Here is a 56,065-nt window from a genome sequence, read left to right as displayed (position 1 = left end):
TGGCGCTGCTGCTGTTCAGCATCGCCGGCTGCCTGATCTCGGCGCTGGCCAGCACGCTGCCGGTGATGATCGTCGGCCGCGCCGTGCAGGGCCTGGGCACCGGCGTGCTGCCGATCGCCTTCGGGATGGTCCGCGAGACCTTCCCGCCCGAGCGGCTGCACCGGGCGATCAGCGACCTGGCCACGCTCGGCGCGGTGGGCGCCGGCGGCGGGGTGGCCCTGGCCGGCCCGATCGAGCGGGCCTTCGGCGTCTCGGGCCTGTTCTGGGTGCCGCTGGTCCTGCTCGTCGCCGCCGCGGCCGGCGCCGTCCTGCTGCTGCCCCCGACCACCGAACGGCAGCCCGGCGGCATCAGCTGGGCGGCGGCCGTCGTCCTCTCCGGCTGGCTGGTCTGCCTGCTGCTGGGGCTCAGCCGCGCCCGCAGTGGGGTTGGGGCTCGCCGCGGGTGCTGGCCCTGCTCGGCGGGGCCGCGGTGCTGCTCGTCGTCTGGGTCGCGGTGGAGGTGCGCGCCCGGCACCCGCTGGTGGACATGGGCATGATGCGCCGCCGCGGCGTGTGGACGGCCAACCTCGTGGCGCTGCTGTCCGGGGTCGGGATGTACGCCTCGTTCGCGTTCCTGCCGCAGTTCCTGCAGACCCCGCCCTCGGCCGGCTACGGCTTCGGCTCCACCGTGACCGAGTCGGGCCTGGTGATGCTGGTGCAGACCGGGACGTCGTTCGTCACCGGCCTGGTGGTCGGCCCGCTGCTGCACCGGCTGGGCTCGCGCGCGCTGCTGCTCGGCGGCGTGCTCGGCTTCGCCGCGGGCTACGCGGTGATGGGGCTGGTGCACGAGCAGTTCTGGCAGGCGGTGGTCGCTGCCGTGCTCATCGGCCTGGGGTTCGGCGCCTCCTTCGCGGCGATGGCCAACCTCGTCGTCGCCGCCGTCCCGCCGGAGCAGACCGGCGTCGCCAGCGGCATGAACGCCAACATCCGCACCGTCGGCGGCGCGATCGGCTCGGCGCTGATGTCGACGGTGGTGACCGCGTCGGCCGGGGCCGACGGCGTGCCCGGCGAGGGCGGCTACACGACCGGCTTCCTGCTGCTGGCCGGCGCGTCGCTGGTCGCGGCGGGGGCGGTGTTGCTCGTCCCGCGGGTGCCGCGCGACCCGGCGACCCACGACGAGCCCGACGTGCCCGACCGGCACCCGCAGGCGGCCCTGGTGGCCGGCGGGCCCCTGGCCGGCGCCGGCGAGGAGTGACGCCGGTGACCCCCGCCCCGCCCCGCGTCTCCTACCGGCTGACCTACGCCGTCCTGGCGCTGGGCGTCATCGCGTTCGTCCTGCAGCAGGGGCTGGTGGCCCCCGTCCTGCCCACGCTGCAGCGGGAGCTCGGCACCACCCAGGCCGACGTCGCCTGGGTGATCACCGCGAACTTCCTGGCGACGGCGGTGTTCACGCCGATCCTCGGCCGGCTGGGCGACATGGTCGGCAAGAAGCGCGTGTTCGTGCTCGCGCTCGGCTCCGTCGCGGTCGGCAGCCTGCTCGCGGCACTGGCGACGTCGCTGCCGCTGATGATCGTGGGCCGCCTGTTCATGGGCGCCGGCGGCGGCGTGCTGCCGCTGACCTTCGGCATCATCCGCGACGAGTTCCCGCCCGAGCGGGTGACCGGGGCGATCGGCACGATCTCCTCGCTCATGGCGGTCGGTGGCGCGCTGGGCACCGTGCTGGCCGGGCCGGTCGTCGGCACGCTCGGCTGGCACTGGCTGTTCTGGCTGCCGCTGGTCCTCGTGTCGATCGCCGCCGTCGCGGCCCACTTCGTCGTCCCGGAGTCGCGGGAGCGGGCCGGGGGCACGATCAACCCGCTGGCCGCCGTGCTGCTCTCCGGCTGGCTGGTCTGCCTGCTGCTGTCGATCAGCCAGGCGCCGAAGTGGGGCTGGGCCTCGCCCGCGGTGCTCGGCCTGCTGGCCGCGGCCGCCGTGCTGCTGGTCGTGTGGGTGGGCGTGGAGACCCGCGCCCGGCAGCCGCTGATCGACATGCGGATGATGCGGCTGCGCGGCGTCTGGACCGGCAACGTCGTCGGCCTGCTGTTCGGCATGGCCATGTACTCCGGCTTCACGTTCATCCCGCAGTTCCTGCAGACGCCGGAGGCCAGCAGCTACGGGCTCGGCGCCTCGATCACCGTGTCCGGGCTGGTGCTGCTGCCGCAGTCGGCGGCGTCGTTCCTGCTGGGGCTCGCCTCCGGCCGGCTCGCCCAGCGGTTCGGGTCCAAGAACCTGCTGGTCGTCGGCGCGATGAGCACGTCGGTGGGGTTCGCGCTGTTCGGCCTGGTCGCCGACTCGCTGTGGCTGGCGAGCCTGATCTGCGTCCTCATGGGCGTCGGCTTCGGCATGGCCTTCTCGGCGATGGCCAACCTCGTGGTCGCCGCGGTGCCGCCGTCGCAGACCGGCGTGGCCAGCGGGATGAACACCAACATCCGCACCATCGGCGGGTCGATCGGCACCGCCGTGCTCGCCGGCGTGGTCACCGCGAGCACGGGCCCGTCGGGGGTGCCGGCCGAGTCGGGCTACACCACCGCGTTCCTGCTGGCCGCCGGCGGGCTGCTGCTCGCCGGGCTGGCCGCCCTGCTCGTCCCCGCCGTCCCCCGGGACCCGGTCACGCACGAGGAGCCCGAGGTCTCCGGCCGCCACCCGCAGGCCGCGGTCGTGGCGGGCGGGACGCTGGTCGGCGACGGCCGGGAGGGCCCCGCCGACCCGGACGCGTACCGGAACGGTGCGGGGGCCGGGACGCGGACGTAGGGTCCCGGGACCCGGGCGCACCGCGCCCCGCGGACCGTCGGGGGGTGCCGCCACGTGCCGACCGAGGACGGCGCCGCCCCGCCCGGCGGCGACGGCATGGACCCCGGCCTGCTGCGCGCCGCGGCGGCGGCCACCGAGGCCCTGCTGTGCGTCGTCGACGGCGAGGGGCGGATCCTGCTGGCCAACCCCGCGCTGCAGCGGTTCACCGGCCTGGCCCCGCGCGAGCTGCTGGGCCGGGTCTTCACCGACGTGTACGTCGCCCCGGAGCACGTGGAGCTCGCCCGGGACGCCGTCGCCCGCGCCCTGGCGACCGGCGTGGCGTACCCGCAGGAGGGCGACTGGCTCACCGGGGCCGGCCTGCGCCGGCGGGTCGCGATGCGCAACACCGTGCTCGTGGACGACGACGGGCGGCCCTACGCGGTGGTGTGCCTCGGCGTCGACGTGACCGCCGACCGCCAGCGCGAGGCCCGGCTCAGCCGCCGCGCCGACACCGACCCGCTCACCGGGGTGGCCAACCGGGGCGTGCTGTTCGACGTGCTGCGCGCCCACCAGGCCGGCGGCGGCTGCGGCCTGCTGTTCTGCGACCTCGACGGGTTCAAGGCGGTCAACGACGAGCACGGGCACGCCGTCGGCGACCGGGTGCTCACCGAGGCCGCCGACCGGCTCGCCGTCCTCGCCGGCGTCTCCCGGCTGGTCGCCCGCTTCGGCGGCGACGAGTTCGTCGTGGTCGAGCCGGGCGCGACCGACGCCGCGCTGGCGGAGCTGGCGCAGCAGGTCGTCGCCCGCATGGCGGCGCCGTTCGCCGGGCCGGCCGGGCCGCTGCACCTGGGGGTCAGCATCGGCACCGCGGTGGGGCGGCCGGGGGAGACCGCCGACGAGCTGGTCGCCCGCGCCGACCGGGCGATGTACGGCGCCAAGACCCACCGGCGGCGGCGGTCGGTGCGCGACGAGCCGCCCGGCCCGCTGCGCTGACCGCGCGGCCGGCCGCGGGTCAGCCCTCCAGCAGGCCGGCCTCGTGGGCCAGGATCGCCGCCTGGGTCCGGTTGGCCAGGTCCAGCTTGGTGAGCAGGCGGCTGACGTAGGTCTTCACCGTCGCCTCGCTGACGAACAGCTCCCGGGCCAGGTCGGCGTTCGACCCGCCGCCGCCGAGCAGCACCAGCACCTCCCGCTCCCGGTCCGACAGCGCGGCGACCCGCTCCAGCGCCTCCATCCGGCGCGGGGCGGCGCGGCGCTGCACGTAGGAGTCGATGAGCGTGGCGGTCACGGCGGGGGAGAGCGACGCCGTCCCGTCGGCCACCGCGCGCACCGCCGCGGCGATCTCCCGGGGCGGGGTGTCCTTGAGCAGGAACCCGGCCGCGCCGGCGGCGAGCGCGGCGTAGACGTACTCGTCGAGGTGGAAGGTCGTCAGGACCGCGACCTGCGGCGGGTCCGGCATCGCCAGGATCTGCCGGGTCGCCTCCAGCCCGTCCAGCACGGGCATCCGGATGTCGGTGAGGACGACGTCGGGGCGCAGCTCCCGCGCCGCGCGGACCCCGGCCGCGCCGTCGCCGGCCTCGCCGACCACCTCGAACCCGCCGCTGGCCTCCAGCACGGTGCGCAGCCCGAAGCGGACCAGCTCCTCGTCGTCGACGAGCAGCACCCGGATCGGCCCCGGTCCGCTCACGCCGGCAGCACCGCCTCGACCGCGAAGCCGCCGTCCAGCCGCGGGCCGGCCGCCAGCCGGCCGTCGAGCGTGCGCACCCGCTCGGCCAACCCCACCAGCCCGTGGCCGCCCGACGGCGCCCCGGCCGCCGGCGCCCGGCCCGGGCCGTTGACCACGCGCACCACCAGCTCGGCCTCCCGCCGCTCCAGCTGTACGCACACCCGGGCGCCCGGCGCGTGCTTGGCCGCGTTGGTCAGCGCCTCCTGCACGATCCGGTAGGCGGCCCGGCCGACCGAGGGGTCGACGGCGGGCCGGTCCGGCGCCCGCAGCTCGACGTCCATCCCCGCCGCCCGGCTGTCGGCCACCAGGCGGTCCACGCTCTCCAGGCCCGGCTGCGGGGCGAGCGGCGCCCCGTCGTCGGCGCGCAGCACGCCGACCATCTGCCGCAGCTCCTCCAGCGCCTGCCGGCCGGCCGCCTGCACCTGCCCGGCGAGCTGCTCGACCCGGTCGCGGTCGGCGGCGGCGACCTCGATCGCCCCGGCCTGCAGCACCATCAGGCTCACCCGGTGCCCGACGGCGTCGTGCATCTCCCGGGCGATCCGGGTGCGCTCGCCGAGCACCGCCTCGCGGGCCAGCAGCTCCCGCTCGGTCTCCGCCCGCTCGGCGCGCTCGCGCAGGGCGGCGAGCAGTTCGGCGCGGGTGCGGGCCCATGCGCCCAGGGCGCCGGGCAGCAGCACGACGAGGACCGCCCCGCCGACGGCCCCGATCCACTCGTCCAGCGAGGTCAGCCCCCACGGCTGGGCGACGGCGACGACGCCGCCCACGGCGGCCACGGCCCGCAGCCGCCATCCCCCGCGGTAGCGCCCGACCGCGTAGGCGGTGATCAGCGCGGCCCCCGTCACGGCGGAGGAGAGCGCGGCGAGCCCGGCGCCGGCGGCGAAGGGCACCAGCGGTGCCCGGCGTCGCAGCAGGAGCAGCAGCAGGGCCAGCGCCAGGCTGCCCACCAGCAGGGCGGCGTCGGGGACGAGGCCGGCCTCGGGCGTGGCGGCGCCCGCCACCACCATGCCGAGGGAGAGCAGCGCGAGGAGCACCTCGAGCGCGACGGCGCGGCGCGACAGCCCCGGCCACACGCGCGCTCGCGACCCCATGGGGCGGAGCGTAGGTCCGCCACCGGCGTCGGCGGGTCGGCCGATCGTCCCGGCCCACGTCATCCATCGGATGACACGGACGCGACCTCCGTCGACCCCGATCGGCTGCTCCCGGCCGACGCGGAGCGGGCGCCCCGAGCGGCAGGTTCGTCGTCGACAGGCCGACCCCTGGAGGCAGCGATGATCACGGTCAGCGGACTGACCAAGCAGTACGGGACCCGGACCGTCGTCGACGACGTGTCCTTCACCCTCGAGCCCGGCACGGTGACCGGCTTCCTCGGCCCGAACGGCGCCGGCAAGAGCACGACGATGCGGATGATGACCGGCCTGGTGCCGGCCACCTCCGGCACCGCGCTGGTCGACGGCCGCCCCTACGCCGAGCTGCCCAACCCGGGCGCCGTCGTCGGCACTCTGCTCGACGCCTCCGCGGTGCACCCGGGCCGGACCGGCCGGGCGCACCTGCGGCTGCTGGCCGCCGCGGCCGGGGTGCCCGCCGCGCGCGCCGACGAGGTGCTGGAGCAGGTCGGGCTGACCGCCGCGGCCCGCCGCCGGGTCGGTGGCTACTCCCTCGGCATGCGGCAGCGGCTGGGCATCGCCGGCGCGCTGCTCACCGACCCGCCGGTGCTGGTGTTCGACGAGCCGGCCAACGGCCTGGACCCCGAGGGGATCCGCTGGATGCGCGACCTGATCCGCGGGCACGCCGCCCGCGGCGGCACGGTGCTGCTGTCGTCGCACCTGCTCGGCGAGGTGGAGCACACCGTCGACCGGCTGCTGGTGATCGGCGCCGGCCGGGTCGTGGCCGACGGCCCGGTCGCCGCCCTGCTCGGCGCCGAGGGGACGACGGTGCGTGCCGCCGACCCGGCCGCCCTCGCCGCCGCCCTGACCGCCGCCGGGTTCCACGTGCAACACGGCGACGGCGGTGCGCTCGTCGTCCCGGGTGCCGACCCGGCCGCCGTCGGGGCGGTCGCCGCCGCCGGGGGCCACGTGCTGGTCGAGCTGCGGCCGGCCGAGCGCGCCCTCGAGGACCTCTTCTTCTCCCTCACCGCCTGACCGTTCCCCCTTCTGGAGCCCCGCCATGACCGCCACCCTCCCCCGGGAGCCCGCCGTGACCACGACCGTCCCCGCCGCCCGCCCCGCCGTCCGGCCCGGGGCCGCCTCCCCTGCCGCCCTCGTCGCCCTCGAGGTGCGCAAGTCCCTGTCCACCCGCTCCGGGAAGGCCCTCGCCGCCGCGGCGGCGCTGCTCGCCCCCGCAGCCGCGGCGATCATCTCCGCGGCCAGCGATGAGCGGCTGGGGTCGGTCACCGGCCCGGTCGGCGTCATGGGCATGCTGACCGCGCTCGTCCTCATGGCGCTGGGCGTGCTGTCCACCGCCGGCGAGTGGACCCACCGCACCGTGCAGACCACCTACCTGCTCACCCCGCGGCGCGGCCGGGTGCTGGCGGCCAAGGCGGTCGCCGTGGCGCTGCTCGGCGCGGCCCTCGCCGCGGTGTCGACGGCGCTGACCGTGCTCGGCCTGGCGCTGCTCGAGACCGGCGCCGACTGGGCCGGCGCGGGCCGCGCCGTGGCCGTCGCGGTCGCCGCCGGGGCGGCGTTCGCGGTCACCGGCGCCGGGTTCGGTGCCGCGCTCGCCAACACCCCGGCCACGCTGACCGGCCTGTACCTGGTGATCCTCGGCGCGCTGCCGGTGGTGCGGACCTTCGAGCCGGAGATCGGCTCGAGGCTGGACCCGGCGGAGGCCGTGCTGGCCCTGGCGCAGGGGAACGCGACCGGCCGCTCCGCCGCGATCCTCGCCGGCTGGGTGCTCGTCGGCCTGGTCGCGGGCGCGGTCGTCACCCGCCGGCGGGCCGTCGCCTAGGGCTCCCGGCACCGCTGTGCACCTGTCCACCTCTCGACCCGGTCGAGAGGTGGACAGGTGCACACTCGCGTCCAGCCGGCGGTCACACGGCGGCGGTCGCGGCCGTCCGGGCGAGGACCTCGAGGTAGTGCGGGTTGTGCATCACGCCGAGGACGTTGCCGAACGGGTCCGTCACGGCCGCGGTGACCACCGGGCCGTGCGGCGTGACCGGCTGGTACTCCCTGGCCCCCGCCGCCAGCAGCCGGGCCAGCGTGCCCTCGAAGTCGTCGACGTGGAGGTGCACGATCGCGCCGCCCGGCCCGGGGGTGGGGGCCGGGTCGAAGGAGCGGGCGGCCAGGGCCAGCTCGTCGTCGGAGTCGCCGAACCGGAACTTCGCGTACTGCAGCCGCCCGCCCGGGCCCGGCCGGGTGAAGTAGGGCGCCACGCCCAGCAGGTCGGCGTACCAGGCGGCGGCCGCCTCGACGTCCTCGGCCCAGAAGGTGAGCGTGGAGAACCCGCGCAGGGTCGTCACGGCCGGCGTCCTCAGTCCACCGGCTGCCAGTCGGGGACGACCCACCGGTAGAACGGCCGCGCGACCGAGTCCTTCGGCGTCTCCCACGTGTCGGGGCGGTACGGGCTCAGGTACGGGCTGAGGTCGTCCATGATCTTGGCGAACGCCGGCCGGCGGGACTCGTGGTCGGCCCGGACGGCGGCCGCGGTCTCCGGGTCCTGCTCGAGCAGGTGCACCATCACGTCGTCGATCCCGTACAGCCAGCGCCCGGTCACCCCGGTCTCGCGCGGCAGCGGCCCGGCGTCGGACTCGGCGAAGACCCGTGCGATGTCCTCCTCGGCTCCGGGCTTCATCCGCTGCACGATGACGGTGACCTCGCGCTCGGCGGGGACCTCACCCTCGGGCAGCCAGCGGTAGAACTCCTTGGCCACCGAGTGCGAGGGGTTCTGCCAGTAGCTCGGGTACGGGGTCACGTAGGGCTCGATCAGCTCGGCGATCTTCTGGAAGGCCGGCAGCCCCCGGCGCTGGCCGGAGATCTCCGGGTCCTCCTTGCGCTCGATGACGTGGATGTACAGGTCGTCGTGCGACAGCAGGATCCGGCCGATGACGCCGAGGTCCTGCGGCCGGGTGACGTGGTCGAAGTGGGCGAAGACCGGCCCCACCTCGTCCTCGCTCCCGGGGACCATGTGGCAGACGATCACGTTGCGGAACGGGCGGAAGGTCATGGCGCTCTCCTGTGCGCTCGGGGTGGACGGGGTCAGGGAAGAGGGACCGGGGTGAACCGCAGCGGGAGCTCGAGCAGCCCGCGGAAGGCCGACGCGGCGGGCAGCCACTGCAGCTCCTCCACGGGGACGTCGAGCCGCAGGTCGGGCAGGCGGACGAGGACCCGCCGCAGCGCCGTCGTCGCCTCCATGCGGGCCAGGGCAGTGCCCAGGCAGTAGTGCAGGCCGTGGCCGAAGGCCAGGTGCGGGACGTCGGGCCGGGTCAGGTCGAGCCGCTCGGGCTCGGGGACGAGCGCCGGGTCGTGGTTGGCCGAGCTCAGCACGACCGTGACGATCGAGCCGGCGGGGACCGGCACCCCGCCGATCTCCAGGTCCTCGGTGGCGAAGCGGAAGCTGGACACCGGCACCGAGCAGTCGAAGCGCAGCAGCTCCTCGACGGCGTCGGGCAGGCGCTCGGGCTCGCGGCGCAGCAGCTCCAGCTGGTCCGGGTGGGTCAGCAGCGCCACCACGGCGTTGCCGAGGAAGTCCGAGGTGGTCTGGTAGCCGGCGAACAGCAGCAGGAACGACGTCGACACCAGCTCGGCCTCCGAGAGGCGGCCCTGCTCGTCGCGCGCGGCGATGAGCGAGCTGACCAGGTCGCCCGCCGGCGCCCGCCGCTTCGCCGCCACCAGCCCGGCGAAGTAGTCGTGCAGCCGCTGCTGCGCTTCGGCGATGGCCGCCCGGTCCTCCTGCGGGCTGCGGCCGCCCGTGCCGACGGTGCGGATGACCTGCGTGCCCCGCAGGATCTGCTCGTGGTCGGCCGGGGGGATCCCCAGCAGGTCCCCGATGACGGCCAGCGGCAGCCGCAGCGCGAACTCGTCGACGAAGTCGGTGTGCCCCGTCGGCGCGATCCGGTCGAGCAGCGTCTCGACGATCTCCTCGACGCGCGGGCGCATCGCCTCGATCCGCCGCGGCGTGAACGCCTGGCTGACCAGCCGGCGCAGCCGGGTGTGCTCGGGCGGGTCGGAGTTGAGCATGTTCGTGTTGATCTGGCGGGCCTTCTCCCCGAAGACCTCCAGGTAGGTGTCGCCCGCCCGGTACAGGTCCTTGGACAGCCGCGGGTCCGACAGCGCGGCGCGGGCGTCGGCGTAGCGGGTGACCAGGTAGGAGTCGAACCGCGGGGTCCGCACCTTCACCACCGGGCGCTCAGCGCGCAGCCGGGCGTAGGTGGGGAAGGGGTCGGCCCGGAACGCTGGCGTGAAGACCTCCGCGCCGGGGACGGGGTCGGCCTCGCGCCCGGCGGTGCCGGTCGGCCGGTCGGTGGTCACGGACATGGGGTCCCCCTCTGCGGTGGTGGGGCGGGCGCGGTCACGGCGCGAACACCCGCCCGAGGTGCGCCAGCAGCGCGTCGTCGGTCACCGGGCGGGCCCGGAAGCCGACGTGGCCGTCGGGCCGGACGACGTGGGCGGCGGTGCCGTCGGGGCCGGTGAGGTCGGTGAGCCCGTAGGCGGCGCGGAACGCCCCCGGGTCGCGGAGCACCGGCAGGTCGACCAGCGCCGGGATCCGGGCGGCCGGGTCGGCGAGCAGGTACGGCCGCAGCTGCCCCCGCGCGGCCTGCCGGGCGGCGGCGGCGAGCTTCTCCAGGTCCAGCACCCGCTCCTCGGCCACGTCCGCGCCCACCGCGAGCAGCAGCGTCGTGTGCGTGCCCCGGGTGAGGTCGAACAGCCGCAGGTCGTGGGCGACGCCGAAGCGGCGCAGCCCGTGCACGTCCGGCGCCCGGTGCCCCGGCTCGGGCCCGCCGGCGAACTCCGCGCCGTCGGTCGACTCCCCGACCAGGGGGCTGCCGGCGTAGTTCATGGTCATCTGCATCTCGAGCAGGAACTGGGCCTTCTCGTCGGCCATGTCCATCTCGTCGGTGAACGCGATGGCCACGGCGCGGTCGACGATCGCCTTGCCGGCGGGGCGGCGCTCGGCGTCGTAGCTGTCGAGCAGGCCCGGCGCGGCCAGGCCGCGCACGGCCAGCGCCAGCTTCCAGCCGAGGTTCCAGGCGTCCTGGATGCCGGTGTTCATGCCCTGACCGCCGGCCGGCGGGTGCAGGTGCGCCGCGTCGCCGGCCACGAACACCCGGCCGGCGCGGTAGCGGTCGACGATGCCGTGCTTGATCCGGAAGATCGACGACCAGCGCAGGTCCGACGCCGTCGTCCCGGGCGGGCCGAGGTCGTCGATCGCCGCCTGCAGGTCGGCCAGCGTCGGCGGCTCGTACTCCTGCCAGAACCCGGCCGGCACGACCCCGGAGCCGATCGTCTCCTGCAGCCGCTTCGGCGCGAGGGTGGCGATCCGGTACCGCTGCCGGCCCTTGAGCGGGACGCAGACGAGCATCCCGGTGAACGCGCCGTCGTCCTCGATGCGCACCCAGCGCAGCAGGTGGCCGGCGGGCATGTCCCAGTCGACGTCGACGTCGCCGAGCATGAACAGCTGCGGGAACATCGACAGCCCGCCGACGAAGGAGAGCCCCAGGCCCGCGCGGACCGCGCTGTGCGCGCCGTCGCAGCCCACCAGGTAGCGGGCCCGGGCGTCCTCGACCTCGCCCGAGGCGCGCCGCAGCCGCGCGGTCACGCCGTCGTCGTCCTGGGTGAACGAGACCAGCTCCACGCCGCGCTCGACGGCGACCCCGGCGGCCAGGAGGCGCGCGGTGAGCAGCCGCTCGGTCTCGTACTGCGGCAGCCCGAGGTGGGCGTAGGGCAGCTCGTCCAGGCCGGCCCAGTCGACCTGGTGGGTCTGCACGCCGTTGACGAACACCGTCTGCCCGTGCAGCCAGATGCCGGTGTCCATCGCCTCGGCGGCGATCCCCTGGTCCTCCCAGATCTCCATGGTCCGGCAGTGGATGCCGATGGCCTTGTCCGCCTGGGTCGCCGCCTGCTCCCGCTGGTCCACGACCCGCACGGTGATGCCGCGGCGGGCCAGCTCGATCGCGTGGGTCAGCCCGGCCGGACCGGCGCCGACGACGAGCACCTCGGCGTCCGCGCGGCCGGTGGCCGAGGGCGCGCGGGGCGGGGTCGTGGCGGCCGCGACGGGGGCCGGCGCGGTCCGAGGGCGCTCCACGAACTCCTGCACCGGGGCGCTGGGCACCGGCGCCGGCGGCGCGGCGTGCACCGGCTGGGGTGCCGGCGCCGGGGTGGTTGCCGGTGCGGGCGCCGGGGTCGGCGCCGGGGCCGGCGTCGCCCGCGGCGCCGCGGCGCGCAGCGGCGGGGCCTCGTAGCCGGCGTCCCCGGTGGCCTGCTCCGGTGGCCGGTAGCGGATCTCGTACAGCTGCCGCTCGAAGTCGACCGACAGCCACCGGACCAGCGTCGCGGTCTGGTCGGCGTGGGAGGGGTCGTCCACCCAGTCGGTGAAGTCCTGCTCGGTCTCCCACTCGGCGAAGATGTGGTAGATCGGCTCGTCGGGCTCCTTGAGCAGCTCCTCCCGGACCAGCCCGCGGGTGCCGCGCAGCCGCTCGGCCGTCGTCCGGTAGGCCCGCTCGAACAGCTCCTCCTCGCCGGGCCCCACGACCGTCCGGATGTCGACCCGCACGTGCGGGCCCCGGTCGCCGGGCACGGTGTACAGCACCTCGTAGGTGCTGCGGGACGCGTCCTCGCGCAGGTCCCGCAGCGCCGCGGTGAGGGTCTCCCGGGCGCTGCTGCGGCCGAAGGCGTCGACCGCGGCCCGGTCCACCCAGTCGCTGGTGATGACGAACGTCCGCGGGTCGTCGGCGTCGCGCACCAGCTCCTGGCGCAGGTTGCCGGGCACCCGGCTGATCTCGGCCGCGGCCGCCCGCCACGCCTCCTCGAACCGGGCCTCGCAGCCCTCCCGCGTGCGCATCCGCAGGAGGGTCCGCACGCCCGCCCGCTCGCCGGTGCCCGCGCTCATGCCGCCTCACCCTCCGGGTACCGGCGCAGCACCAGGCTGCTGTTGAACCCGCCGTAGCCGCGGGCGAGCACGACGACCGTCGAGACCGGCTGCACCCGCGGCCGCCGCAGCAGCTCGACGCCGGGGGCGTCGACCGGGTCGGTGAGGTGGGCGGTGCCGGGCGCGATGCCGTCCCGGATCGCCAGCAGGGCCGTGGCCACGTCCAGCGCGGAGCCGCCGGCCATCAGCCGCCCGGTGTAGGACGACGGCGCGGCCACCGGCACCGGCGCCGACCGCGGCGCGAAGACCTCGCCGATCGCGGCCAGCTCCAGCGCGTCGAGGCCGGGCGTGCCGGCGCCGTCGGCGATCACCAGGTCCACCTCGTCCGGGGTCGCGCCGGCGTCGGCGAGGGAGAGCCGGATCGCCCGCGCGTACTGGCCGGGATCGGGGGCCGGGGCCTCGTGGTGGTACGCGTCGTGGGTGGCGCCGTAGCCGGCGACCTCGCCCCACACGCGCCGCGCGCCGCGGGCCCGGGCCGCCGCGGGCTCCTCCAGCAGCAGGATCGCCCCGCCCTCGCCGACGACGTGCCCGTTCGCCCGCCGGTCGAAGGGCCGGTAGGCCTCCTCCGGCCGGGTCGCGGTCGACAGCCGCCCGCTGGTGGCCTGGCAGAGCAGCGCGTAGGGGCACATGCCGGCCTCGGTGCCGCCGACCAGGACGGCCGGCGTCCCGCGGCGGACGACGCGCCGCGCCCACCCGATGCTGTCCAGCCCGCCGGCGCCCTCGCTGACCACGACGCCGGAGGGCCCCTTGTAGCCGTCGCGGATCGAGATCTGGCCGGTGCTCGCGGCGTAGAACCAGGCGATCGACTGGTAGGCGCCCACCGACCGGGGGCCCTTGGCCCACAGCCCCTGGATCTCGTGCTGGCTGAACTCGTTGCCGCCGGAGCCGGCCGCGAGGAAGACGGATGTGGCGTAGGCGTCCTCGGGGGCGGAGTAGCCGGCGTCCTCGGCGGCCAGCGTGGCCGCGGCCAGCGACATCCAGGTCCACCGGTCGGTCTGCACCGCCAGCCGGGAGTCCACGTGCTCCTCGGGCCGGAAGTCGCGGACCTGGCCGGCCAGCGTGATCCCGTACGGCGTGGGGTCGAACCCCTCGATCGGCCGGATCGCGGCCTCCTCGCGGAGCAGCGACGACCAGTGGGCCTCGGCGCCCACGCCGGTCGGTGCGACCACCCCCAGCCCGGTGACGAGCAGACCTGTCACGGTGTCCTCCGGGACGGCCGGGAGAGCACGATCGCCGACTGGAAGCCCCCGAAGCCGCTGCCGACCGACAGCGCGACGTCGACCTTCTGCTCGCGGGCGGTGTTGGGGATGTAGTCGAGGTCGCACTCCGGGTCGGGCACCTCGTAGTTGGCGGTCGGCGGCAGCACCCCGCGCTGCAGGGCCAACGCGGTCGCCGCGACCTCGATCGACCCGATGGCACCCAGGGAGTGGCCGACCATCGACTTGATCGAGCTCATCGCCACCCGCTGCGCCGCCGGGCCGAGGCTGAGCTTGACCGCCGCGGTCTCGTGCCGGTCGTTCTGCTTGGTCCCCGAGCCGTGGGCGTTCACGTAGCCGACCTCGTCGGGGGCGGTGCGGCCCTGGGCCAGGGCCTGCCGGATCGCCTCGGCCATCTCCACGCCGTCGGGCTTGAGCCCGGTCATGTGGAAGGCGTTGCACCGGTTGGCGTAGCCGGTGATCTCGCAGTAGACCTCGGCGTCCCGCCGGCGGGCGTGCTCCAGCTCCTCCAGCACCAGCACCGCCGCGCCCTCGCCCATGACGAAGCCGTCCCGCCGGGCGTCGAAGGGCCGGGCCGCGTGCTCGGGGTCGGCGTTGTTGCCCGTGGTCGCCCGGATGGTGTCGAAGCAGGCCATGGAGATCGGCGAGATGGGGGCGTCGCTCGCCCCGGAGACGACGACGTCGGCGTCGCCGTCCTCGATCAGCTGGCTGCCGTAGCCGACGGCGTCGATGCCGGACGTGCAGCCGGTGGAGACCACGGTCGCCGGCCCGTGCGCGCGGAACCGGACCGCGAGCTCGGTGGCGCCGCAGCTGGGCACCAGCGCGTGGTGCAGGAAGTGCGAGGCGTAGCGCGGGTCGACCAGCCAGTGGGTCCCGGCGTCGCTGACCGCCACGTACTCCTGCTCCAGCCGCATCGTGGCGCCGACCGCGCTGCCCAGCGCCACGCCCACCCGCTCGGGGTCGGGCGCCTCGGCGGTGCCGGAGCCCAGCGGCAGCCCGCTGTCGGCGACCGCCTCGTCGGCGGCGACCAGCGCCATCTGCACGAACCGGTCGTTGCGGTGCACCTCGTGGGCGGTCAGCCCGTGCAGCCGGCCGTCGAAGTCCACCTCCGCGGCCACCTGGGAGCGGAAGCGGCTCGGGTCGAAGAACGTGATCCGCCGGGTCGCGGTCCGGCCCGCGGTGAGCATCTCCCAGAAGCCCTCCCGGCCCATCGACCCGGGGGCCACCACGCCGATGCCGGTGACGACGACCCGGCGGCGGGCGCTCACCGCGGACCCGGCGCGGGTTCGGTGTCGACGTGGCCGAGCTCCGGGCGCGGGGCCAGCGGCCCGTTGCAGAACACGAAGAAGGCCGCGGAGGCGCCGTCGTTGACGATCCGGTGGCGCACGCCGATCGGGATGTGCACGGCGGACCCGGCCGCGAGCCGCCGCTCCTCGCCGTCCAGCGTGACCAGCGCGTCGCCGCTGTGGCAGTAGAGGAACTCCTCGGAGTAGGGGTGCCAGTGCTCGCGCACGACCTCGCCGGGCTCGAGGGTCAGCGTGCCCATGAACCCGGCGGTGCTGCCGACGCTGGCCGGGGAGAGCAGGACGCGGATGTCCCCGCCGCGCCGGCGGTTGGGCGGGGTGTCGGCGCGGGACACCGTCGGGCCGACCCGCACCGCGCTGGGGGCGTGCTGGATGGTGGTCATGGCTCTCCTCGGGCGGGGGCCGAGCCGGCGAGCGCCGGTCCGGGGACGGCGGCGGACGGGGGGACGGCGGCCAGGGGGGACGCCGGCCCGGTGACGAGGTGGACCGGCAGCCCGGGGGCGACCTGCCGGACGAGCGGCCCCAGCAGCGGCGCGCCCCCGACCTCGAGGACGGCGCCGGCGGCTCCCAGGACCCGCGACGTCTCCTCCCAGCGCACCGGCGTGGTCAGGTGGGCGCGCAGGCCGCGGGCCAGCCGCTCGGGGTCGCGGGTGGGCACCGGGTCGGCGTTCGGCACCACGGGCAGGTCGGGCACGGACCAGTCGAGCGCCGCCAGGGCGCCGGCGAGGTGGTCGGCGACCGGCCGGACCAGCGGGCCGTGGCAGGCCGTGCGGCCCGGCAGGCGCACGAGGTCCAGCCCCGCGGCCAGCACGGCCCAGCGCGCGCGGGCCAGCGCCTCGCGCTCGCCGCAGAGCACCACCTGGGCGGGGCCGTCGAGGCAGGCGACGGCCAGCGTCCCGGCGCCCTCGGCCCGGGCCACGACGGCGCGGGCGACCTCGGCGGCGCCCGGGCCGACGACGGCGGCCATGCCGGCGCACGAGGGGCGGGGCGCCAGCGTCATGAGGTCGGCCCGCCAGCGGACCAGCTCCACCACCTGCTCCAGGTCCAGGGCGCCGGCGGCGACGAGCGCGGCGTACTCGCCCACCCCGTGGCCCGCGACGGCCACCGGCCGCAGTCCGCGGGCGGTGAGGCTGCGGTAGGCGGCGACGCCGGTGACCACGACCTCGAGGTCGGCCGCCTCGCGGTCGACGAGCGCGAGCGGGTCGCGCCACCAGCGGGCGAGGTCCCGGCCGGCGACCGCGGAGGCCCGGGTGACGACCTCGGCGGCCACCGGGTCGAGCAGCCAGGGGTCGGCCAGGCCGGGGTGGGCGCCGCCCTCGCCGGGCAGGACGACGGCCACCCCCGGGAGCGGTGTCACGTCACCTGCTCCGCGGACCGGGCCGCGGCCTCGACCTTGTCCTTGATGACGGCCATCTGGACCTTGGTGTTGGCGTCGATCCGGCGGGCCATGCCGGGGGTGTCGATCGGTGCGTCGGGGCGCATCCGGAAGTCCTGCACCCAGCGCATCCGGGTCCCGCTGCCCTCCGGGGTGTACGTCCAGCGGATGTGCATGAACTCGAAGGGCCGGGCCTCGAGGCGGCGGGCCACGACCTCGTGGGCGGCCTCGTCGAGGGTGCGCTCGGAGATCCAGCTCCAGACGCGTCCCGCCTCGTCGGGGACCATCGTGAGCCGGAAGCGGAACGTCGACCCGGACTGGGCCAGGATCTCGACCGCGCTGTACTCGGTGAACAGGTCCGGCCAGGAGGCCAGGTCGTTGGTCATCCGCCAGACGTGGTCGATGTCGGCGTCGATGACGATCGAGTTGTCGGTGTGCCCGATGGGCCCGCCGTCCTGCTCGAGGTCGTCGGTGCGCTCGATGGTGGTCATGGACAGCTCCTCGGGACGCGGGTGGTGGGGTGCGGGGGGCGCTCGCTCAGGCCATCCCGGTCGCCTGCCGGCTCTCGGCGACCGTCGCGACGATCTCGCCGAACGTGTAGCGGTCGGGGCTGTCGTCGGGCATCTCGGTGCCGTAGCGGTCCTGCAGCTCGGTCTGCATCGACAGGAAGGCCAGCGAGTCCAGCCCGATGTCGGAGAACCGGGCGTCCGGGTCGGAGGTGCGTGCCGACGCCGACAGCCCCGCCTTCGCGGTGAGCAGGTCCATGAGGTCGTCGAGGGTGAACGACGGTTCGGGCATGGGACTGGTCCTCTCCTCGGTGGGACGGGCCGGCGCCGGGCGGTCCGGTGCCGGGGTGCGGACGAGCTGCAGCGGGCCGCGGGTCGCGGGGACGTCGAGCGCCGGGTCCTCGGCGAGCGAGGCCGTGCGGGCGATCAGCTCGGGCAGCGTCCGGTCCAGGAACTGGACGTCGTGCCGGTCGGCGATGACGTCGGGGTGGCGCAGCAGCGCGCGGTGCAGGGCGACGGTGGTGTGCAGCCCGGGGCCCTCGACCCGCAGCTCGGTCAGCGCACGGTCCATCCGGCGGATCGCCTGGTCCCGGTCGGGCGCCCAGACCACGAGCTTGCCGAGCAGGGAGTCGTAGTGCGGGCTGACGTCGTCGCCCTGGCGGTAGCCGGTGTCGAACCGGGTCCAGGGCCCGCCGGGCACGTGCAGGACGTCGAGGTGGCCGGGCGCCGGGGCGAACCCGCGGACCGGGTCCTCGGCGTTGATCCGGCACTCGATCGCCGCGCCGCGGACGACGACGTCCTCCTGGTGCAGCTGCAGCCGGCGTCCGTCGGCGACCAGGATCTGCTCGCGCACCAGGTCGATCCCGGTGAGCAGCTCGGTGACGGGGTGCTCCACCTGGATGCGGGCGTTCATCTCCATGAAGTAGGCCCGCCCGGTGCCGTCGACCAGGAACTCCATCGTCCCCGCGCCCGTGTAGCCGACCGACAGGGCGCCGTGCACCGCCAGCGCCCCGAGCCCGGCCCGCTGGGTCGGCGACAGGTGCGCGGCCGGGCCCTCCTCGAGCAGCTTCTGGTGCCGGCGCTGCAGCGAGCAGTCGCGCTCGCCGAGGGAGATCCCGTTGCCGTGGGCGTCGCAGAGGACCTGGACCTCGACGTGCCGGGCCGAGGGGAGGAAGCGCTCGACGTAGACGGCGGGGTCGCGGAAGACGGCGCGGGCGGTGGCGCGGGTGCTGGCGAAGGCCGCGGCGAAGTCGGCGGAGCGGGTCACCACGGTCATCCCGCGGCCGCCGCCGCCGGCCGCCGCCTTGATGATCACCGGGTAGCCGATCCGGTCGGCGACCTCCCGCCCCTCGTCGGCGGTGCGGACCGGCTCGACCACGCCGGGCAGCAGCGGCAGGCCGGCGTCGGCCATCAGCCGGCGCGCGGTCGCCTTGTTGCCCATCTGCTGCATGACCTCGGGCGGGGGGCCGACGAAGGTGAGCCCCTCGGCCGCGCAGATCTCGGCGAAGTCGGGGTCCTCGGAGAGGAACCCGTAGCCGGGGTGGACGGCGTCCGCGCCGGTGCGCAGGGCCGCCTCGACGATGTTGGGCACGTGCAGGTAGCTGCACCGCGGCATCGCGGGACCGATGTGCACGGCCTCGTCCGCGAGGGCGACCACGGCGGAGTCGCGGTCCGACGTCGAGTGGACGGCGACCACCTCGATGCCGAGCTCCCGGCACGCCCGGGCCACGCGGACGGCGATCTCGCCGCGGTTGGCGATGAGCAGCCGGCTGATCACCGTGCCCGCCCCCTCACCGGAGCCGTCCCGCGGGGCGCAGCAGCATGAGCACCTGGTCGTACTCGACCGAGCTGCCGTCGGCCGCCCGGATCTCGGCGACCACCGCGGCCTCGTCGGCGACGATCGGGTTCATCAGCTTCATCGCCTCGACGATCGCCAGGGTCTGGCCAGCCTCGACCTCGTCGCCCTCGCGCACGAAGGGGTCCGCGTCCGGCGACGGCGCCGCGTAGAACGTGCCGACCAGCGGCGCCCGGACGGCGGTGACGCCCTCGGGCACCTCGGGGGTGCCGGCCGCGGCGGCCTCGGGGGCCGGGGGGACCGCGGCCGGGGCTGCGGGAGCGGTCGCGGCCGGCGCGGGAGGGCCGGGCGCCCACTCGATCTCGATCGCCCGCTCGCCGCTGCGGACGGTCAGGCGGCGCAGGTCGCCGGGCAGCGCCCGGGCGAGCTCGACGACCTCGTCGCGCAGGGCCCGGGCGGTGTCCTCGGGCGTCGGCGCGCCGCCGGCCTTGGCGGCTCGGGGCGGCAGCTCGGTCGGTTGCACGTCAGCTCCCCGGTGGGACGGCGGTCGGCACGGCCCGCAGGCCCTGGGCGTCGTCCCCGCCGATGCGGGCCAGCCGCCGGGTGCGGGCCGCCAGCAGGTCGGGGACGTCGAGCCGGTCGAGCTCGGCCAGCTGCTGGACCAGCGCGGCCCGGAGGGCCTGCGCGGTGGCGTCCCCGTCCGCGTCGGCGCCGCCCGGGGGCTCCGGGACGACCGCGTCGGCGATGCCGGCCTCGACCAGGTGCGCCGCGCCCAACTGCATGGCGCGGGCCGCGGTCGGCGCCGCCGTCGCGGTGCGCCACAGGATGGCGGCGCAGCCCTCGGGGCTGATGACCGACAGGTAGGCGTTCTCGAGCACGAGCAGCCGGTCGGAGGTGCACAGCGCCAGCGCGCCGCCGCTGCCGCCCTCGCCGGTGACCACCGAGACGGTCGGGACCCGCAGCCGGCTGCTGCGCTGGATGATCTCGGCGATCGCGTGCGACTGGCCGCGTTCCTCCGCCTCGGGACCGGGGTGGGCGCCGGGGGTGTCCACGAGGGTGACCACCGGCAGGCCGAAGGCCTCGGCGTGCTCGAGCAGGCGCAGCGCCTTGCGGTAGCCCTCCGGGTGGGCCATCCCGAAGTTGCGGGCCACCCGCTCGCGGACCGTGTGCCCCTTCTCGGTGCCGATCACCACGACCGTGCGCCCGGCGAGGGCGGCGACGCCGCCGACGACGGCGGGGTCGTCGGCGAAGGCACGGTCGCCGTGCAGCTCGACGAAGTCGTCGAAGGCCGCGTGCACCAGGTCCAGCGTCGTCGGGCGGTCGACCGACCGGGCCCGCGCGACGACCTGCCACGGGTCGAGGCCGGTCCCCGCGGTGGCGGGCGGGTGCGGCTGCGGCCGGTCGGAGGGCAGGGGCGCCGGCCGGTGGTGCAGGGCCAGCAGCCGGACCAGCAGGGGCCGCAGCTCCGCCCGGGTCTCCACCCGGTCGACGAGGCCGTGCGCCAGGAGGAACTCGGCGGTCTGGAACTCGCGCGGGAGCTCGGCCCCGATGGTCTCCTGCACCACGCGCCGTCCCGCGAAGCCGACGTGGGCCCCCCGCTCGGCGACCAGGACGGAGGACAGCGTGGCGAAGGAGGCCGAGACCCCGCCGTAGGTCGGGTCGGTGAGCACGGAGACGGTGAGCAGCCCGGCCTCGTGCAGGCGGGCGAAGGCGGCGCTGGTGCGCGCCATCTGGAACAGCGAGAAGACGCCCTCCTGCATCCGGGCCCCGCCGCTGGCGCACACGGTGACCAGCGGCAGTCCCCGCTCCAGTGCGAGCGCGGCGGCCGCGCTCACCCGCCGGCCCACCTCCACACCCATGCTGCCGCCGAGGAAGCCGAAGTCCATGACGGCCACGACGACGCCCGTCCCGCCGATCGCCGCCGTGCCGACGACGACCGCCTCGGACTCGCCGGAGCGCCGCGCGGCCTCCTGCAGCCGGTCGCCGTAGCTCCGCAGGTCGGTGAAGGAGAGGGGGTCGCGCCGGCCGGGGGCGAAGAGGGTCTCGGTGAAGGTCCCGGGGTCGACCAGCAGCGCGATGCGGGCGCGGGCGCCCAGCCGCAGGTGGTGGTCGCACTCGGGGCAGACGGAGAGGTTCCGGTCCAGCCGCTTGCGGTACAGCAGCCAGCCGCACTCCGGGCAGGCGACCCAGTCGACCAGCCGGTGGGCGGCAGCCGGTGCCGTGGTCGTCGGCGACGTGGACATCGCGTCCTCCCCTCGGGGTGGGTGGCCGGGCTCAGGCGGGCGAGGCGGTCCAGTGGTAGAAGCGCTGGGCCATGGCGTCCTGCGGCGAGCTCCAGTCGGACGCGTAGGCCTGGATGTAGGGCCGCAGGTCCTCGCTCACCGAGCGGAACGCGGGCAGCGACTGGGCGACCCGCATGGCGTCGGCGGCCGGGCGGTCGAAGTCGATGAGGTGCACGTAGAGCCCGCGGAACCGGAACAGCGAGCGCTGCCGGACGCCGATCTCGTGCGGCATGGAGGTCGCGTCGTACCTGCCGAAGACGGCGGCGACGTCGTCGGCGTCGTCCGGGGCCATCCTCGCGATGATCATGGTCTGGTGCACGGGGCCTCCAGCGGTCGGCGCCTGGCGGGCTGCCGGGGATGCGGGGAACGCTAGGAGCGGCCCGCCGCCGCGGGCATCGGCCGCGGGGTGGAGTTCGCCGTCGCCCCCGGGGGCGCGGGGGTGCGGTCCGGAGGTCGCAGGGGAGGAGGACGGCTCCTCCTCGTGGGGGGAGGACCCCGCCACGAGGAGGTGGGAGGTCGGACCCCGTGGACGACCGACCCCCACCTGTGGCCGGGGCGGGCCCCTACCCGGGTATGAACCCCCGCGGCGAGTCGCGGCCCTCGCGACGGACGTGGTGGCGACCCGGCGCGGCGAGGGCCTAACTTCGTGCGGTCCCACCAGAGAAGATGGCGAGGCTGCGACCGCCGCCGTACCGGACGGGAGCTGACGCTCATGGTCGGCGGACCGGGTAGAAGGGGCTCTCCAGGGGCCGCAGGCGAGGGCAGGCCGCAGGTCGGCGTCCTCGTGTGCGACGACCACGAGGTGCTGCGCCACGGGTTGCGCACCGTCCTCGCCCGGACGCCGGACCTCGTCGTCGTCGCCGAGGCGGCCGGCGCCGACGAGGCCCTCGCCCTGGCCGGCCGGCTGCTCCCCGACGTGACCCTGGTCGGTCTCGGCGCCCGGGGCCCGGTGGTGCAGCGGCTGGTGGGCGCGCTCACCGCCCTGGGCATCCGGGTCGTCCTGCTCGGCGAGGCGGGTCCCGGTGGCGGCGACTTCGTGGACGCCCTGCGGGCCGGCGCCCGCGGCTACATGTACACGACGGTCAGCCCGGAGCGGCTGGTCGAGGGCGTGCGGGCCGTGGCCAACGGCGAGACGGTGCTCGACGGGGCGGTCACCGGGGAGCTGTTGCACCGCCTGGAGGGGGCGGCGCCCGTCTCGGGGCCGGCTCTCCCGGGCGCGAGCCCGCTGACCGCGCGGCAGTGGGCGGTCGCGGAGCTGGTGGCGGAGGGGTTGACCAACGCCGAGATCGGGGAGCGGCTCCGGCTCAGCCGGGCCACGGTGAAGGGACACATCACCGTGGCCCTGCGCCGGCTCGGGCTGCGGGACCGCACGCAGCTCGCGATCCACGTCCACCGCATGACGCAGGGTGATGACCTGGGCGGGGAGTCACTGGGCACCCACGGGCAGTGAGGCCGCGACCGGCGCGTCCGCCGGAGATCGGAGTTTCCTGTGGATTCGTTGTGATGAGCCTGGACAGCCCCGATCGGTCGTGGGCTACCTTTCTCCGCGACCGTCCGTTCCGTACTGCGGGGTACCGGAACCATCGTTCGCGGCCACGCCCCACGTGGGAGCCGGCTCCGGCCGGCAGTCATCCGGGCAGGGGGTCCTCGCATGAGTCTTGGCGACAACGGGGTCTGGAACGGTCCGTCACGGCCGTCCGCGGGTCGTTCCGCCGGCGGTGCCGCCGGCACGACCGGTCCTCCCCTCGGGCGCGGGCCCGTCCGGCGTCCCGTCGCGATCCGGCCGCCGACGTCGCTGCTCGGCGTGGTCCTCTGCGAGGACCACGAGGTGTTCCGCCTCGGTCTCCGGGTCGTCCTGGAGGCACAGCCGGACATGGCGGTGGTCGCGGAGACCGCGCAGCTGCCCGAGGCCCTGGCGGCGGCCGCCGGCGGCGGGACGGCGGTCGTCGTCGTCCGTCAGGGGCTGATCGGCGAGGCCACGCGCCCCCTGCTGCGGGAGCTGTGCCGGTGCGGGCCGGCGGTCCTCGTGCTGGCCGAGCCCGGCGAGGACGCCGAGGTCGACCTCGTCGAGGTCCTGCAGGCCGGGGTGCGGGGGTACCTGCCCCGGCGCTCCGCGGCGCCGCGTCTGGTGGAGGCGGTGCGGGCGCTGGCCCGGCACGAGGCCGCGCTCGACCCGGCGGCGACCGGGCAGCTGGTGCGCTACCTGACGGCGCCCGCCCCGCCGGCGCGGACCGGGACGTGTCCGCTGGACCAGCTCACCGGCCGGCAGCGCGAGGTCGCGGTGCTCGTGGCGCAGGGGCTGAGCAACGAGGAGATCGCCGGCCGGCTGTTCCTCAGCCTGGCCACCGTCAAGAGCCACCTGACGGCGTCGATGCGGCGCCTGCAGATCCGCACCCGGACCCAGCTGGCGATCCTGGTCGCCCGGGAGGAGTCCCCCGTGGCCTGAGGCGCGGGGCGGCGGGCGGCCCGCCGGGCCGGCGTGATGCCGGTCGCGTTCCGGAATGCCGGCCGCTCGTTGGCTGTCGCAACCAGCGTGGACCTCTTCTCCCCCGTGACCCTCGGCGACCTCGAACTGGCCAACCGCGTGGCGATGGCCCCGCTGACCCGGATGCGCTCCGGCTCCTCCGGCGTCCCCGGCGACCTGGTCGTCGAGCACTACGCGCAGCGCGCCGGCGTCGGGCTGATCGTGACCGAGGGGACCTACCCCGTGCACGAGTCGCAGGCGTTCGTCGGCCAGCCCGGCATCGTCACCGACGAGCAGGTCGCGGGCTGGCGCCGGGTCGCCGACGCCGTGCACGCCCGCGGCGGCCGCATCGTCCTGCAGGTCATGCACGGCGGCCGGGTCACCCACGCCGACATCAACGGCGGCCGCCGGGTCGAGGCGCCGAGCGCGATCGCGATCGACGGCGAGGCGCGCACCGCCACCGGCAAGCACCCCTACCCGGTGCCGCACGCGCTGACCACCGACGAGGTGCGCGCGCGGGTGCAGACCTTCGTCGACGCCTCCCGCCGCGCGATCGAGGCCGGCCTGGACGGCGTCGAGCTGCACGGCGCCAACGGCTACCTGCTGCACGAGTTCCTCTCCCCGGCGGCCAACCGGCGCGACGACGAGTACGGCGGCTCGCCGGCGAACCGCGCCCGGTTCGTCGTCGAGGTGGTCACCGCCGTCGCCGAGGCGATCGGTGCCGGCCGGGTGGGCCTGCGGATCTCGCCCGAGCACGGCATCCAGGACGCGCTCGAGCCCGACCGGGACGACGTCCTGGCCACCTACGGGTACCTGCTGGACCGGCTGCGCCCGCTGGGCCTGGCCTACCTGTCGGTGCTGCACCGCGAGCCGGCCGGCGACCTGGTGCAGGAGCTGCGCCGGCGCTTCGACGGCCCGCTGATGGCCAACAGCGGCTTCGGCTCGATCACCACGCGCGAGGAGGCGGTGGCGCTGATCGACCGCGCCCACGCCGACGTCGTCGCCGTCGGCCGGGCGGTCATCGCCAACCCCGACCTGGTCGAGCGCTGGGCCGGGCAGCACCCGGAGAACGACCAGCGGCCGCACCTGTACTACGCCAGCGGCGCGGAGGGCTACACCGACTACCCGACGCTCCAGGCGGGCTGACGCGTCGCCGCACCGGCCCGGCCCGTGGTCTGATCGGGCGGGCCGGTGCGGGACGACGAGGAGGTCGGGTGGCCGAGGTGCAGGGCACGTGCGACGAGCGCTTCTCCGGGGTGCGGGAGGCGCTGGCACGGCAGCTGGAGGGCGACGAGCTGGGCGCGTCGGTCGCCGTGGACCTGGACGGCGAGACCGTCGTCGACCTGTGGGGCGGGTACCGCGACGAGGCCCGGACGACGCCTTGGAGGCGGGACACGATCGTCAACGTCTGGTCGACGACCAAGTGCGTGCTCAACCTCGCCGCGCTGGTCCTGGTCGACCGCGGCGACCTCGACGTGCACGCGCCGGTGTGCTCCTACTGGCCGGAGTTCGGCGCCCACGGCAAGAAGGACATCGAGGTCCGGCACGTCATGTCGCACACCTCGGGGGTCTCCGGCTGGGAGCGGCCCTTCTCGATCCGGGACATGTACGACTGGCCCTCGGCGACCGAGCGGCTGGCCGCGCAGCGGCCGTGGTGGGAGCCCGGCACGGCCTCGGGCTACCACTCCAAGAACCAGGGCTTCCTGGTCGGCGAGCTGATCCGGCGGATCACCAACACCACCTTCAAGCGGTTCGTCGCCGACGAGATCGCCGGCCCGCTGGGCGCGGACTTCCAGATCGGCGCCCGCGAGGCCGACTGGGACCGGATCGCCCCGGTCGTCGCGCCGCCGCCGGAGGACGACGACCCGGCCGCGGTGGACCCCGAGTCGCCGGGCTACAAGACGTCCGTGGGCCCCCGGGGCTCGGTGAAGGCGGCGAACTCGCCGGAGTGGCGGCGGGCCGACCTGGGCGCGCTCAACGGGCACTCGAACGCGCGCGGCGTCCTCGACGTGATGCGGGTGATGTCGCTGGGCGGCACCGCCGGCGGCGTGCGGCTGCTGTCGCCGGAGACGATCGACCTCGTCTTCGAGCAGCAGTCCGACGGCGTCGACCTGGTGCTCGGCGCGCCGTTCCGGTTCGGCATCGGCTTCTGCCTCGGCTCGCCGGTCGTGCCCTACGTGCCCGCCGGCCGGACGTTCTTCTGGGGCGGCTGGGGCGGCTCGCTGGTCGTGATGGACCTCGACCGCCGGCTGACGATCAGCTACGTCATGAACCGGATGGCGCCGGGCGTCCTCGGCTCCGACCGCAGCCGCGCCTACGTCGAGGCGGTCTACGCCGCGCTCTGAGGCCGCGCCCACCGGGGCCCTTCGTCCCGTCCCGCGCACGAACCGCCGCCGTCCCCTCCGTCCGGGTCCACACTCGGCCCGCCGGAGGACCCGGCGCGCTGGTCCTGACGGACGGAGGGATGGGTCATGGACCGCATGAGTGAGACCCCCGCGGGCGGCACCGCCGAGGTGGAGCGCCGGTACGAGGCGCCGCCGAGGGACCACACGTGGGACCTGGTCGCCGCGGTCGCGGGGCTGGCGTTCGTCGTCCTGGTCGTGGCGAGCTTCTTCACGCCGGAGGTCCCCACCGCGGACGACGGCGGTGCGGCGATCGCGGCGGACATCGCCGCGGACCGGACCGGGCACCAGTGGTCGCTGCTGCTCGGCTTCCTCGCCGACGTCGCCTTCCTGGTCTTCCTGGCCGGCCTGTGGAGCAGGCTGCGCCGGGCGGAGGGGCGCGGCGGGATGTGGAGCGGGCTGGTCGCCATCGCCGGCGCGGTGTTCACCGCGACGATCATGGTCTCGGAGGGGCTCTACCTCGCCCTCGTCACCGGGACCGCCGAGGTGGGCGACGAGCCGGCCGTCTTCACGACGCTGGCGGTGCTGAACGACTGGGTCGGCACCGTGGGGATCCCCGCGGCCGCCGCGCTGTTCCTCGGGATCACCGCCGCCGTCGTCGCCACCCGCACGCTGCCGCAGTGGCTCGGCTGGTGGGCGGCCGTGGTCTCGGTGCTGCTGATCGTCAGCCTGGCCGGGGTCTTCCAGGAGGACGTGGACGACGGCGGCGTCTTCTTCGCCGCGTTCGCCGCCTTCATCCTCATGCTGCTGTGGGTCCTGGCCGCGAGCATCGTGCTGCTGATGCGGGCCGGCCGCCCGGCCGGCCACCGGCACGAGGCGGCCGCCGGGTAGGCGTCCGGCTCCACCCGCGAGTACGACGGGCGGCACTGACCCGTGGTCGGCCGTTCGGTGGGGCGTCATGGCCTGGACAGGGACGACGCCGCCCGGCCGGCCACGGGCCTCCCGGGTCCGGGGCCCGGACCTGCGTCAGGCAGGGACGTCCCGCCCCGTTGGGGGGGCGGCTCCACCCGCGCCGGCGCCCCTCGAGCCGCGCCGTGCCCCGGCGCGACGGCAGGCGGCGCGGCTCGACCCCCGCCCGGTGCGGTCAGCCCCGGCCGCGGGCGGACCGCGCGGCGAGCCGGCGCACCAGGCTCGGCGGCACGACGCGGCTGGCCGCGTAGATGCCCTTGTAGACCGCGCCCGGGATGGAGAGCACCCGCCCGCGCCGCAGGTCGGACAGGGCGTCGTCCACCACCCGGTCGGCGTCCATCCAGAGCCACGCGGGGCCGGAACGCTCCTGGCCGATCCGCTGGTGGAACTCGGTCCTCGTGAAGCCGGGGCACAGGGCCATGACCCGGACGCCGTGCTCGGCGGCGGACAGCGCCAGGCTCTGCGACAGCGTGGTGACGTAGGCCTTGCCGGCGCCGTAGACCGAGCCGCGGCCGGGGAGGAAGCCGGCGACGCTGGAGACGTTGACGATCGCGCCGCTGCCGCGCCGCTGCATGCCGGGCAGCGCCGCCCGGGTCAGGGCCAGGACGGCGCCGACGTTGACCTCGAGGTTCGCGGTGAGGACGTCGGGCGGGGTGTCGACGAACTCGCCGGGCGTCGCGTAGCCGGCGTTGTTGACCAGCAGGTCGACCGGCGCGCCGCCGCTCAGCCGGTCCTCGACCCGGCGGCGCTGGTCGCGGTCGGACAGGTCGGCGACGAGCACCTCGGCCCCCGCACCGCGCTCCGCCCGCAGCCGGGCGGCGAGGGCCTCCAGGCGCTCGCGGTCGCGGGCGACCAGCACGAGGTCGTACCCGTCGGCGGCGAGCCGCTCGGCGAAGGCGAGACCGATGCCGGAGCTCGCCCCGGTGACCAGTGCGGTGGGGCGGTCGCTCACGGGCGCCTGCGGCCGAGGAGCCAGCCGAGCGCGACGCCGACGGCGGTGAAGAACCCGCCCGAGGCGGCGCCGACGAGGAACGAGCGGAGGTCCAGCGTCGCGCCGGCCGCGGCGGGCGCGGCGGCGCGGCCGGTGAAGACCTGCGGCGCCGGGGACGGCGTTCCCGCGGGAGCGGCCTCGGGCGCCGGCGCCGTCGTCGAGCTCACCGCGGCCGAGGTCGCCCGCGGCTCCGGGATGGCCGGCGCCGCGGCCGCCGGCGAGGTCAGCTCGGCGTCGATCGCGGAGAAGAACTGGCCGGCCATCCGCTTGGCGACGCCGGTGATCATCCGCTGCCCGACGCCGGCGACCGGCCCGCCGACCACGGCGTCCGCCGAGTAGGTGAGCGTCGTCGTGCCACCGTCGCCGTCCCCGGCGAGGGAGATCAGCACCTTGGCCCGTGCGTTCCCCGGCGCGCCGGCGCCCGAGGCGTGCATGACGTAGGACGTCGGCCGCTGCTGGTCGGACAGCCGCACCTCGCCGGCGTAGGTCCCGCGGATCGCGCCGACGCCCACCGAGACGTTCATCCGGTACTCGTCGTCCCCGACCCGCTCCAGCGACTCGCAGCCCGGGATCGTCCGCGCCAGCACCGCCGGGTCGGTGATGACCGCCCACACCTGCTCCGGCGTCCCGTGCAGCACTGCCGAGCCGTCGAGGTTCACGCACCCACTCCCGTCCTGCGGCCCGCGGCCGCCGTCCGTTCCGCCGAAGGGGACCGCATCACGTCGTACAGCTCGCTCGGCGAGATGGGCATCGCCGCGATCCGCCGTCCCGTCGCGTCCTCGATCGCCGAGGCGATCGCCGCCGTCCCGGGGATGACGCCGGCCTCGCCGGCGCCCTTGATGCCCAGCGGGTTCAGCGGCGACGGCGTCTGCTGGTGGTCGATCGCCACCTCGGGCACCTCCGACGCGTAGGGCATCAGGAAGTCCATGAACGAGGCGTTCTGCAGCTGCCCGTCGGCGTCGTAGGCCATCCGCTCGTACAGCGCGCCGGCCACGCCCTGCGCGACCCCGCCGTGCACCTGGCCCTCGACGATCATCGGGTTCACCACGTTGCCGCAGTCGTGCACGACCGCGTACGAGACGACGTCGATCTCCCAGGTGGCGGGGTCGATCTCCACCACCGCGGCGTGCGCGCCGGAGGCGAACGTCGACCGGATCGGCGAGTAGTAGTCGCGGTGCTCCAGCCCCGGCGCGTCCCCCTCGGCGACCGGTGGCCGGTCGTCCGAGCCGGCCCGCGCGAACTGCGTCGCCTGCTTGGCCGCCTCGTCGAAGGCGTACCGCAGCGGGTTGGACAGGACGGCGACCGTGCGCAGCGGCACCGAGGCGCCGGGGGTCCCCTTCACGCCGACCACGCCGTCCACGATCTCCAGGTCGTCGGGGTCGGCCTCCAGCACCTCCGCGGCGATCCGCAGCGCCTTCGCCCGCACCCCGCGGGCGGCCAGCGCGATCGCGTTGCCGCTCATCACCGCGGCGCGCGAGGCGAACGTGCCGACCGCGTAGCCGAACCGCCGGGTGTCGCCGGTGGTCACCTCGACGTCCTCGATCGGCACCCCCAGCTCGGAGGCGACGATCTGCGCGAACACCGTCTGGTGCCCCTGGCCCTGCGAGGTGAGCCCGGTCGACACCAGCACCTTGCCGCTGCCCAGCACCTGCACGTGCCCGCCCTCGTAGGGGCCGGGGCCGGTGCCCTCGACGTACAGCGCCATGCCGGCGCCGAGCAGCTTGCCGCGGGACTCGGCGTCGCGCCGGCGCTCCTCCATCGCGTCCCAGCCGACCAGCGCGGTCAGCTTGTCCAGCAGCCCCGGGTAGTCGCCGGAGTCGTAGATGACCGGCCGGCCGTCCTGGAACGTCAGGTGGTGGTCGTAGGGGAACTGGTCGGGCTGGATGAGGTTGCGCCGCCGCACCTCGGCCCGGTCCAGGCCGAGCTCGTCGGCGATGCGGTCCATCGTCCGCTCCATCGCGAAGCAGCCCTGCGGCCGGCCGGCGCCGCGGTACGGCGTGACGATGACGGTGTTCGTGTAGACGCTCTCCACGACCACCCGGTACACGGGGATCGCGTACGGCCCGACCAGCTGGGTCGCGGTCACGATCGGCACGATGATCCCGTAGGGCGTGTACGCGCCGTTGTCGTGCCAGGCGTGGACGTCGAGCGCGGTGATCCGGCCGTCGTCGTCGAACCCGACGGTGATCTCCTGCCGCTGCTGCCGCTCGTGGGCGCTGCCGATGAAGTGCTCCCGGCGGTCCTCGGCCCACTTCACCTCCCGGCCGAGCCGGATCGCGGCCATCGGCACCAGCAGCTCCTCCGGCCACGGGTGCACGATCTTCACGCCGAAGCCGCCGCCGACGTCGGGCGCGATGACCTCGACGGCGTCCAGCGACAGCTCGAGCTTCGCCGCGATCGCCGCCCGCACCGACGTCGACGCCTGCGTGCTCGAGTACACGCGCAGGCTGCGGTCGGCCGGGTCCCAGCGGGCGTGCACCCCCTTGCCCTCCAACGGCATGCACGCGCTGCGCTCGATGTACTGGGTGAAGCTCAGCGTGCGCGGGCTGCCGGCCAGTGCCGCCTCGACGTCGCCGGTCTCCTGGTGATGGCGCGCGGCGACGTTGTCGGGGATCTCCTCGTGCACGGCGGTCGCGGCCTCGCGGGCGGCGTCCACGCCGACGACGACGGGCAGCTCCTCGTAGGTGACGACGATGCGCTCGGCGGCGTCCTCGGCGACGTACCGGTCGGTCGCCACGACCATGACCACCGGCTCGCCGACGTGGTTGACCTCGCCGTCGGCCAGCGGGTGGCCGGTGCGCGGCGCGTGCAGCTGCGGGTGCGGGATGAGGACGGGCAGCGGCTCGGCCATCGGGCCGGTGAGGTCCTCGTAGGTGTAGATCGCGACCAGGCCCTCGACGTCCAGGGCGGCCTCGACGTCGACGCCGGTGATCCGGGCGTGCGCGTGCGGGCTGCGCACGAAGGCGGCGGCCAGCGCGTGCGAGCCGATGTCGTCCAGGTAGCGGCCCCGGCCGACGATCAGCCGGGCGTCCTCCCGGCGGCGGACCGGCTCGCCGAACAGCTTGGTGGTCACCAGGCGCCGTCCCCGCCGCCGAAGTGGCCGCTGTGCTCGGGGGCCATCGCCGCCGCGGCGTGCCGGACGGCCTTGCGGATGTTCGCGTAGCCGGTGCACCGGCAGAGGTTGCCGCCGATCAGCTCGTCGACCTCCTCCTCGGTGATCTCCGCCGAGTCGTCCCGCGCCTCGAGCCCCGCCGCGATCGTCACGAGGAAGCCCGGCGTGCAGAACCCGCACTGCAGGGCGTGGCACTCGCGGAACGCCTCCTGGACCGGGTGCAGCACCTGCCCGCCCCGGTGGTCCTCGCGGGCCAGCCCCTCGACGGTGGTCACCGAGGCCCCGTCCACCTGGACGGCGAACACCAGGCACGACCGCACCGGCGCCCCGTCGACCAGCACCGTGCACGCCCCGCACACCCCGTGCTCGCAGCCGACGTGCGTGCCGGTCAGCCCCAGGTCGTGGCGCAGCGCGTCGGACAGCAGCCGGCGGACCGGCACCGTCGCTTCACGTGGAACACCGTTGACCGTCACGGTGATCGAGCGCTCGGTGTCCACGGACGTCATGCGGCGGTCCTCTCGGTGCTCACGGCTCGGTTCCGACCTCGCCGGCGCTCCTCGCTCGCCGGCGCTCGCTGCGATGCTCACCCGGGCGTCACCCTCGCGAGGGCTTCGGCGGCGGCCTCGGCCAGTGTCCGCTCCGTCAGCACGCCCACGAGCAGCCGCCGGTAGTCCGCGGTCGCGTGCAGGTCGCCGTCCGGCTCCACGAGGGTGCGGGCCAGCGCGCCGGCGGCGGCCCAGTCGGCGGCGTCGGCGGGCTGCCCGTGCACCGCCTGGGTCAGGTCGTGCACCTCGGGCACCAGGCCGACGGACAGGTAGGACGCCGTCGCCGACTCGACCCGGCGGTCGGCGTCCAGGGTGACGACGACGCCCGCCCCGCAGACCGCGTAGTCCCCCTTGCGCCGGGCGACCTCAGCGAACGCCGTCCCCGAGCGGGCCGGCAGCGCCGGGAAGAACGCGTCGACGACGACCGCCGGCCCGTGCACCGAGGTCTCCAGCGGCCCGACGAACAGGTCCCGCCAGCCGACCGTCTCGCGGCCGGCCGGCGTCGCGACCGTCACCGACCCGCCGGTCAGCGCCAGCACCGAGGTCATCTCGCCGGAGGGGTCGGCGTGCGCGATCGAGCCCACCGTCGTCCCGCGGTTGCGGATCGCCGGGTGCGCGACGTTCGCCGTCGCCCGGGCCAGCAGCGGCTGGACCCGGGCGGCGGCGGCGTCGTGCAGCAGGGTGCGGTGCCGGACCAGGGCCCCCACCCGCACGCCGTCCCCGGTGGCCTCGACGGTGTCGAGACCGGGCACCCGGTTGATGTCCACCAGCGTGGCCGGGGCCGCCAGCCGCATCGACAGCAGCGGGATCAGCGACTGGCCGCCGGCGAGCACCTTGGCGCCCTCGCCCTCCTCGGCGAGGACGGCGAGCGCCTCGTCGAGGGAGCCGGGGTCGGCGTAGCGGAAGGGGGCGGGCTTCACCGGTTGAGCGTGCCCTCTCCACGGTCGCGCCGGACGCCCGTGCGCTGCCCCTCGAGCTCGTCGAGCGACGACGGGTCGGACCCGCCCAGCTGGTCGGGGCCGTGACCGAGCGTCGACCCCGCCGCCGGGTGCGTCCCCTCGCGCAGCAGCGCCGCCCGCATGTCGGCCGGAGCCAGCGCCCGGGCCAGGTGCCAGGCCACGACGGCGACGATCGAGCCGAGGGCGATCCCGGTCAGCGAGTAGTCGTCGGAGAACTGGAGCGTCACGTTGCCGATGCCGATGATGATCCCGGCGGCCAGGGGCACCAGGTTGATCGGGTTGGCGAAGTCGACCCGGTTCTCCTTCCAGATCTTGGCGCCGAGCAGGCCGATCATCCCGTAGAGGACGACGGTGATCCCGCCGAGCACCCCGCCCGGGACGATGTTGATCAGCGCGCCGAACTTCGGGCACAGGCCGAGCAGGATCGCCACGATCGCCGCCACGTAGTACGCCGCGGTCGAGTAGACGCGGGTGGCGGCCATGACGCCGATGTTCTCGGCGTAGGTGGTGGTGGGCGAGCCGCCCACCGACGAGGCGACGACGGTGGCGATGCCGTCGGCCGCCACGGCGCGGCCCATCACCGGGTCGAGGTCGCGCTTGGTCATCTCGGCGACCGCCTTGACGTGGCCGACGTTCTCGGCGACCAGGGCGATGACCGCCGGCAGCACCAGCAGGCTGAACTTCAGCGAGAACGACGGCGCGGTGAGGTCGGGCAGGCCGATCCAGTCGGCGTCGCCCACCGCGTCGAAGTTGATCCGGTCCCGGGTGGTCTCCGAGCCGTCGGGGGTCGTCGGGTCGAACGAGGTGATCTGGCCGGCCGTGGCGTCCAGCAGCACGGAGAGCAGGTAGCCGAACACCAGACCCAGCAGGATGGCGATGCGGGCGAGGAAGCCGCGCAGCGCCAGCGACGCCACGATGACGAAGGTCATCGTGGCCAGGGCGACCCACTGGTCCTGCGGCCAGTACGTCGACGCGGCGACCGGTGCGAGGTTGAAGCCGATCAGCATGACCACGGCGCCGGTGACCGCCGGCGGCAGCACCTTGTTGATCGTGCCGAGGCCGGCGAAGTGGATGAGCACGCCGACCAGGGCGAGGACGACCCCCGCGACGAGGATGGCCCCGACCACGTCGGAGGAGTCGCCGCCGTTCAGGCGGATCGCCGCGACGCCGCCGACGAAGGCGGCGCTGGTGCCCAGGTAGCTGGGCACCCGGTTCCGCACGATCAGCAGGAAGATGATCGTCGCGACGCCGCTCATCATGATCGCGAGGTTCGCGTCCAGCCCCATGATGATCGGGAAGACGAACGTCGCCCCGAACATCGCCACCACGTGCTGGGCGCCGATGCCGACGGTCCGCGGCCACGAGAGCCGTTCGTCGGGCGCGACGGCCTCGCCCAGCGGTGGGGTCTTGCCGTCTCCGTAGAGCTTCCAGCCGAACGCCATGGAACGGCCTCCTCGACTCTCTCGATCCGATCGGACCCGCAGGCCGGCCCCTCGGGCCGCCCGGGAGGGTTCATCTGACACCCAGCCCGGGACCAGCGGAAGTAGCTCATCGCTAAATCGTTATTACCGAGATGTCTCACCGCTGAGGTAGTTCCGGCGGTAGCGTTCCCGACCGTGACCTCCCCCGCCCGGCACGTGGTGCTGCGCAGCGGCGTGTACGCCGACTCGGTCCGCCTGATGCAGGTCAGCCGGGACGTCGGCGCCCGCGACGGCGTCTCCGCGGTGCTCGTCGCCATGGCCACCCCGCTGAACCTCGAGCTGGCCGCCGGCATGGGCCTGGCCCCCGAGGAGCCGGCCACCCCCGAGCAGCTGCTCATCGGCATCGAGGCGGCCGACGAGGAGGTGCTCGCCGCCGCGGTCGCCGCCGTGGAGGCCGCCCTCGGCGAGCGCCAGCGCTGCACCGGGTCGGCCGAGGCCGTCCCCGCCCGCACGATCGGCGCCGGGCTCGACGCGCTGCCGGCCGAGGGGGCCGCGCTGGCGATCGTCAGCGTGCCCGGCCCCTACGCGGTCGCCGAGGCCGCCGACGCGATCGCCGCCGGGCAGAGCGTGCTGGTCTTCTCCGACGGCGTCCCGGTCGAGCACGAGGTCGCCCTCAAGCGCGCCGCGCACGACGCCGGCGTCCTGGTCATGGGCCCCGACTGCGGGACGGCGATCGTCTCCGGGCTGGCGCTGGGCTTCGCCAACGTCGTCCGCCGCGGGCCGGTGGGCCTGGTCGCGGCCAGCGGCACCGGCGCCCAGCAGGTCTCCTGCCTGCTCGACATGGCCGGCGTCGGCGTCTCGCACGTGCTCGGCGTCGGCGGCCGGGACCTGTCCGAGGCCGTCGGCGGGCTCGCCACCCTCGACGCGCTCACCGCGCTGGACGCCGACCCGGCCACCGAGCGGGTGCTGCTGGTCTCCAAGCCGCCGGCGCCGTCCGTCGCCGCCCGCGTCGCCGAGGCCGCCGAGGGCCTCTCGGTGCCGGTCCGCCCGGCGGCGCTGAGCCCGGAGACGCCCGACCTCACCGCGGCCGTCGAGGCGCTGCTCGGCGACCTGGGCGTCGCGGTGCCGGCGTGGCCCTCGCGGCCGGGGGCGGCGGAGGCCGCGCCGGCCGGCGCCGTCCTCAAGGGCTTCTACTCCGGCGGCACGCTCGCCGACGAGGCGATGCTGCTGGCCGCCCCCGTGCTCGGCGACGTCCGCTCCAACACCCCGCTGCGCCCGGAGCTCGACCTCGGGACGGAGCTGTCCGCCCGCGGGCACGTGGTGATCGACTTCGGCGACGACGCGCTGACCGTCGGCCGGGCGCACCCGATGATCGACCCGACGCTGCGGCTGGAGGCGATCAGCAACCTCGCCGCCCGCCGCGAGCCCGCCGTCCTGCTGCTCGACGTCGTCCTCGGGCACGGCGCCGACCCCGACCCCGCGTACGCGCTGGTGCCGGCGCTGACGGCCGCCCGGCGGGCCGGGCCGCTGCCGGTGGTCGTCGCCCTGGTCGGCACCGAGGCCGACCCGCAGGGCTGGAGCCGGCAGGCCGACGCCCTCGCCGCGGCCGGCGCGCACGTGTTCGCCTCCAACGCGCAGGCCACCCGGTTCGCCCTCGACCTGATCGGAGCCGCAGCATGAGCGAGCTCGCGAGCTCTGTCATCGGGCGGAGCAGCCTCGGGGACCTGCTCGCCGGACCGCCCACCGTGGTGGCCGCCGGCGTCGACGTCTTCTCCGCCTCGCTGCGCGCCCAGGGCGCCGAGGTGCACGACGTCGACTGGCGACCGCCCGGCTTCGGCGACCCCGCCGACCTCGCCCGGCTCGCCCTCGATCCCCGCCGCGCGGCGGCCAACCGGACCGCGGTCGAGCGGGTGCTCGCCGCGGGCTCGGTGCTCACCGACGTCCGCCCCGCGCGCGAGGTGCTCGGCCTGCCCGACCGGACGATCCTGCACGCCGGCCCGCCCATCGCGTGGGCCGACGCGAGCGGCCCACTGCGCGGCGGCCTCATCGGCGCCTGCCTGTTCGAGGGCTGGGCGTCCACCGTGGAGGAGGCCGAGCGGGTCCTGGCCGCCGGCGAGATCACCCTCGACCCCTGCCACCACCACTCCGCCGTCGGCCCGATGGCCGGCATCACCAGCCCGTCGATGTGGATGTGGTGCCTGGAGGACCCGGTGCAGGGCGGGAAGGCGTACTGCAACCTCAACGAGGGCCTGGGCAAGGTGCTGCGGATGGGCGCCTTCAACGAGGAGGTGCTGACCCGGCTGGCGTGGATGCGCGACGTCCTCGGGCCGGTGCTGGCCGACGCCGTCCGGTCGATGACCGACCCGCTCGACGTCAAGGCCGTGCTCGCGCAGATGCTGCAGATGGGCGACGAGGGGCACAACCGCAACCGCGCCGGCTCGCTGATGGCCCTGCGCGAGCTCTCCCCGGCGATCGTGGGGTCGGGGGAGTCGTCCGGCCGCGCCTCCGGTGACCTGGCCGCCGTCCTGCGGTTCATCGGCGGCAACGAGCACTTCTTCCTCAACCTCGGCATGCCGACGGCGAAGCTGGCCATGGACGCCGCCCGCGGCGTGCCCGGCTCGACGATGGTCACCGTCATGGCCCGCAACGGCACCGAGTTCGGCATCCAGACCGCCGGCACCGGCGACCGCTGGTTCACCGGGCCCGCGCAGACGCCGGTCGGGCTGTTCCTCGGCGACTACGGCCCCGACGACGCCAACCCCGACATCGGCGACTCCGCGATCATGGAGACCTACGGCGTCGGCGGGTTCTCCATGGCCGCGGCGCCGGCGATCGTCCGGTTCGTCGGCGGCACCGTGCCCGATGCGCTGGCCACCACCGAGCGGATGTACCAGGTGACCCTGGCCGAGAACCCGGCGATGGCCATCCCGATCCTCGGCTTCCGCGGGTCCCCGACCGGCATCGACGTCGTCTCGGTGGCACGGACCGGGTGGCTGCCGCAGATCAACACCGGCATGGCCGGGCGCGTCGCCGGCACCGGCCAGGTCGGCGCCGGGCTGGTGCAGCCGCCGCGGGAGTGCTTCGAGCAGGCGCTGGCCGCGCTCGCCGCCGAGTCCCGGAACCCCTAGCGGATCCGGGCGACCAGCAGCGCGACGTCGTCCTCGGCGCGGCGGCCCAGCCGCGTCAGGACGCCGTCGCAGACCTCGTCCGGCGACCGGTCCGCGGCGCCCCGCAGCGAGTCGACCAGCACGACCAGGCCGGCGTCGCGCGCCGCCGTCCGGCTCTCCACCAGCCCGTCGGTGTAGAGCACCAGGGTGTCGCCGGGCGCGAGCAGCAGCTCGTGGTCGACCCGGGCGCGGCCCGGCAGCAGCCCCAGCGGGGGGTCGACCGGGCGGTCGAGGAGGACGACGTCGCCCCCCGCGCCGACCAGCGCCGGGGGCGGGTGGCCGGCGTTGGTCCAGCTCAGCCGCGCGCCGCCGGCCGGGCGCGGGTCCAGCGAGGCGACGACCATGCTCACCAGCGTGCCGACGCCGAGGTCGTCCAGGGCGCGGTCCAGGGCGGCGAGGACGGCGGCCGGTGAGCCCACCACCGACTGGGCCAGGCCGCGGAGCACGCCGCGCACCTGCGCCATCGTGGCCGCGGCGACCGCGTCGTGCCCCGTGACGTCGGCGATGACCAGCAGCGTCGTCCCGTCCGGGACGGCGAAGGCGTCGTACCAGTCCCCGCCGACGTGCGCGCCCGCGGTGGCCGGCCGGTACCGCGTGGCCGTCGACAGCCAGGCCAGCTGCGGCGGTTCGGTGAGCAGGCTGCGCTGCAGCGTCTCGGAGAGGTGCTGGACGGCGCGGCCGGCGGCCCGTTCCGCCTCCAGCCGCCCGACCTCGCGCTCGCGCCGCTCGTGGCGGACGCACGCGGCGAGGGCCGCCCCGCTCCCGACCGCGACCCCGACCACCAGGGTGGCCAGGGCCGGGCCGCCGAGGTGCCCGTCGACGGCGCCGAGCAGCGCCGCGGTCGCGACGGCGAGCACTCCGTGGGCCGCGGTGGCCCGCCGGCCGAGCAGGGTCGCCGCCACGACCGGCGCGACCACGACCAGGCCGACGATCCCCTGGTCGGGGTCGAGCAGCAGGTCCGCTGCCACCACCGCGGCCAGCACCGCGACCGGCACGGCGTGCGCCGCGATCCTGCTCATGCCGGGTCAGCCCCTCACCCGGACGGCGAGCAGCGCGACGTCGTCCTCGGCGGCGGTCCCGAGGCCGGCCACGAGGTCGTCGCAGATCCGCTCCAGGGGGCGGTCCGCCGACCCGCGCAGCTGACCGACGAGCGCGTCCAGGCTGGCGTCCAGCGGCTCGCCGCGGCGCTCGACCAGGCCGTCGGTGTAGAGCAGCAGCGTGTCCCCGGTGGCGAGGACCAGGCCGTGGTCGACTCGTGGGCTGCCCGGGTCCAGCCCCAGCAGCCGCTCGGCCGGGCGCTCGAGCAGGGTGGCGGCGCCGTCGGCGGTCACCAGCACCGGCGGCGGGTGGCCGGCGTTCGACCAGCGCAGCCGCACACCGCCGGCCGGTCGTTCGTCGAGGACCGCGACGGTGACCGTCACCAGGGCGCCGATGCCGAGGTCGTGCAGCGCGCGGTCCAGGGCCGAGAGGACGGCGGCCGGCGACCCCACCACGGACTGCGCCAGGCCGCGCAGCATGCCGCGCGCCTGGGCCATCGTCGCCGCGGCGACCGCGTCGTGACCGGCGACGTCACCGATGACCAGCAGCGTCGTCCCGTCGGGGACGGCGAAGGCGTCGTACCAGTCGCCGCCCACGTGCGCGCCGCGGGTGGCCGGCCGGTACCGGACGGCGGTGGCCACCCGGGCCAGCGGCGGGGGGTCGGTGAGCAGGCTGCGCTGCAGCGTCTCGGCGAGGTCGAGGACCGCGCGGTCGGCGGCCCGGGAGGCGGCGGCCTGCCGCGCCTGCGCCTCCCGCCGCTGGCGGAGGCTGCACGCGGCGACCGCGGCCACCCCGCCGACGGCCACCCCGACGATGCGGGCGATCTGGGCGGTCAGGGTGGCCTCGGTGTACTGCTGGTCGTAGATCCCGAGCATCGCCGCGGTGATCACGGCGAGCACCGCGTAGACCGCCGTGGCCCGGCGGCCGAGCACCGTCGCGGCGATCATCGGCGCGATCGCCACCAGGCTGATGAGCACCTGCTCGCGACCGAGCACGAGGTCCGTCGCGGCGACCAAGGTCAGCGCCGCGAGCGGCAGGGCGTGGTGCCGGACGGTGCTCCGGTCGCTCACCGACGTCCCCCGTCCGACCACCTGCGGCCGGACGGCGCGCGTGTCGACGGCGAGGGTAGTGGCCTCCTGGGTCAGCCGCGGGCGCAGGTGAGCAGCTCGGCGAGCGCCGCGGCGAAGGCCGGCCGGTCGGCGACGGCGGCCGGGAAGGGCACGCGCAGGTCGTAGTGGGAGGCGGGGCACTCGACCCGGAACAGCACGCCGAACCGGTCCACGCCCAGCAGGTGCACGCCGTCGTCCTCCCCGGCCCACAGCCGCACCCGGGCGCACAGCTCGGCCAGCGCCCCCGCGTGCTCGCCGAACAGCTCGACCTCGTCGGCGGCCAGCGGGTCGGGCCGGGCGCCGGCGAACTCCTCGGGGTCGATCGCGGTGCAGCTGCCGCCCTCCTCCAGCAGCACCTCGGCCACCTCGAGGCGGAGCAGGGTCGCGGTCAGGCCCACGTCGAGCAGCACGTCGGCCGGGCAGGCCTCGGCGAAGTCCAGCACCAGGGCCGGCTCCTCGGCCGGCGCGACCGGCGTCAGCCAGCCCACCAGCTCCAGCCGGCCGCGCAACGGGTCGCGCAGCGGCAGCGGGGAGCGGCGGGTGACGGTGAGCCGGGCCGGCAGGTCACCCAGCGGGGACCGGCGGACGGCGGCCGCCAGTCCGCCGGACCGCGGCACCACGAGCAGCACGTCGCCGGCCGCGGTGGTCGTCGCGGCCAGCAGCGGCGCCGTCCCCTCGCCGAGCGTGTGCACCCAGGCCGCGGCGCAGGTGGCCACCGTGCGGGCCCGCTCCGCGGCGCCGGGGGCGTCGGCGCCCCGCCGGGGAGTGCGGGTCGGTCGACGTGCGGTCATGGCTTCCCTCGCGACTCTCGTCCGGTAGTAAGGTGAGCCTAACCAAACCGGAGGTCCCGTGAACACACCTCGCCCCAAGATCCGGCTGAGCCGCCGGCTCGGGCTGCCGCTCACCCCCAAGGCCGTCCAGTACGTCGAGCGCCGGCCGTACCCGCCGGGCGAGCACGGCCGCAAGCGCAAGCAGCAGAGCGACTACTCGACGCGGCTGCTGGAGAAGCAGCGGCTGCGCGCGCAGTACGACGTCAGCGAGACGCAGCTGCGGCGGGCCTTCGACCGGGCGAGGCGCAGCGGCGGCAAGACCGGCGAGGCGCTGATCCAGGACCTCGAGTCGCGGCTGGACGCCACCGTGCTGCGGGCCGGCTTCGCCCGCACCATCTACCAGGCGCGCCAGTTCGTCAGCCACCAGCACGTGCTGGTCAACGGACGGCGGGTGGACCGGCCGTCGTACCGGCTCAGGCCCGGGGACTTCGTCTCCATCGCCGAGCGCTCCCGCACCAGGGAGCCGTTCCAGGTGGCCGCCTCCGGGGCGCACGCCACCGCACCGGCCTACCTCGAGGTCCGGCTGGCCGACCTCGTCTGCCGGGTCGAGCGGACGCCGGCCCGCGAGGAGGTCCCGGTGGTCTGCGAGGAGCAGCTCGTCGTGGAGTACTACTCCCGCTGACCGTCCCCGCACGTGCGGAGTCGCTCGAGCGCGGGAACCGCGCTCGAGCGACTCCGCTCGGCGATCCGGGTGTCAGCCGGAGAGCCGCACCACCCGCTGGATCAGCGACCGGCTGGGGAACCGGTCCGCGCGGATCTTGTCGAGCAGGATCTCGGCGTACTCCTGACGGCGCCACGGCGGCAGCAGCCGCTCGACGTCGTCCATCATCGTCGCCGACGGGAAGCGGTCGTTCTCGATCTTCTCCAGGAGGACGTCGACCACCTCCTCCCGCACGTCCAGGGTCACCGCCGCCTCCACGAGTGAGGCAGGGAGGCGGCGCTCGTCGGTCTGGGACACGGGTTCTCCTCTCTCAGCGAGCGCCGACCGGCTCCCGGCGACGGCGGCGGGCCGGTGGCGCGGGCTCCTCCTCGGGCTCCTCCTCGGTGGCCGCGACCTCGTCCTCGTAGCCGGTGTCGCCGTCGGCCTCCTCGTCCTCGTCCTCCTCCTCGTCCTCCTCGTCGTAGTCCTCGTCCTCGTCCTCGTCCTCGTCGTACCCCTCGTCCTCGTCCTCGGCGGACTCGTCGTAGTCCTCGTCCTCGGCGTACTCGTCACCGGCGTCCTCGTCGCCCGTGTCCTGGGTCTGCCCGGTGAGCTCCTCGGAGCCCTCGGACGCGTAGGACCGGCGCTCCTCCTCGCCCTCGTCCGGACCGCGGACGACCTCGCCGTCGCGGATCTCCCCGCGCCAGCTGCCCGTGGCCTCGTTGCGGAACATGACGAAGCGGCGGAAGTGCTTGAGGTCCAGCCGCGCGCGCCGGCCCTGGGCCCGCCAGATGTTGCCGGTCTTCTCGAACAGGCCCTTCGGGTAGTACTCCATGACCAGCAGGACCTGCGTGAGGTCGTCGGCCAGCGGGTGGAACGTGACGACGCCCTTGGTGGTCGCCTTGGCGCCCTCGGTGGTCCACACGATCCGCCGGTCGGGGATCTGCTCGGTGACCTTGGCCTGCCAGGAGCGCCGCGACTTGGCGACCTTGACCTTCCAGTTGCTGGTCACCTCGTCGGCCTGGTCGACCGACTCGACGCCCTTGGTGAAGCTGGCGAACTCCTGGAACTGGGTCCACTGGTCGTAGGCCACGTCGACGGGGACGCCGATGGTGATGTCCTCGATGATCGTGACGAACTTCTTGTTGCCCCCGCCGCCGCTCTTGCCGAAGGCGCTCTTCACCTTCTCCTTGATGCCGGCGCCGACGCCCGAGAACGCGGCCTTGACCGGGCTCTCGCCCTGGGCCACCTTCTCAACCGCCTTGGACACCGCAGCGGACTTGAAGCCGCCGCCCTCGGCCTTGTCCGTCAGCGACCCGGTGACGCCGGTCAGCTTGCCGCCGACCTTCTTCACCGCGTCGGCGCCACGGGCGCGCGCGTAGTCCTTGGCGGCCTCGCCGAGCTGGTGGACGGCGGGGTTGTTCCGCAGCGTGCTGAGCAGGCCGCCGCCTCCACCGGTGTCTCGGTTCTCCGTGCTGGTCATGCGCGGGCTCCTTCCTTGCGGGGACGGCGGGGTGCGCGGCTCGCGGGCTTCGCGCGGCGGGCGGGGGCGTCGCCGCCGTCCTCGCCGCCGCCTCCGTCGGTCTCGGCGCGGGCGGCGGCGCGCTTGGCCGGGGCCTTCTTCTTGCGGGGGCGATCGGGGACGTCGAGCGGCGTGGCCTCCTCCACCGGCTTGGCCTCCGGTCCGGGCTGCTCGGGTGCCCGCTTCCGCCGCCGGCGCGGCCGTTCCGGCTCCGGCGCGGCCTGGGCGGTGTCGGCCTCCTCCTCGGTGTCGCCCTCGGTGTCGCTGGTGTCCTCGGTGTCGCCGGTGTCCTCGTCGCCCTCCCGGTCCTCGGCCTCGGCCTCGGCCGCGGTGTCGTCCTCGTCCTCGAGGTCCTCGTCGGCCTCGTCCTCGATCTCGTCCTCGGCCGCGGTGTCGTCCTCGTCCTCGAGGTCCTCGCCCTCGTCGTCGAGGTCCTCGTCGGCCTCGGCCTCGTCCCCGGCGTCTTCCTCGTCCTCGAGGTCCTCGTCGGCCTCGTCGGTGTCCTCGTCGGTGTCCTCGTCGGTGTCCTCGTCGGTGTCCTCGTCCTCGAGGTCCTCGTCGGCCTCGGCCTCGTCCCCGGCGTCTTCCTCGTCCTCGAGGTCCTCGAGGTCCTCGTCGGCCTCGTCGGTGTCCTCGTCGGTGTCCTCGTCGGTGTCCTCGTCCTCGAGGTCCTCGTCGGCCTCGGCCTCGTCCCCGGCGTCCTCCTCGTCCTCGCCGGCCTCGGGCTCCGCGGCCGCGGTGTCGTCGGCCTCGTCGGTGTCCTGGTCCTCGGCCCCGCCGCTGTCCTCCTCGGTGTCCTCGTCCTCGTCGGCTCCGGCCGGGACCCGGCTGGTCACGCTGCCGGCGCCGCCGGCGAGCGCGGCGGCGCGCCCGTCGCCGTCCTGGCTCCGGGTGTCGTCGGCGCCCTCGGCGTCCTCTGCGCCCTCGGCGTCCTCGGACTCCTGTCGCCTGGCCTTCTTCCTGCCCTTCTTCCCCTTGCCGGTCAGCCGGCCGACGGCGTCGCCGACGCGGCCGACCGCCCCGCCCGCGGTCTCGGTGGCGGTGTCGGTGGCCTGGCCGGCGGCGTCCCCGGCGGTGTCGGCCGCCTGGCCCGCGGTGTCGGTGGCCTGGCCGGCGGCGTCCCCGGCGGTGTCGGCCGCCTGGCCCGCCGTGTCCGAGGCCTTCTCGGCGGCCTTCTGCACGCCCTCGGTGAGCGCCGCGGTGCGCTGCTCCAGCGCCTTGGTGAGGGCGGCGACCTGGGTCTCCCAGGTGGCCTGGGCGGCGGTCTTGCCGGCCTGCAGCACCGGGCCGCGGAGCTGGCCGAGCAGCTCCTTGCCCTCGGCGCTGTTGGCCAGCGCGACCAGGCTCTCGCGCAGCATGCGCTTGGGGTCCATGCCGCCTCGTGCGCCCGCGAGCCACATGGCGAACTTGAGGCCGGTCCGGCCCTTCTTGAACCGGCCGAGGAAGTACGCGCCGAGTGCGACGGCACCCAGCTTGAGCATGGCTGGGTTGGTCGGCATGTCCGATATCGAGGGAACGGCTGGTGTGTTGGGGCTCTCGGTCACTGCACTCCTCCTGCTGTGCCGGAGGGCTCGGGGCCCTGGCGTGGACTGCTGTCTCGGTCCTGCACCCCCGTGCTCACGAACGTGTCGTCACCACCCCCAGCGCGAGGCCGGGGCGGGTGACGCGGGCGCGGCCACCTGGTCCAGGAAGCTGTAGACCGGCAGCGGCCCGACGTACTCGACCGCCGCCCGGCCCTCGGCCGCCTCCCGCAGGTCGGCGACGGCGGCGTCGGCGTCGGGGAGCCGGTCGCGGCGCACGAGGTGGGCGGTGCGGTGTCGCTGCTCGTCCTCGTGCAGCACGGTGCTCGACTCGGCCACCGCGGTCAGCGGGGCCGTCCAGGCGGCGGCGAGGTCGGCGTGCTCCCCGGCCACCCGGAGGGCGACCGCCTCGCCGAGCGCCATCCGTTCCGCGGTGCCCGCGCCCCGCGCACGGCTGCGCTCGGCCAGGGCGAGCACGTCCGGGTCCCGGTGCGCGATCGCGGCGACCGTCGCGTCGACGTCGAACTCCAGGTCCAGGCGGAGCTCCACGAGGTCGGCGACGGCGTCCAGCCGCGCGGTGAGGTCGTCGGCGGCCGGCGCCAGCACCTCGGCCCGGACGGCGTCGTCGTCCGGCGCGACCGTGCCCAGGGCGAGCGGCAGCACCGGCACCTCGGCGACGAGCGCGACCAGCAGGTCCAGGTGCGCGACGGCGTCGTCCTCGGTGAGGTCGCCGGCCGGCGCCTCGGAGACGACCGCCGCCAGCCGGCCCTCGGCCACCGCGCGGGCCGACGGCCCCGGCACCCGGGCGAGCGCCCCGGCGTCGGGGGCGCGCAGCACGCCGTGGACGAGCAGCACGGCTCAGTCCCGCTGCTTCGCCCGGCGGGTGGCCGGGGCGCCGCGGTCCTCGCGCCGCCGGCTGCCGTTGCCGCTGCGGTCGTCGTCCTCGTCGTCGTCCCGGTTGCGGCCGGTGATCGAGCCGAGCACGTCGGACGCGGTCTCGCGGGCGCCGGACAGCGCGCCCTTGGTCTTGGCCTTGGACCCGCCCTGGGTGATCTCGCGCATGAGGCCGGGCAGCCCGGCGACCTGGTCCTGCGGCTGCAGGTCGAGCCGGTTCACGGCCTCGGCGAAGCGCAGGTAGGTGTCGACGCTGGCGATCACGATGCGCGCGTCGATGGTGAGCAGCTCGATGCCGACGAGCGCCACCCGGACGTAGGCGTCGATGACGATGCCCTTGTCCAGGACGACGTCGAGGACGTCGGCGAGGCTGCTGGGGCGGGGGGCGCGGTTGACGCTGGCCATGGTCATGGGGTCCTCCAGGTGGGGACGGCGGACGGTCGGACGAGGGCGTCCAGGTCGATGGGCAGGTACACGTCGTTCGGCTCCACGCCGAAGTGCTCGATCAGCTCGTCGAAGGTGACCTCCAGCTGCATCAGGGCCCGGCCGAGCCGCTCGATCTGCTCGGCGTCGAGGTCGCCGGCGTCGACCCGGCGCAGGGCCTGGCGCTCCACGACCTGCCGGACGACGTCCAGCAGGGTCACCACCAGGCGGCCCAGGCCGCGGCCGACGTCCTCGCCGGAGCCCTCCAGGCGGCGCGGGCCGCTCGCCGCCGGGCGCAGCGGGCCGGTCACGGGGTCGCCTCCCGGTCCGGGCCGCCGACCGAGGTCAGCAGCAGCCGCAGGTCCAGCCGGACCAGGTCGATGCCGGCCAGCCCGATGACGACGTCGCCGCCGACGTAGGCGCCGCGGGCGACCACCCGGTCGAGCAGCTCGACCAGGCTGGTGCCGCGGCGGTCCCCGCCGAGGATCCCGGGACGGTCACGCTCCACCGGGGCCTCCCTCCTCCAGGCTGGCGAAGGAGTACGGCGGCCACGGGCCGGTCAGCTCCACGCCGAGCCCGTGCGCGGCCTCCTCGGCCGCCAGCCGCTCGAGCGCGGCGGTGACCTCCGCCTCGCGGCCGGGCTCGACCAGGTAGGCGAGGTCCAGCAGCAGGGAGGAGCCGGGGGAGCCGCCGCGGCGCAGACTCGCGCGGGTGAGCGGCGCGAGCGCCTCCTCCACCCGCCGGCTGGCCCGCTCGGCGACCGCGCCGGCCTCCTCGGCCTCGGTGAGGGCCCGCCGCCGCTGGGCGAGGAACTCGGTGCCGCTCACCTCGCCGCCGGCGGCCGCGGGGGCGGGCTCGGCGAGGGTCCGCACCAGGCGGACGCCCCACTCCCGGGCGTCGCCGATCCGGTCGAGCTGCTCGCGGGCCGACGCGCCGTGGGTGCGCAGCAGCCGGCGGGCGGCGTCCTCGTCGGGCACGACCGTGCCGAACCGCAGCGGCAGCACCGGGCCGGCCGCGGCCGCCGCGGTGAGGACGGCGTCGTGGCCGCGGACGAGCGTGGCCAGCGGCCCCGTCTCGCTCAGGTCGTCCTGGTCCACCCGCAGGCGGGCCGGCTCGACCGAACTCACCAGCAGGGCGAGGTCGCCGTCGGCCACGCGGGTCAGCCGCTCGCCGCCGGCCAGCGGCTCCGCGTCCGGCACGGGGGAGCCGGCGGGGGTGATCGCGTAGGCGTACAGGGCCGTCGTGGGCGCAGCGGCCGGGGCCGGCCCGGACCGTGCGGGCTCCACGGACTCGGTCGGGATCGGCTCGGGACGGGCGGGCTCGGGACGGTCCGGCGCAGGGCGGGCCCGGCCGGACCGCGGGGTGGGCACGGCCGCCGGGGGCGCGGCCCCGGCGAGCGCCGCGGCGACCAGGGCGTCGGCCAGCCGGTCGGCGAGCCGGGTCGTCGCCAGCTCGCGCGCGCGGATCAGGGCGTCGGCGAGCACCTCGGGAGCCGCCGCCCGGACCAGCCCGGCGACCACGTCGTCCTCGGTCACGTGCGGTCCTCCGCTGCCGGCTGCCGCCCACCGGCCGGGAGACCGGCGCGACGCACCAGCTCCTCCAGCTCGGCCACGCGGTCCCGCAGGGCGCGCACCTCGTCGCCGTCCCCGGCCGGGACCTCCGCCTGCTGGCCGGAGAAGAACGGGTCGCGCGACCACCAGTCCAGGCCCATCTCGCGGGCGGTCTCGGCGGAGGAGACGAACAGGCGCAGCTTGAGCGTCAGCAGCTCGATGTCCAGGACGTTCACGACGATGTCCCCGGCGATCACGATCCCCTTGTCGAGGACGCGCTCGAGGACGTCGGCCAGCGAGTCCGGCTGGCGGCCCAGGGCACCGCCGCCGCCCCCGAGGCCGGGGGAGGAGACGCGGCGCAGCGCGGGTTCGTTGCTCACGAGGCGTCCACCGAGCCGCGCGTGAAGCGCCGCAGCCGCTCGTAGCCGGCCAGGTTGCCGGCGCCGTCCATGTCCACCCGGTAGGTGGCCATCACGCTGGTCGTGGAGGGGATCCGCTCCATCTCCACGACGTCGACGAGGACCGACCAGCCGTCGCCGTCGCGGCGGACGCCGGTCGCCCCGGCCGGGTCCAGGCCGGTGAGGTCGGCGAACTGCTCCAGAGCAGCCCGGACCGCACCGACGAGACCGCCGCCGTTCCCTCCGCGAGATCCGTTCTCGGACACGTCGTCATCCACTCGCTCGGCCGTACAGGTCGGGCCCCCGTGGAAGCCACGCGGTACCCGACCGGCCGTTCACCCAAACGGGTCGTGTGTGTGTCAGGAGCCGGGGAAACCGCCCCCGAGCAGCGCGTCTACCGGAGCGGTGTCACCCGGCCGGGTGACACCCGTGTGAGTCACCGGCCGGCCCGCGGGCGGTCCGCGCAGGGCACCTCAGGCGGCGGCGAGGAGGTCGGCGACCCCCGCCGAGAGGGTGGCCGCCGCGGCGGCGGCGTCGCCGAGGTAGCCGGCGACCATGGCGCCGTCGCGGAGCATCACGTAGCGCCGGCCGGCCTCCTCCGGCTGCGGGTGCCCGGCGGTGCGGAAGGCCCGGACGACGGTCTCGGCGAGCCAGGCGCGGTGCTCGGCGACGGCGCGGTGCACCGGGTCGACCGGGTCGGGGTGCTCGGCCGCGGCGTTGATGAACGCGCAGCCGCGGAAACCCGGCCGGCACAGCTGGTCGGCGATGGCCACGGTGAGCCGCTGCAGCTGGGCGACGGCGGCCGCGGGGTCGGCCGGCGGCCCGCCGACGTACTCGCGCACCGCGTCGTCCACCCGGCGCAGGTAGGCGACGACCAGGTCCTCCTTGCCGGGGAAGTGCCGGTAGAAGGTGGCCCGGGTGATGCCGGCGGCGCCCACGATGCGGTCGACCCCCACGGTGTGCAGCCCCTCGGCGTAGAAGAGCTCGGCGGCCGCAACCCCGAGCAGCTCTTCGCCGCCGGGTACGCCGCGTGCTTCCACTCGGCGCTGAGGCTGGTCGCCCGCCAGAAGGGCCTGCAGATCACCGAGTCGGCCGTCACCGCCGAGGTCGGCATCGGCGCGGACGACGCCGGGGGGTTCGGGCTGAGCGTCGCGCTGGAGGTCGAGCTGGGCGGCGTCGACCAGGCCGCCGCCGACGACCTCGTCGAGGCCGTCCACCGGGTGTGCCCCTACTCGAACGCCACGCGCGGCAACGTGCCGGTCACCCTGTCGGCCACGGTCGCCTGAGCGGCGCGCCGCCGGCGGGAACAGCCCCGCCGGCGGCGGCCTTGCCCCCGGGGACCGCGCCGTCGACCGAGGAGGAACCCGTGCGCCTGGACCTGGGCGGCCGCACCGCCGTCGTCACCGGCTCGTCGCAGGGCATCGGCCTGGCGATCGCCACCGGCCTGGCCCGCGCCGGCGCCGCCGTCGTCCTCACCGGCCGCGACGCCGGCCGGCTGGACGCCGCCGCGGCGGGTCTGCGCGCGGAGGTGGCGGACGCCGACGTGCGCACCGTCGCGGGGGACGTCACCACCGACGAGGGGACGGCGGCCCTGCTCGACGCCGCCCCCGCGGTCGACGTCCTCGTGAACAACCTCGGCGTCTTCGGCGCGCGGCCCGCCCTGGAGATCACCGACGACGAGTGGCGCCGCTACTTCGAGACGAACGTGCTCACCGCCGTCCGGCTGACCCGCGCGTACCTGCCGGGCATGCGCGAGCGGGGCTGGGGCCGGGTGCAGTACATCGCCAGCGACTCGGCCGTCGCGATCCCGGCCGAGATGGTCCACTACGGCGTCTCCAAGACCGCGCTGCTGGCGGTCTCCCGCGGCTTCGCCAAGGAGGCCGCGGGCTCCGGCGTCACCGTCAACTCGGTGATCGCCGGGCCGACGCACACCGGCGGCGTCGAGGACTTCGTGCGGTCGCTGGTCGGCGACGACCTCCCGTGGGACGAGGCGCAGCGCGAGTTCATGCTCCGGCACCGGCCCCACTCGCTGCTGCAGCGGCTGATCGAGCCGGAGGAGATCGCCAACATGTGCGTCTACCTCGCCTCTCCGCTGGCCTCGGCCACGACGGGCGGCGCGCTGCGGGTCGACGGCGGCTACGTCGACGCCATCCTCCCCTGACCTGCGCCGCCGTCCCACCGCGAGATCTGCACACTCGTCGCCATCAGCCGCCGACGGCGACGAGTGTGCAGATCTCGTCGCGCGTCAGGCCTTGACGATCGCCGCGACCGGGCCGCCGCCGGACGGGCCCTGGTGCACCGCGGCCACCGACACGAACACCGCCGGGTCGCCGGTCACCGACGCCGCGACGCCGCCGACGGTCGCCTTGATCTGCCGGTGCCAGAAGACGTCGGAGTCGTCGAGCATCGCGTTGCGCCGGCCGCGCACGTAGCCGGTCGGGTCGGCCTCGCACTTGAGGAAGACGTTGACCAGCCGGTCGCCGAGGTCGCTGACGTGCGGGCGCTCGGGCAGCTCGAGCCCGGCCTGGCGGATGGCGTCCCAGATACCGTCCTGGTCCAGGGCGTCCTTCATGACCGAGTGGCCGATCCGGTAGTCGCCGCCGTGCCCCCGGGCGTTGCCGACGACGACGATCTGCGCCCGGTCCAGCTCCACGCCCGACGAGCACGACGCGACCGCGCTGTACAGCGACAGGTCGCGCATGACCTGCTCCTGCTCCGGCATCTCGATCTCGCCGAGCGCGACCGCGATGCCGAGCGCGGTGGTGCCGTTGGAGAGGTCCATCGAGCCGTGCGGCTCGTCGTAGTAGGTGTCCTTGCCGCGGTTCTTGGCGTCGCGGATGGTCTCGATGGTCAGCAGCGGCGTCTTGGTCTGCACGTAGTGGACGTCGGCCGGGTCGGTGATCCCCGCGGCCTCCATCGCGCGCTTCACTCCCTCGGCGACCTTCTCCACCATGGAGATGCGGCCGATGTCCTCGGGCAGCAGCACGTCGCTCATCGCGTAGCCGACGGTCAGCCGCGGCTCGTCGGTCTTCTCCACGGCGTCCTCGGGCAGCGTGGCGAAGATCGTCGCGTGCGGGCTGATGACGCCGTCCGTCCCGCCCGACCACACGATCGGGATCTCGCCGACCTCCTCCTTGGAGCGGCTGCCCTTCTCCAGCAGCACCTCGCGGAAGGCCCGGTCGGCGATGATCCGCGTGTAGTCGTTGACGCCGCCGTTGCCCTCCGTCTTGCCGATCACGGCGACGACCCGGTCGGCCTCCATGACGCCCTCGTCGATGAGCTTGGCCAGCTCGGAGGCGTCGCTGACGTTGTGCAGGGGGACCTTGCGGACCTCGATCGGTGCGGGCATTCGCTCACTCTTCCTTCGTCGTCGGGATGTGGCCCTCCTGCGGGGACCCGCCGCGAGCCTGCGAGCGGTGGGGGGCAGGAGGGTCCTTCTGCAGGACGGTGCCGACGTCGTCCCCGGTGACGGCGTCGGTGATGTGCTCGAGCGAGGTGACGACGGCGCGCGCTCCGCCGCCGGTCACGAAGCGCAGGACGGCCTCCACCTTCGGGGCCATGCTGCCGCGGGCGAACTCGCCGGCCGCGGCGTGCGTGCGCAGCTCCGCGGGGGTGACCCGGCCCAGGGCGCGGGCCTGCGGCGTGCCGAAGCCGACCATGACGTTCGGGACGTCGGTGGCCAGGACGAGGGCGTCCGCGGCGACGTCGCGGGCCAGCACCGCGGCGGTCAGGTCCTTGTCGATGACCGCCTCGACGCCGCGCAGCGCGGGCCCGTCGTCAGCGACCGGGATCCCGCCGCCGCCCGCGCAGACGACGACGAACCCGGCCGCGGCCAGCGCGTGGATCGCCGGGGAGTCGACGACCGACAGCGGCTCCGGCGAGGCGACCACCCGGCGCCAGCCCCGCGGCCCGCGGTCCTCCCACGTCTGCCCGAGGGCGATGAACCGCTCGGCCTGCTCGCGGGGGAGGAACCGCCCGACCGGCTTGGTCGGGACGGCGAACCCCGGGTCCGCCGCGTCGACCAGCGTGCGGGTGACGAGGGCGGCGGTCCGCTGCGGCAGCCCGCGGGCGGCCAGCGCCGCGTCGAGCTCGTCGGCGAGGGTGAAGCCGATGGTCGCCTGGGTCTGCGCGACGTTCCAGTCCAGCGGCACCGGCGGCACCTCGTGCGCGGCCAGCTCGTTCTTGACCAGCAGGTTGCCCACCTGGGGGCCGTTGCCGTGGGTGACCACCACCTCGACACCGGCCGCCACGAGCTCCGCGACGTGCCCGGCCGCCACCGCGAGGGCGGCGCGCTGGGCGGCGGGGGTGGCCGAGCCGTCGGGCCCGGTCATGGCGTTGCCCCCGAGCGCGACCACGACGCGGCGGGGGAGGGTCACCCCGGCGACCCTAGCGAGGAGTTGCTTAGCGGTGAAGTACCTGGTGCCGATCGCCCCTGTCCGAGGGGCCGGCCGGACGGGGACGATCGGCAGCCTCCCCGAGGAGGCGCCCGTGCTGGTCCGCTTCGCCTTCGACACCCGCGCCACCCCCGACGAGGTCCTCGCCGCCCTCACCGACGCGAGCGATCGCCGGCTGGAGGTCTGGTCGAAGAGCCTGGACCCCGAGAAGTACGAGGTGCGGGAGCACGGCGAGGGGTGGGCCGTCCTGAAGGAGGGCAGCGCCGGCGTGAAGCTGTGGGTGCTGCTCCGCTACGAGTGGCCGACACCGGACCGCGTGACCTGGACGCTGCTCGACAGCGACCACTGCGACCACGGCACCGGCGAGATCCGGATCAGCCCGCGGGCCGGCGGCGGCAGCTCGGTCGCGGTGACGATGCGCCACTCCGGCGGCCGCGGGCTGCGCGGGAAGGGGGTGCTCCTGCTGCAGCGGGTGCTCGGCCCGATCGCCTTCCCGCGGATCTGGCGGGCGGCGCTGGACCGCGTCGCCGACGGCGGGCCGGTGGCGGGCTAGCGCCGCCAGAAGTCGAACGGGTCGCGGCCGGGCCGGAAGCCGGCCGCCTCGACGACGTCCACGGCCAGGTCGAACCGCTGGCCGACCGCGCCGGGCTGGTGCGCGTCGCTGCCGAAGGAGACCGCCTCGCCGCCCTCCTCGCGGAACCAGCGCACCTGGTCGGCGGAGGCCAGCGGGCTGCTGGTGTTCACCTCGAGCGCCCGGCCGGTCCCCGCCAGCGCGCGGAAGACCGCCCGGTACTCCTCCTCGTAGTCCTTCTCGACGAAGCGGGAGGTGCCGCCCGGCCAGTAGCGGCGGGGGAAGTCCACGTGCGCGAGCACCTGGAAGACGTCGCTGGACTCGACCATGTCGACGACCTCGGCGAGGTAGCGGCGCATGGTGCCGTCGGCGTCCTCCCACAGCAGGTGGCCGACGCCGTAGAGCCGGTCGCCCCGCGAGAGCGAGTGCAGCGAGCCCAGCACCCGGTCCACCGGCCCCCGGCGGAGGTGGGCGGCGACGCTGGCGGAGAACAGGTGCGGCTCGCCGGCCTCGACGCCGGACAGGATGCGCAGCCCGGGGAAGCGGTCGCGGACCTCCTCGAGCTCGGCGAAGTAGCCCTCGACGTCGATCTCGGCGTGCCGGGAGGCGTGCCGCTCGACGAGGCCCTCGTCGGTGGCGCGGTCGTCGGGGTCCCAGACGGTGAAGTCCAGGTGCTCGGTGAAGGCGATGGCAGGCAGCCCCAGCGCCACGGCCCGCTCGCAGGCGCGCGCCATCGTCGAGGTGGTCGCGGTGTCCCACGACCACCCGGTGTGGACGTGGTTGTCGGGCGGCGGCGTCTGGTCCTCACGGGGCGGCATCGCGCTCCATCCTCTCGCGTCGCCGTCCACAGCGGCGCCGCGGGATGTCCGCGGCGGTGCCTACTGTCGGGCGCATGACCACCGCCCTGCCGACGTCCGACACGGCCGCCGAGGCGCTGGAGGTGCTGCGCGAGCTCACCGGCCGGCCCGACGCGGAGTTCCGGGAGGGGCAGGACGCCGCGGTCGCCGCGCTGGTCGAGCGCTCCCAGCGGGCCCTGGTGGTGCAGCGCACCGGCTGGGGCAAGTCGGCCGTCTACTTCGTCTCCACGGCGCTGCTGCGCCGCCGCGGTGCCGGCCCGACCCTGCTGGTGAGCCCGCTGCTCGCGCTCATGCGCGACCAGGTGGCCGCGGCCGCGCGGGCCGGCATCAAGGCGGTCGAGATCTCCAGCGCCAACGCCACGGAGTGGGACGACGTCGCCGCCCGCCTGGCCGCCGACGACGTCGACGTGCTGCTGGTCTCCCCCGAGCGGCTCACCAACCCGCGCTTCCGCGAGGAGCAGCTGCCCGGCCTGGTCGCCCGCTGCGGCCTGCTGGTCGTCGACGAGGCGCACTGCGTCTCCGACTGGGGGCACGACTTCCGGCCCGACTACCGCCGCATCCGCGACCTGCTGGGCACGCTGCCGGCGGGCACCCCGGTGCTGGCCACCACCGCGACGGCGAACGAGCGGGTGGTGGACGACGTCGCCGAGCAGCTCGGCGCCGGCGGCGTGGAGGTGACCACCGTCCGCGGGCCGCTGGCGCGGGACTCGCTGCGCCTGGGGGTGCTCCGGCTGCCCACCGACCGCGCCCGGCTGGCCTGGCTCGCCGCGCACCTGGGCGACCTGCCGGGCAGCGGGATCGTCTACACGCTCACGGTCGCGGCCGCCGAGGAGACCGCGTCGCTGCTGCGCGACGCCGGGCACGAGGTGCGCGCCTACACCGGCCGGCTCGACGACGCCGACCGCAAGGACGCCGAGGAGGCGCTCCGGGAGAACCGGGTCAAGGCGCTCGTCGCGACCTCGGCGCTCGGCATGGGGTTCGACAAGCCCGACCTCGGCTTCGTCGTCCACCTGGGGGCGCCGTCGTCCCCGGTCAGCTACTACCAGCAGGTGGGGCGCGCCGGCCGCGCGGTGGAGCACGCCGACGTCCTGCTGCTGCCCGGCCCCGAGGACCTGGCGATCTGGCAGTGGTTCGCCACCTCCTCCATGCCGCGGGAGGACCACGCGGCCGCGGTGCTCACCGCGATGGCCGACGGCCAGGCCTGGTCGGTCGCCCGGCTGGAGACGGTGGCCGACGTCCGGCGGTCCCGGCTGGAGCTGCTGCTCAAGGTGCTGGCCGTCGACGGGGCGGTCGAGCGGGTGCAGGGCGGCTGGCGGTCCACCGGCCGGCCGTGGGTGTACGACGCCGACCGCTACGGCCGCGTCGCGCGCACCCGGGAGGCCGAGCAGCGGGCGATGATCGCCTACGCCCGGCCGGTCGACGAGGCGCAGTGCCGGATGGCGTTCCTGCAGGAGGCGCTCGACGACCCGACCGCCGCGCCCTGCGGCCGGTGCGACGTCTGTGCCGGCCCCTGGTACCCGACGGAGGTCCCGGCCGGGGCGGCCGAGGCGGCGTCGGCGGTGCTGGACCGGCCGGGGGTGGAGCTCCCCCCGCGGGCGCAGTGGCCGACCGGCGCGGACCGGCTCGGGGTGGCCGTGAAGGGCAAGATCGCGCCGGCCGAGCAGATGGACCCGGGCCGGGCCGTCGCCCGGCTCACCGACCTGGGCTGGGGTCAGCGGCTGCGCACCCTCCTCGGGGACGACGGCGTCGGCGGCACGGTGGTGCTCGACCTGGAGGAGCCGGGCATCGAGGAGGACCCGGACGCCGCCTTCGACGTCCCCGTGCGCCGGTCGGTGACCGACGTGCCGCCGGACGACGAGCTGCTCCGCGCGTGCGCCCGCGTGCTGGGGGCGTGGGACTGGGCCGAGCGGCCGGCCGCCGTCGTCGCCGTCCCCTCCCGCCGCCGGCCGCGGCTGGTGACCGGCCTCGCCGAGGGCCTGGCGCGGCTGGGCCGGCTGCCCTACCTGGGCGAGCTGTCCCCGGCGCAGGGCGGGCCGACCGGCGGACCGGGCGGCAACAGCGCCTTCCGGCTGGCCGGCGTGTGGCAGCGGATCGTCGTCGGGCCGGAGCTGCGGTCCCGCCTGGCCGACCTGGGATCGGTCCCGGTGCTGCTGGTCGACGACCTGGCGGACTCCCGGTGGACCATGACCGTCGCCGGCCGCGAGCTCCGGCAGGCCGGCGCCTCCCGGGTGCTGCCCTTCGCCCTGGCCCTGACCGCCTGACGCAGTTGTCCACAGCTTTTCGAACAGCTGTGCGAAAGTCCGGTAGCCTCCCCGCATGTCGCTCGCGCACCAGCCGTCGATGTGGGACCTGGCGGAGGTCCCCGCGCTGACGGCGCTCGCCGGCCGGGTGCAGCGCCGCCACCTGTCCCGGGGGGCGTGGGTGGACCACCTGCCGGGGTGGGTCTCCGGCTCCGAGGCGGTGCTCGAGGTGCTCCTCGGCGACATCGGCTGGCGGGCCGACCGGCGGCAGATGTACGAGCGCGAGGTCGACGTGCCGCGCCTGCTGCGCTGGTACGGCGGGGACGAGGAGCTCCCGCACCCGGTGCTCGCCGAGGCGCGGGCCGCGCTGAGCCGGCACTACGGCCCGGAGCTCGGCGAGCCCTTCGTCAGCGCCGGCATGTGCCTCTACCGCGACGGCCGGGACAGCGTCGCCTGGCACGGCGACCGGCTGGGCCGCGCGCGTTCGGCGGACACGATGGTCGCCATCGTCTCGTTCGGGTCGCCCCGGCCGCTGATGCTGCGGCCGGTGGGCGGCGGGGAGAGCCAGCGCTTCCCGGTCGGCCATGGAGACCTCGTGGTGATGGGCGGCTCCTGCCAGCGGACCTGGGAGCACTGCATCCCCAAGACCGCCAAGCCCGTCGGGCCGCGCGTGAGCGTGCAGTTCCGGCCGCGCGGCGTCCTCTGAGGGCGCCGCGCGCACAGCCCTCTGCTGCCCCCGCGAGGGACCGGCGGGAGCGTGGCGAGCGCCACGGGGGACCCCCCTGCACGGCCCCCCGGAGGTCGTGTACTGTCCTCTCTGCACCAAGCGAGAACGAGCCGGGCCGCCAGCCTGGCTAACCGCCGGAAGCGCCCCCCGAGGGCCCACTGTTGCGGAGCCTGGTGTACAGTGAGAACACCGCCTCGAACAAAAGCCCAAAAGGGCCCGAGTACGAGCGCGTCCGTTCCTTGAGAACTCAACAGCGTGCCGAAAGTCAGTGCCAAGTAATACCCCGGGTGCTGCGGATCTTCGGGTTCGTGGTGCTGGGATTCCTTTGGTTGATTGACATCGCGAGTGTCAGC

The 56,065-nt window shown here is 75.7% G+C and carries 57 protein-coding genes (1 of these 57 cut by a window edge); 19 read left to right on the top strand and 38 right to left on the bottom strand.

The window, feature by feature from the left end; all coding sequences use genetic code 11:
* The 4 genes in view from ACI79F_RS16685 to ACI79F_RS16670 are tightly spaced (at most 54 nt apart) and all read left to right on the top strand, a layout consistent with a single transcriptional unit that may run on beyond the window.
* On the top strand, positions 1-536 hold the 3' portion of the coding sequence (locus tag ACI79F_RS16685) for an MFS transporter (protein WP_456545336.1). It extends 235 nt beyond the left edge of the window; the window shows 536 of its 771 coding nt (coding positions 236-771); the start codon falls outside the window, past its left edge; its stop codon occupies positions 534-536.
* Complete coding sequence (locus ACI79F_RS16680) at positions 443-1,234, top strand: MFS transporter (protein WP_456545335.1); 792 nt, start codon at positions 443-445, stop codon at positions 1,232-1,234. The genes ACI79F_RS16685 and ACI79F_RS16680 overlap by 94 nt, the downstream gene beginning before the upstream one ends.
* Positions 1,235-1,239: 5 nt before the next feature.
* The gene (locus tag ACI79F_RS16675; RefSeq protein ID WP_456545334.1) at positions 1,240-2,769 is read left to right on the top strand and encodes an MFS transporter; all 1,530 of its coding nucleotides are present in this window, start codon (positions 1,240-1,242) and stop codon (positions 2,767-2,769) included.
* Between the two features lie 54 nt (positions 2,770-2,823).
* Positions 2,824-3,741 carry a GGDEF domain-containing protein gene (locus tag ACI79F_RS16670; protein ID WP_456545333.1) on the top strand — a complete coding sequence of 306 codons (918 nt, stop codon included), beginning with the start codon at positions 2,824-2,826 and terminating at the stop codon, positions 3,739-3,741.
* 19 nt (positions 3,742-3,760) lie between these two features.
* Here the strand turns inward: ACI79F_RS16670 and ACI79F_RS16665 are convergent, their stop codons facing one another.
* Positions 3,761-4,432 (bottom strand): response regulator transcription factor, encoded by a 672-nt coding sequence (locus tag ACI79F_RS16665; RefSeq protein WP_456545332.1) that lies wholly within the window; start codon positions 4,430-4,432, stop codon positions 3,761-3,763.
* Entirely contained in the window at positions 4,429-5,559 is a 1,131-nt protein-coding gene (locus ACI79F_RS16660) for a sensor histidine kinase (protein WP_456545331.1), read from the bottom strand. The genes ACI79F_RS16665 and ACI79F_RS16660 overlap by 4 nt, the downstream gene beginning before the upstream one ends.
* A gap of 180 nt (positions 5,560-5,739) precedes the next feature.
* Here ACI79F_RS16660 and ACI79F_RS16655 point away from each other — a divergent pair, with 180 nt between their 5' ends.
* Together ACI79F_RS16655 and ACI79F_RS16650 are read left to right on the top strand one after the other, a co-directional pair.
* Positions 5,740-6,609, top strand: a complete 870-nt coding sequence (locus ACI79F_RS16655) for an ATP-binding cassette domain-containing protein (protein WP_456545330.1) — start codon at positions 5,740-5,742, stop codon at positions 6,607-6,609.
* A gap of 25 nt (positions 6,610-6,634) precedes the next feature.
* Positions 6,635-7,414: a hypothetical protein gene (locus tag ACI79F_RS16650; RefSeq protein ID WP_456545329.1), complete on the top strand. Its 780-nt coding sequence runs from the start codon at positions 6,635-6,637 to the stop codon at positions 7,412-7,414.
* Between the two features lie 82 nt (positions 7,415-7,496).
* On the opposite strand, the gene ACI79F_RS16645 is transcribed toward ACI79F_RS16650, so the two are convergent.
* From ACI79F_RS16645 to ACI79F_RS16585, 13 genes are read right to left on the bottom strand one after another with little or no spacing between them, the layout of a single operon-like run.
* Positions 7,497-7,925, bottom strand: a complete 429-nt coding sequence (locus tag ACI79F_RS16645) for a VOC family protein (protein WP_456545328.1) — start codon at positions 7,923-7,925, stop codon at positions 7,497-7,499.
* 11 nt (positions 7,926-7,936) lie between these two features.
* Positions 7,937-8,629, bottom strand: coding sequence for a TcmI family type II polyketide cyclase (locus ACI79F_RS16640; RefSeq protein ID WP_456545327.1), 693 nt, complete (start codon positions 8,627-8,629; stop codon positions 7,937-7,939).
* Positions 8,630-8,661: 32 nt separating this feature from the next.
* The gene (locus ACI79F_RS16635) at positions 8,662-9,939 is read right to left on the bottom strand and encodes a cytochrome P450 family protein (RefSeq protein ID WP_456545326.1); all 1,278 of its coding nucleotides are present in this window, start codon (positions 9,937-9,939) and stop codon (positions 8,662-8,664) included.
* Between the two features lie 34 nt (positions 9,940-9,973).
* Positions 9,974-12,511 carry an FAD-dependent monooxygenase gene (locus ACI79F_RS16630; RefSeq protein WP_456545325.1) on the bottom strand — a complete coding sequence of 846 codons (2,538 nt, stop codon included), beginning with the start codon at positions 12,509-12,511 and terminating at the stop codon, positions 9,974-9,976.
* Complete coding sequence (locus ACI79F_RS16625) at positions 12,508-13,749, bottom strand: beta-ketoacyl synthase N-terminal-like domain-containing protein (protein ID WP_456545324.1); 1,242 nt, start codon at positions 13,747-13,749, stop codon at positions 12,508-12,510. The genes ACI79F_RS16630 and ACI79F_RS16625 overlap by 4 nt, the downstream gene beginning before the upstream one ends.
* Positions 13,746-15,035: a beta-ketoacyl-[acyl-carrier-protein] synthase family protein gene (locus ACI79F_RS16620; protein ID WP_456545323.1), complete on the bottom strand. Its 1,290-nt coding sequence runs from the start codon at positions 15,033-15,035 to the stop codon at positions 13,746-13,748. Before ACI79F_RS16620 ends, ACI79F_RS16625 begins: the two co-directional genes overlap by 4 nt.
* A complete protein-coding gene (locus ACI79F_RS16615) occupies positions 15,032-15,454 on the bottom strand; it encodes a cupin domain-containing protein (RefSeq protein WP_456545322.1) in 423 nt (140 codons plus the stop codon). Before ACI79F_RS16615 ends, ACI79F_RS16620 begins: the two co-directional genes overlap by 4 nt.
* Positions 15,451-16,428, bottom strand: a complete 978-nt coding sequence (locus tag ACI79F_RS16610; RefSeq protein WP_456545321.1) for an ACP S-malonyltransferase — start codon at positions 16,426-16,428, stop codon at positions 15,451-15,453. The genes ACI79F_RS16615 and ACI79F_RS16610 overlap by 4 nt, the downstream gene beginning before the upstream one ends.
* A complete protein-coding gene (locus tag ACI79F_RS16605; RefSeq protein ID WP_456545320.1) occupies positions 16,425-16,937 on the bottom strand; it encodes an SRPBCC family protein in 513 nt (170 codons plus the stop codon). The genes ACI79F_RS16610 and ACI79F_RS16605 overlap by 4 nt, the downstream gene beginning before the upstream one ends.
* Positions 16,938-16,983: 46 nt before the next feature.
* Positions 16,984-18,729, bottom strand: a complete 1,746-nt coding sequence (locus ACI79F_RS16600) for an acetyl-CoA carboxylase biotin carboxylase subunit (protein WP_456545319.1) — start codon at positions 18,727-18,729, stop codon at positions 16,984-16,986.
* A 13-nt stretch (positions 18,730-18,742) separates the two neighbouring features.
* Positions 18,743-19,270 (bottom strand): acetyl-CoA carboxylase biotin carboxyl carrier protein, encoded by a 528-nt coding sequence (locus ACI79F_RS16595; RefSeq protein WP_456545318.1) that lies wholly within the window; start codon positions 19,268-19,270, stop codon positions 18,743-18,745.
* Position 19,271: 1 nt separating this feature from the next.
* Positions 19,272-20,990, bottom strand: a complete 1,719-nt coding sequence (locus ACI79F_RS16590) for an acetyl-CoA carboxylase carboxyltransferase subunit alpha (RefSeq protein ID WP_456545317.1) — start codon at positions 20,988-20,990, stop codon at positions 19,272-19,274.
* 31 nt (positions 20,991-21,021) lie between these two features.
* Positions 21,022-21,348, bottom strand: coding sequence for a TcmI family type II polyketide cyclase (locus ACI79F_RS16585; RefSeq protein WP_456545316.1), 327 nt, complete (start codon positions 21,346-21,348; stop codon positions 21,022-21,024).
* 465 nt (positions 21,349-21,813) lie between these two features.
* Between ACI79F_RS16585 and ACI79F_RS16580 the strand changes: the two genes are divergently transcribed.
* From ACI79F_RS16580 to ACI79F_RS16560, 5 genes are all read left to right on the top strand, one after another.
* Positions 21,814-22,479 (top strand): LuxR C-terminal-related transcriptional regulator, encoded by a 666-nt coding sequence (locus ACI79F_RS16580; RefSeq protein ID WP_456545315.1) that lies wholly within the window; start codon positions 21,814-21,816, stop codon positions 22,477-22,479.
* Positions 22,480-22,833: 354 nt separating this feature from the next.
* Entirely contained in the window at positions 22,834-23,475 is a 642-nt protein-coding gene (locus tag ACI79F_RS16575) for a LuxR C-terminal-related transcriptional regulator (protein WP_456545314.1), read from the top strand.
* An 87-nt stretch (positions 23,476-23,562) separates the two neighbouring features.
* Entirely contained in the window at positions 23,563-24,639 is a 1,077-nt protein-coding gene (locus tag ACI79F_RS16570) for an alkene reductase (RefSeq protein WP_456545313.1), read from the top strand.
* A gap of 68 nt (positions 24,640-24,707) precedes the next feature.
* The gene (locus tag ACI79F_RS16565; protein ID WP_456545312.1) at positions 24,708-25,838 is read left to right on the top strand and encodes a serine hydrolase domain-containing protein; all 1,131 of its coding nucleotides are present in this window, start codon (positions 24,708-24,710) and stop codon (positions 25,836-25,838) included.
* Between the two features lie 126 nt (positions 25,839-25,964).
* A complete protein-coding gene (locus ACI79F_RS16560; RefSeq protein ID WP_456545311.1) occupies positions 25,965-26,726 on the top strand; it encodes a DUF4386 family protein in 762 nt (253 codons plus the stop codon).
* A gap of 253 nt (positions 26,727-26,979) precedes the next feature.
* Here ACI79F_RS16560 and ACI79F_RS16555 read toward each other — a convergent pair whose 3' ends face one another.
* The 6 genes from ACI79F_RS16555 to ACI79F_RS16530 form a co-directional block, all read right to left on the bottom strand.
* Positions 26,980-27,756: an SDR family NAD(P)-dependent oxidoreductase gene (locus tag ACI79F_RS16555; protein ID WP_456545310.1), complete on the bottom strand. Its 777-nt coding sequence runs from the start codon at positions 27,754-27,756 to the stop codon at positions 26,980-26,982.
* Positions 27,753-28,454, bottom strand: coding sequence for an SRPBCC family protein (locus ACI79F_RS16550; RefSeq protein ID WP_456545309.1), 702 nt, complete (start codon positions 28,452-28,454; stop codon positions 27,753-27,755). The genes ACI79F_RS16555 and ACI79F_RS16550 overlap by 4 nt, the downstream gene beginning before the upstream one ends.
* On the bottom strand, positions 28,451-30,868 hold the full coding sequence (gene cutA / locus ACI79F_RS16545) for an aerobic carbon-monoxide dehydrogenase large subunit (RefSeq protein WP_456545308.1): 2,418 nt from the start codon (positions 30,866-30,868) through the stop codon (positions 28,451-28,453). The genes ACI79F_RS16550 and cutA overlap by 4 nt, the downstream gene beginning before the upstream one ends.
* Positions 30,865-31,413, bottom strand: a complete 549-nt coding sequence (locus tag ACI79F_RS16540) for a (2Fe-2S)-binding protein (protein WP_456545307.1) — start codon at positions 31,411-31,413, stop codon at positions 30,865-30,867. The genes cutA and ACI79F_RS16540 overlap by 4 nt, the downstream gene beginning before the upstream one ends.
* Positions 31,414-31,490: 77 nt before the next feature.
* Entirely contained in the window at positions 31,491-32,372 is an 882-nt protein-coding gene (locus ACI79F_RS16535; protein ID WP_456545306.1) for an FAD binding domain-containing protein, read from the bottom strand.
* On the bottom strand, positions 32,369-33,853 hold the full coding sequence (locus ACI79F_RS16530) for a uracil-xanthine permease family protein (protein WP_456545305.1): 1,485 nt from the start codon (positions 33,851-33,853) through the stop codon (positions 32,369-32,371). The genes ACI79F_RS16535 and ACI79F_RS16530 overlap by 4 nt, the downstream gene beginning before the upstream one ends.
* A gap of 174 nt (positions 33,854-34,027) precedes the next feature.
* Here ACI79F_RS16530 and ACI79F_RS16525 point away from each other — a divergent pair, with 174 nt between their 5' ends.
* Together ACI79F_RS16525 and ACI79F_RS16520 are read left to right on the top strand one after the other, a co-directional pair.
* Positions 34,028-35,512 (top strand): FdrA family protein, encoded by a 1,485-nt coding sequence (locus tag ACI79F_RS16525; protein WP_456545304.1) that lies wholly within the window; start codon positions 34,028-34,030, stop codon positions 35,510-35,512.
* Positions 35,509-36,960 (top strand): DUF1116 domain-containing protein, encoded by a 1,452-nt coding sequence (locus tag ACI79F_RS16520; protein ID WP_456545303.1) that lies wholly within the window; start codon positions 35,509-35,511, stop codon positions 36,958-36,960. The genes ACI79F_RS16525 and ACI79F_RS16520 overlap by 4 nt, the downstream gene beginning before the upstream one ends.
* On the opposite strand, the gene ACI79F_RS16515 is transcribed toward ACI79F_RS16520, so the two are convergent.
* The 3 genes from ACI79F_RS16515 to ACI79F_RS16505 form a co-directional block, all read right to left on the bottom strand.
* On the bottom strand, positions 36,957-38,018 hold the full coding sequence (locus ACI79F_RS16515) for a PP2C family protein-serine/threonine phosphatase (RefSeq protein WP_456545302.1): 1,062 nt from the start codon (positions 38,016-38,018) through the stop codon (positions 36,957-36,959). The two genes, ACI79F_RS16520 and ACI79F_RS16515, sit on opposite strands and share 4 nt — an antisense overlap.
* A gap of 6 nt (positions 38,019-38,024) precedes the next feature.
* Positions 38,025-39,107 (bottom strand): PP2C family protein-serine/threonine phosphatase, encoded by a 1,083-nt coding sequence (locus tag ACI79F_RS16510; RefSeq protein WP_456545301.1) that lies wholly within the window; start codon positions 39,105-39,107, stop codon positions 38,025-38,027.
* Between the two features lie 71 nt (positions 39,108-39,178).
* Positions 39,179-39,937, bottom strand: coding sequence for a DUF2470 domain-containing protein (locus tag ACI79F_RS16505; protein WP_456545300.1), 759 nt, complete (start codon positions 39,935-39,937; stop codon positions 39,179-39,181).
* A 58-nt stretch (positions 39,938-39,995) separates the two neighbouring features.
* Here ACI79F_RS16505 and rpsD point away from each other — a divergent pair, with 58 nt between their 5' ends.
* On the top strand, positions 39,996-40,598 hold the full coding sequence (rpsD, locus tag ACI79F_RS16500; RefSeq protein WP_456545299.1) for a 30S ribosomal protein S4: 603 nt from the start codon (positions 39,996-39,998) through the stop codon (positions 40,596-40,598).
* 72 nt (positions 40,599-40,670) lie between these two features.
* On the opposite strand, the gene ACI79F_RS16495 is transcribed toward rpsD, so the two are convergent.
* The 11 genes from ACI79F_RS16495 to ACI79F_RS16445 form a co-directional block, all read right to left on the bottom strand.
* Positions 40,671-40,934, bottom strand: coding sequence for a hypothetical protein (locus ACI79F_RS16495; RefSeq protein ID WP_456545298.1), 264 nt, complete (start codon positions 40,932-40,934; stop codon positions 40,671-40,673).
* 13 nt (positions 40,935-40,947) lie between these two features.
* Entirely contained in the window at positions 40,948-42,099 is a 1,152-nt protein-coding gene (locus ACI79F_RS16490; protein WP_456545297.1) for an SRPBCC family protein, read from the bottom strand.
* Positions 42,096-43,637, bottom strand: coding sequence for a hypothetical protein (locus ACI79F_RS16485; protein WP_456545296.1), 1,542 nt, complete (start codon positions 43,635-43,637; stop codon positions 42,096-42,098). The genes ACI79F_RS16490 and ACI79F_RS16485 overlap by 4 nt, the downstream gene beginning before the upstream one ends.
* Before the next feature lie 132 nt (positions 43,638-43,769).
* On the bottom strand, positions 43,770-44,513 hold the full coding sequence (locus ACI79F_RS16480; RefSeq protein WP_456545295.1) for a GvpL/GvpF family gas vesicle protein: 744 nt from the start codon (positions 44,511-44,513) through the stop codon (positions 43,770-43,772).
* 3 nt (positions 44,514-44,516) lie between these two features.
* Positions 44,517-44,963 carry a gas vesicle structural protein GvpA gene (locus ACI79F_RS16475; RefSeq protein ID WP_456545294.1) on the bottom strand — a complete coding sequence of 149 codons (447 nt, stop codon included), beginning with the start codon at positions 44,961-44,963 and terminating at the stop codon, positions 44,517-44,519.
* A complete protein-coding gene (locus ACI79F_RS16470; protein ID WP_456545293.1) occupies positions 44,960-45,286 on the bottom strand; it encodes a gas vesicle protein K in 327 nt (108 codons plus the stop codon). The genes ACI79F_RS16475 and ACI79F_RS16470 overlap by 4 nt, the downstream gene beginning before the upstream one ends.
* Positions 45,283-45,483 carry a gas vesicle protein GvpJ gene (gene gvpJ / locus ACI79F_RS16465; RefSeq protein ID WP_456545292.1) on the bottom strand — a complete coding sequence of 67 codons (201 nt, stop codon included), beginning with the start codon at positions 45,481-45,483 and terminating at the stop codon, positions 45,283-45,285. The genes ACI79F_RS16470 and gvpJ overlap by 4 nt, the downstream gene beginning before the upstream one ends.
* Positions 45,473-46,510 (bottom strand): GvpL/GvpF family gas vesicle protein, encoded by a 1,038-nt coding sequence (locus ACI79F_RS16460; protein WP_456545291.1) that lies wholly within the window; start codon positions 46,508-46,510, stop codon positions 45,473-45,475. The genes gvpJ and ACI79F_RS16460 overlap by 11 nt, the downstream gene beginning before the upstream one ends.
* Positions 46,507-46,905, bottom strand: a complete 399-nt coding sequence (locus ACI79F_RS16455) for a gas vesicle protein (RefSeq protein ID WP_456545290.1) — start codon at positions 46,903-46,905, stop codon at positions 46,507-46,509. Before ACI79F_RS16455 ends, ACI79F_RS16460 begins: the two co-directional genes overlap by 4 nt.
* A complete protein-coding gene (locus tag ACI79F_RS16450) occupies positions 46,902-47,189 on the bottom strand; it encodes a gas vesicle protein GvpO (protein WP_456545289.1) in 288 nt (95 codons plus the stop codon). The genes ACI79F_RS16455 and ACI79F_RS16450 overlap by 4 nt, the downstream gene beginning before the upstream one ends.
* A gap of 207 nt (positions 47,190-47,396) precedes the next feature.
* Positions 47,397-47,879, bottom strand: coding sequence for a TetR/AcrR family transcriptional regulator (locus ACI79F_RS16445; RefSeq protein ID WP_456545288.1), 483 nt, complete (start codon positions 47,877-47,879; stop codon positions 47,397-47,399).
* Positions 47,880-47,882: 3 nt separating this feature from the next.
* On the opposite strand from ACI79F_RS16445, the gene ACI79F_RS16440 reads away from it, so the two are divergent.
* Both ACI79F_RS16440 and ACI79F_RS16435 read left to right on the top strand, forming a co-directional pair.
* On the top strand, positions 47,883-48,209 hold the full coding sequence (locus ACI79F_RS16440) for an Ohr family peroxiredoxin (protein WP_456545287.1): 327 nt from the start codon (positions 47,883-47,885) through the stop codon (positions 48,207-48,209).
* A gap of 80 nt (positions 48,210-48,289) precedes the next feature.
* Positions 48,290-49,084, top strand: coding sequence for an SDR family NAD(P)-dependent oxidoreductase (locus ACI79F_RS16435; protein WP_456545286.1), 795 nt, complete (start codon positions 48,290-48,292; stop codon positions 49,082-49,084).
* An 84-nt stretch (positions 49,085-49,168) separates the two neighbouring features.
* Here the strand turns inward: ACI79F_RS16435 and bar are convergent, their stop codons facing one another.
* Together bar and ACI79F_RS16425 are read right to left on the bottom strand one after the other, a co-directional pair.
* Positions 49,169-50,272, bottom strand: a complete 1,104-nt coding sequence (gene bar, locus ACI79F_RS16430) for a barbiturase (RefSeq protein WP_456545285.1) — start codon at positions 50,270-50,272, stop codon at positions 49,169-49,171.
* A 4-nt stretch (positions 50,273-50,276) separates the two neighbouring features.
* On the bottom strand, positions 50,277-51,299 hold the full coding sequence (locus tag ACI79F_RS16425; protein ID WP_456545284.1) for a carbamate kinase: 1,023 nt from the start codon (positions 51,297-51,299) through the stop codon (positions 50,277-50,279).
* 31 nt (positions 51,300-51,330) lie between these two features.
* On the opposite strand from ACI79F_RS16425, the gene ACI79F_RS16420 reads away from it, so the two are divergent.
* The gene (locus ACI79F_RS16420; protein ID WP_456545283.1) at positions 51,331-51,870 is read left to right on the top strand and encodes a hypothetical protein; all 540 of its coding nucleotides are present in this window, start codon (positions 51,331-51,333) and stop codon (positions 51,868-51,870) included.
* Here the strand turns inward: ACI79F_RS16420 and ACI79F_RS16415 are convergent.
* Positions 51,867-52,706 (bottom strand): PHP domain-containing protein, encoded by an 840-nt coding sequence (locus tag ACI79F_RS16415; RefSeq protein WP_456545282.1) that lies wholly within the window; start codon positions 52,704-52,706, stop codon positions 51,867-51,869. The two genes, ACI79F_RS16420 and ACI79F_RS16415, sit on opposite strands and share 4 nt — an antisense overlap.
* A 74-nt stretch (positions 52,707-52,780) precedes the next feature.
* Between ACI79F_RS16415 and ACI79F_RS16410 the strand changes: the two genes are divergently transcribed.
* Both ACI79F_RS16410 and ACI79F_RS16405 read left to right on the top strand, forming a co-directional pair.
* A complete protein-coding gene (locus ACI79F_RS16410; RefSeq protein ID WP_456545281.1) occupies positions 52,781-55,006 on the top strand; it encodes a DEAD/DEAH box helicase in 2,226 nt (741 codons plus the stop codon).
* Between the two features lie 55 nt (positions 55,007-55,061).
* Positions 55,062-55,691, top strand: a complete 630-nt coding sequence (locus ACI79F_RS16405; RefSeq protein WP_456545280.1) for an alpha-ketoglutarate-dependent dioxygenase AlkB — start codon at positions 55,062-55,064, stop codon at positions 55,689-55,691.
* The last annotated feature ends 374 nt before the right edge of the window (positions 55,692-56,065 follow it).

It is taken from the genome of Blastococcus sp. SYSU D00868, from assembly GCF_054050575.1.
Note: the sequence above shows the minus strand (reverse complement) of the source record. Positions and strands in the feature narration are given on the sequence as shown.

Coding starts and splice junctions, on each gene's coding strand:
- ACI79F_RS16490 (WP_456545297.1), bottom strand. CDS start 42,099: ATGACCAGCACGGAGAACCGAGACACCGGTGGAGGCGGCGGCCTGCTC.
- ACI79F_RS16560 (WP_456545311.1), top strand. CDS start 25,965: ATGGACCGCATGAGTGAGACCCCCGCGGGCGGCACCGCCGAGGTGGAG.
- ACI79F_RS16660 (WP_456545331.1), bottom strand. CDS start 5,559: ATGGGGTCGCGAGCGCGCGTGTGGCCGGGGCTGTCGCGCCGCGCCGTC.
- ACI79F_RS16540 (WP_456545307.1), bottom strand. CDS start 31,413: ATGACGTCCGTGGACACCGAGCGCTCGATCACCGTGACGGTCAACGGT.
- ACI79F_RS16655 (WP_456545330.1), top strand. CDS start 5,740: ATGATCACGGTCAGCGGACTGACCAAGCAGTACGGGACCCGGACCGTC.
- ACI79F_RS16635 (WP_456545326.1), bottom strand. CDS start 9,939: ATGTCCGTGACCACCGACCGGCCGACCGGCACCGCCGGGCGCGAGGCC.
- bar (WP_456545285.1), bottom strand. CDS start 50,272: ATGCCCGCACCGATCGAGGTCCGCAAGGTCCCCCTGCACAACGTCAGC.
- ACI79F_RS16405 (WP_456545280.1), top strand. CDS start 55,062: ATGTCGCTCGCGCACCAGCCGTCGATGTGGGACCTGGCGGAGGTCCCC.
- ACI79F_RS16605 (WP_456545320.1), bottom strand. CDS start 16,937: ATGACCACCATCGAGCGCACCGACGACCTCGAGCAGGACGGCGGGCCC.
- ACI79F_RS16515 (WP_456545302.1), bottom strand. CDS start 38,018: ATGAGCAGGATCGCGGCGCACGCCGTGCCGGTCGCGGTGCTGGCCGCG.
- ACI79F_RS16485 (WP_456545296.1), bottom strand. CDS start 43,637: ATGCCGACCAACCCAGCCATGCTCAAGCTGGGTGCCGTCGCACTCGGC.
- ACI79F_RS16650 (WP_456545329.1), top strand. CDS start 6,635: ATGACCGCCACCCTCCCCCGGGAGCCCGCCGTGACCACGACCGTCCCC.
- ACI79F_RS16615 (WP_456545322.1), bottom strand. CDS start 15,454: ATGACCACCATCCAGCACGCCCCCAGCGCGGTGCGGGTCGGCCCGACG.
- ACI79F_RS16640 (WP_456545327.1), bottom strand. CDS start 8,629: ATGACCTTCCGCCCGTTCCGCAACGTGATCGTCTGCCACATGGTCCCC.
- ACI79F_RS16410 (WP_456545281.1), top strand. CDS start 52,781: ATGACCACCGCCCTGCCGACGTCCGACACGGCCGCCGAGGCGCTGGAG.
- ACI79F_RS16475 (WP_456545294.1), bottom strand. CDS start 44,963: ATGACCATGGCCAGCGTCAACCGCGCCCCCCGCCCCAGCAGCCTCGCC.
- ACI79F_RS16530 (WP_456545305.1), bottom strand. CDS start 33,853: ATGGCGTTCGGCTGGAAGCTCTACGGAGACGGCAAGACCCCACCGCTG.
- ACI79F_RS16630 (WP_456545325.1), bottom strand. CDS start 12,511: ATGAGCGCGGGCACCGGCGAGCGGGCGGGCGTGCGGACCCTCCTGCGG.
- ACI79F_RS16415 (WP_456545282.1), bottom strand. CDS start 52,706: ATGCCGCCCCGTGAGGACCAGACGCCGCCGCCCGACAACCACGTCCAC.
- ACI79F_RS16520 (WP_456545303.1), top strand. CDS start 35,509: ATGAGCGAGCTCGCGAGCTCTGTCATCGGGCGGAGCAGCCTCGGGGAC.
- ACI79F_RS16590 (WP_456545317.1), bottom strand. CDS start 20,990: ATGTCCACGTCGCCGACGACCACGGCACCGGCTGCCGCCCACCGGCTG.
- ACI79F_RS16505 (WP_456545300.1), bottom strand. CDS start 39,937: ATGACCGCACGTCGACCGACCCGCACTCCCCGGCGGGGCGCCGACGCC.